This window comes from Mesorhizobium escarrei (genome assembly GCF_935825525.1).
Lineage (GTDB): Bacteria > Pseudomonadota > Alphaproteobacteria > Rhizobiales > Rhizobiaceae > Mesorhizobium > Mesorhizobium escarrei.
In genome coordinates this window covers 180924-221842 of the sequence record NZ_CAKXZT010000152.1, presented here as the reverse complement: position 1 = coordinate 221842, position 40919 = coordinate 180924, and the positions used below count along the sequence as shown (strand labels likewise).

At 61.4% G+C, this 40919-nt stretch carries 40 protein-coding genes, 1 tRNA gene and 3 pseudogenes (1 of these 44 only partly in view); 19 read left to right on the top strand and 25 right to left on the bottom strand.

From position 1 onward, the window contains the following. The 5 genes from NMG80_RS28290 to NMG80_RS28270 all read left to right on the top strand — a co-directional run. Positions 1–219, top strand: a 219-nt coding sequence (locus NMG80_RS28290) for a hypothetical protein (protein ID WP_254021145.1), incomplete at its 5' end; no start/stop codon positions are given. Between the two features lie 278 nt (positions 220–497). Next, a complete protein-coding gene (locus NMG80_RS28285) occupies positions 498–1076 on the top strand; it encodes a hypothetical protein (RefSeq protein WP_254021144.1) in 579 nt (192 codons plus the stop codon). 99 nt (positions 1077–1175) lie between these two features. Beyond that, a complete protein-coding gene (locus NMG80_RS37105; protein ID WP_301943396.1) occupies positions 1176–1706 on the top strand; it encodes a helix-turn-helix transcriptional regulator in 531 nt (176 codons plus the stop codon). 1279 nt (positions 1707–2985) lie between these two features. Then, positions 2986–3333 carry a DUF2958 domain-containing protein gene (locus NMG80_RS28275; protein ID WP_254021142.1) on the top strand — a complete coding sequence of 116 codons (348 nt, stop codon included), beginning with the start codon at positions 2986–2988 and terminating at the stop codon, positions 3331–3333. Positions 3334–3565: 232 nt separating this feature from the next. Next, positions 3566–6607 carry a patatin-like phospholipase family protein gene (locus NMG80_RS28270; RefSeq protein ID WP_254021141.1) on the top strand — a complete coding sequence of 1014 codons (3042 nt, stop codon included), beginning with the start codon at positions 3566–3568 and terminating at the stop codon, positions 6605–6607. Positions 6608–6914: 307 nt separating this feature from the next. Here the strand turns inward: NMG80_RS28270 and NMG80_RS28265 are convergent, their stop codons facing one another. Then, complete coding sequence (locus NMG80_RS28265; protein WP_436798700.1) at positions 6915–7613, bottom strand: site-specific integrase; 699 nt, start codon at positions 7611–7613, stop codon at positions 6915–6917. A 478-nt stretch (positions 7614–8091) separates the two neighbouring features. Between NMG80_RS28265 and dusA the strand changes: the two genes are divergently transcribed. Further along, on the top strand, positions 8092–9090 hold the full coding sequence (gene dusA, locus NMG80_RS28260) for a tRNA dihydrouridine(20/20a) synthase DusA (protein ID WP_254021139.1): 999 nt from the start codon (positions 8092–8094) through the stop codon (positions 9088–9090). Between the two features lie 98 nt (positions 9091–9188). Here dusA and NMG80_RS28255 read toward each other — a convergent pair whose 3' ends face one another. Further along, complete coding sequence (locus NMG80_RS28255; protein ID WP_254021138.1) at positions 9189–10124, bottom strand: AraC family transcriptional regulator; 936 nt, start codon at positions 10122–10124, stop codon at positions 9189–9191. 248 nt (positions 10125–10372) lie between these two features. On the opposite strand from NMG80_RS28255, the gene NMG80_RS28250 reads away from it, so the two are divergent. Next, entirely contained in the window at positions 10373–10570 is a 198-nt protein-coding gene (locus NMG80_RS28250; protein ID WP_254021137.1) for an SDR family oxidoreductase, read from the top strand. 32 nt (positions 10571–10602) lie between these two features. After that, the gene (locus NMG80_RS28245) at positions 10603–11346 is read left to right on the top strand and encodes an SDR family oxidoreductase (RefSeq protein ID WP_254021136.1); all 744 of its coding nucleotides are present in this window, start codon (positions 10603–10605) and stop codon (positions 11344–11346) included. Positions 11347–11370: 24 nt separating this feature from the next. Here NMG80_RS28245 and NMG80_RS28240 read toward each other — a convergent pair whose 3' ends face one another. Next, positions 11371–12075 (bottom strand): TIGR02281 family clan AA aspartic protease, encoded by a 705-nt coding sequence (locus tag NMG80_RS28240; RefSeq protein WP_254021135.1) that lies wholly within the window; start codon positions 12073–12075, stop codon positions 11371–11373. 7 nt (positions 12076–12082) lie between these two features. Further along, positions 12083–12316, bottom strand: coding sequence for a DUF1289 domain-containing protein (locus NMG80_RS28235; protein WP_095492971.1), 234 nt, complete (start codon positions 12314–12316; stop codon positions 12083–12085). Positions 12317–12498: 182 nt separating this feature from the next. On the opposite strand from NMG80_RS28235, the gene NMG80_RS28230 reads away from it, so the two are divergent. Further along, a complete protein-coding gene (locus NMG80_RS28230) occupies positions 12499–13500 on the top strand; it encodes a nicotinate-nucleotide--dimethylbenzimidazole phosphoribosyltransferase (protein WP_254021134.1) in 1002 nt (333 codons plus the stop codon). A gap of 52 nt (positions 13501–13552) precedes the next feature. Here the strand turns inward: NMG80_RS28230 and NMG80_RS28225 are convergent, their stop codons facing one another. After that, complete coding sequence (locus NMG80_RS28225) at positions 13553–15358, bottom strand: FAD-dependent oxidoreductase (protein WP_254021133.1); 1806 nt, start codon at positions 15356–15358, stop codon at positions 13553–13555. A gap of 131 nt (positions 15359–15489) precedes the next feature. Continuing rightward, entirely contained in the window at positions 15490–17010 is a 1521-nt protein-coding gene (locus NMG80_RS28220; RefSeq protein ID WP_254021132.1) for a sensor histidine kinase, read from the bottom strand. A 75-nt stretch (positions 17011–17085) separates the two neighbouring features. Between NMG80_RS28220 and NMG80_RS28215 the strand changes: the two genes are divergently transcribed. The 4 genes and pseudogenes from NMG80_RS28215 (at position 17086) to NMG80_RS28200 (ending at position 19708) form a co-directional block, all read left to right on the top strand. After that, positions 17086–17709: a thermonuclease family protein gene (locus NMG80_RS28215; RefSeq protein WP_254021131.1), complete on the top strand. Its 624-nt coding sequence runs from the start codon at positions 17086–17088 to the stop codon at positions 17707–17709. A gap of 142 nt (positions 17710–17851) precedes the next feature. Next, positions 17852–18463, top strand: a complete 612-nt coding sequence (locus tag NMG80_RS28210; RefSeq protein ID WP_254021130.1) for a glutathione S-transferase — start codon at positions 17852–17854, stop codon at positions 18461–18463. A 15-nt stretch (positions 18464–18478) separates the two neighbouring features. Then, positions 18479–19096: pseudogene (locus NMG80_RS28205) on the top strand (uracil-DNA glycosylase family protein); the annotation flags it as partial. 120 nt (positions 19097–19216) lie between these two features. Beyond that, positions 19217–19708 carry an Lrp/AsnC family transcriptional regulator gene (locus tag NMG80_RS28200; protein ID WP_006333679.1) on the top strand — a complete coding sequence of 164 codons (492 nt, stop codon included), beginning with the start codon at positions 19217–19219 and terminating at the stop codon, positions 19706–19708. Between the two features lie 12 nt (positions 19709–19720). On the opposite strand, the gene NMG80_RS28195 is transcribed toward NMG80_RS28200, so the two are convergent. The 10 genes and pseudogenes from NMG80_RS28195 to moaA form a co-directional block, all read right to left on the bottom strand. Then, positions 19721–20290: a DUF3299 domain-containing protein gene (locus NMG80_RS28195; RefSeq protein ID WP_254021129.1), complete on the bottom strand. Its 570-nt coding sequence runs from the start codon at positions 20288–20290 to the stop codon at positions 19721–19723. Between the two features lie 47 nt (positions 20291–20337). Continuing rightward, positions 20338–20781, bottom strand: coding sequence for a GNAT family N-acetyltransferase (locus tag NMG80_RS28190; RefSeq protein ID WP_301943397.1), 444 nt, complete (start codon positions 20779–20781; stop codon positions 20338–20340). 97 nt (positions 20782–20878) lie between these two features. Continuing rightward, positions 20879–21580 (bottom strand): DNA alkylation repair protein, encoded by a 702-nt coding sequence (locus tag NMG80_RS28185; protein ID WP_254021127.1) that lies wholly within the window; start codon positions 21578–21580, stop codon positions 20879–20881. Between the two features lie 8 nt (positions 21581–21588). Continuing rightward, positions 21589–22464, bottom strand: a pseudogene (locus NMG80_RS28180) (NAD(P)-dependent oxidoreductase); the annotation flags it as partial. Between the two features lie 58 nt (positions 22465–22522). Further along, positions 22523–23356, bottom strand: a complete 834-nt coding sequence (locus NMG80_RS28175) for an ABC transporter permease (RefSeq protein ID WP_254021125.1) — start codon at positions 23354–23356, stop codon at positions 22523–22525. Beyond that, positions 23353–24066, bottom strand: a complete 714-nt coding sequence (locus tag NMG80_RS28170; RefSeq protein ID WP_254021124.1) for an ABC transporter permease — start codon at positions 24064–24066, stop codon at positions 23353–23355. The genes NMG80_RS28175 and NMG80_RS28170 overlap by 4 nt, the downstream gene beginning before the upstream one ends. A 113-nt stretch (positions 24067–24179) precedes the next feature. Further along, a complete protein-coding gene (locus NMG80_RS28165; RefSeq protein WP_254021123.1) occupies positions 24180–24962 on the bottom strand; it encodes an ABC transporter substrate-binding protein in 783 nt (260 codons plus the stop codon). A gap of 213 nt (positions 24963–25175) precedes the next feature. After that, positions 25176–25685, bottom strand: coding sequence for a molybdopterin-guanine dinucleotide biosynthesis protein B (gene mobB / locus NMG80_RS28160; RefSeq protein ID WP_254021122.1), 510 nt, complete (start codon positions 25683–25685; stop codon positions 25176–25178). 104 nt (positions 25686–25789) lie between these two features. After that, entirely contained in the window at positions 25790–26710 is a 921-nt protein-coding gene (locus NMG80_RS28155; protein WP_254021121.1) for a DMT family transporter, read from the bottom strand. A gap of 149 nt (positions 26711–26859) precedes the next feature. After that, the gene (gene moaA, locus NMG80_RS28150) at positions 26860–27855 is read right to left on the bottom strand and encodes a GTP 3',8-cyclase MoaA (RefSeq protein ID WP_254021120.1); all 996 of its coding nucleotides are present in this window, start codon (positions 27853–27855) and stop codon (positions 26860–26862) included. A 199-nt stretch (positions 27856–28054) separates the two neighbouring features. Between moaA and NMG80_RS28145 the strand changes: the two genes are divergently transcribed. Both NMG80_RS28145 and NMG80_RS28140 read left to right on the top strand, forming a co-directional pair. After that, positions 28055–28408, top strand: coding sequence for a gamma-butyrobetaine hydroxylase family protein (locus NMG80_RS28145; protein WP_436798699.1), 354 nt, complete (start codon positions 28055–28057; stop codon positions 28406–28408). Positions 28409–28478: 70 nt separating this feature from the next. Then, positions 28479–29090, top strand: a complete 612-nt coding sequence (locus NMG80_RS28140; protein ID WP_091591738.1) for a pyridoxamine 5'-phosphate oxidase family protein — start codon at positions 28479–28481, stop codon at positions 29088–29090. A gap of 114 nt (positions 29091–29204) precedes the next feature. On the opposite strand, the gene NMG80_RS28135 is transcribed toward NMG80_RS28140, so the two are convergent. After that, positions 29205–29657, bottom strand: a complete 453-nt coding sequence (locus NMG80_RS28135) for a MarR family winged helix-turn-helix transcriptional regulator (protein WP_254021119.1) — start codon at positions 29655–29657, stop codon at positions 29205–29207. A 47-nt stretch (positions 29658–29704) separates the two neighbouring features. Between NMG80_RS28135 and NMG80_RS28130 the strand changes: the two genes are divergently transcribed. Then, positions 29705–30616, top strand: a complete 912-nt coding sequence (locus NMG80_RS28130; RefSeq protein WP_254021118.1) for an alpha/beta hydrolase — start codon at positions 29705–29707, stop codon at positions 30614–30616. 23 nt (positions 30617–30639) lie between these two features. Here the strand turns inward: NMG80_RS28130 and NMG80_RS28125 are convergent. Further along, positions 30640–30720 (bottom strand): annotated as a pseudogene (locus NMG80_RS28125) (TetR/AcrR family transcriptional regulator); the annotation flags it as partial. A 231-nt stretch (positions 30721–30951) separates the two neighbouring features. On the opposite strand from NMG80_RS28125, the gene NMG80_RS28120 reads away from it, so the two are divergent. Then, on the top strand, positions 30952–32844 hold the full coding sequence (locus NMG80_RS28120; protein ID WP_254021117.1) for a L,D-transpeptidase family protein: 1893 nt from the start codon (positions 30952–30954) through the stop codon (positions 32842–32844). A gap of 90 nt (positions 32845–32934) precedes the next feature. Here NMG80_RS28120 and NMG80_RS28115 read toward each other — a convergent pair whose 3' ends face one another. The 5 genes from NMG80_RS28115 to NMG80_RS28095 form a co-directional block, all read right to left on the bottom strand. Beyond that, entirely contained in the window at positions 32935–33192 is a 258-nt protein-coding gene (locus tag NMG80_RS28115) for a PepSY domain-containing protein (protein WP_254021116.1), read from the bottom strand. 113 nt (positions 33193–33305) lie between these two features. Next, the gene (locus NMG80_RS28110; RefSeq protein ID WP_254021115.1) at positions 33306–34385 is read right to left on the bottom strand and encodes an ABC transporter ATP-binding protein; all 1080 of its coding nucleotides are present in this window, start codon (positions 34383–34385) and stop codon (positions 33306–33308) included. A gap of 148 nt (positions 34386–34533) precedes the next feature. Continuing rightward, entirely contained in the window at positions 34534–35409 is an 876-nt protein-coding gene (locus tag NMG80_RS28105) for a carbohydrate ABC transporter permease (protein ID WP_254021114.1), read from the bottom strand. Position 35410: 1 nt separating this feature from the next. Next, entirely contained in the window at positions 35411–36478 is a 1068-nt protein-coding gene (locus NMG80_RS28100) for a carbohydrate ABC transporter permease (protein WP_254021113.1), read from the bottom strand. Between the two features lie 66 nt (positions 36479–36544). Next, entirely contained in the window at positions 36545–37807 is a 1263-nt protein-coding gene (locus tag NMG80_RS28095) for an ABC transporter substrate-binding protein (protein WP_254021112.1), read from the bottom strand. A gap of 510 nt (positions 37808–38317) precedes the next feature. Here NMG80_RS28095 and NMG80_RS28090 point away from each other — a divergent pair. Next, a complete protein-coding gene (locus NMG80_RS28090; RefSeq protein WP_254021111.1) occupies positions 38318–38674 on the top strand; it encodes a hypothetical protein in 357 nt (118 codons plus the stop codon). Positions 38675–39761: 1087 nt separating this feature from the next. On the opposite strand, the gene NMG80_RS28085 is transcribed toward NMG80_RS28090, so the two are convergent. Together NMG80_RS28085 and NMG80_RS28080 are read right to left on the bottom strand one after the other, a co-directional pair. After that, positions 39762–39836, bottom strand: a tRNA-Val gene (locus tag NMG80_RS28085). A gap of 128 nt (positions 39837–39964) precedes the next feature. Next, the gene (locus tag NMG80_RS28080; protein ID WP_254021110.1) at positions 39965–40648 is read right to left on the bottom strand and encodes a phosphoglycolate phosphatase; all 684 of its coding nucleotides are present in this window, start codon (positions 40646–40648) and stop codon (positions 39965–39967) included. Between the two features lie 160 nt (positions 40649–40808). Here NMG80_RS28080 and rpiA point away from each other — a divergent pair, with 160 nt between their 5' ends. Beyond that, positions 40809–40919 carry the beginning of a ribose-5-phosphate isomerase RpiA gene (gene rpiA, locus NMG80_RS28075; protein ID WP_254021109.1) on the top strand. 618 nt of this gene lie beyond the right edge of the window, so only the first 111 of its 729 coding nucleotides appear in the window; its start codon is at positions 40809–40811; its stop codon lies off the right edge, out of view.

The following is a 40919-nucleotide window of genomic DNA, read 5'->3' as shown; positions in this document are numbered from 1 at the left end:
CCACCGGTTTTGCCCCGGTTACATGTTGTGTGCAAAAATCGCACACGAAAGTTCTGCTTCTCTTCTTTTTTCGTTCCCACGACGGAGCCGCCGACAGCCCTCTTCGGACGCTCTTCTGCCGACGATATTGACCGCTCCATTGCGGATGTTCGCCGGGATATCCGTGAACCTCATTTTGTCCGCCGCGGCGTCCAGTTTGCTGAGCCGTCAGTTACTTAGAGGCTAGACCAGCCTCCACCAGTCGGCGGAACGCCTCCGATCTAGTGGGAAGATCGGGCTGATTGCGGCGCCATTCGTCAACGCGAGCAAGCAAGTCACTCGAGAGCCGGAGTTCGAAGCGCTCAGTTTTGTTATCAACAGGATCGGGCGTGTTTGACAATGGCTATGTCCGTAATGTACGGTATGTACGTAATTTGTGGTTCGCGCTTGCAGCCGACCGACGTGCTCGAACACGTCGCTCGGCCTGACCACAACCCAAGCTGTTTGGAGCTCGGATCATGGCTGATTCCGACAATAGCACGACTTTGCCTTCCGTCATCCGCAGGGGACTATTTCGCGCAACAACCGACGCTGCCGTTGAAATTTGGCGCGAATGGCAAGCTGCTCATGAAGAGACCGATCGGTTGAGCCGCGAGCAGCAGCGTCTGGAGCGGAAGCTCGTAGACGAAGTCGGCTTTCCCACAGTGTTGCCCCGATTGTCAGTTGATGGGACCGCTACGCCGCCTTCACATGAGGCATTTCGCGATGTGCTCTGCGTCGGTTCTGTCGACCCGGCGGTCAGCGCAAAGGCCGAGGTCGATTTGACGGCCCATCAGGCGCGCTGGGATGTCTGCGACCGGGCGATCGGGTATTCCGCCACGTTGCGCGCTGAAAGTGAGGCAGCCGATCGGGCAGAGGCGTTGCTTGAAGAATTGTCGAAAACGCCAGCTATCTCCCTTGTCGGTGTGGCAGCGAAGCTTGATGCCATACTCAGGGAAGGACAGCCGTCGAAAGGCGATGCCGAGTTTCCCTGGCCACAAATCCGTTCTGTTCTGGAAGATATTGGTCGGATCAGCGGGCAGCCAGGGCCGAGCTGACCGCACGAGGCCGTTTCAAGCACTCGGCAGCTGCCTGTCATTCGGATCTTTGGAGGTTGTCGCGAGGAGAGCCTACCGCGACCAATTCTCTATGAGGTGATGCAATTGCGAAAGGCATTGGTGGAATCAACGCGCCCCCGCGTCACCCAGGCGTGGCCAAAGCCTGAAACCGAGCATAGCCCGCATCCCGCAGATCGGCACGTCGGCAACCAGATCGCGATCGTTCGCGTCCAGTCGGACGTATCGCAAGCTCAGCTTGCACGATCCATAGGCATAAGCTTCCAGCAGCTTCAGAAATACGAGAATGCAAGGAACAGGGTGAGCGCATCCATGCTCTACGAGATCGGTAGGTCGCTGAGCGTTCCCGTCAGTCGCTTTTTCGAAGGCCTGCCCGGAAATGACGAGACCAGCCGTAACGCTTCGCCCCTGCCAGTCGATGAGCGCATCGACTTTATTGCCAGCGCGGAGGGCCGGCGCCTGATCGAGGGGCTGATGCAGCTTCCTCCACGCGTCCGCAATCGCGTGGCAGCCGTAATCGCTGCAATGGGGGAGGAATTGGTCGGGCTCGATGCGGATAGGGACACCATGGCGATCTACGATCCCATGCCTGACGACCGCAAGACCGGTTGATAGACACTTGCGGCGGCCTCGTAGCAACCCGCGAGTTCGTCAGTAGGTTTTTAAGCCGTAGCGGTTCCCATGCCCCAGCTTCGCACCGGCCATCTGCCATCTGCCTCCTTTGCCTCTACCAAAAAGTGAAAATCCCTGAATCGTTTCGCTTCAAAGCGTGGCAGTATGTCGGAAAATTGCGCCCTGGTGACTTCAAGGGAGAGGCTCAGCGACGCTAGCTGATCGGCTTCAAAAAGAGCGCCCGCGTCGGGATGATCTGTCTTCATGGGAGTTGGAGCCATGATCATAACGACGCCAGGCCATCTAGTTCGGCATCATCAGCGAGGCAGCAAGTATGACATAGCTGAACTCGACTGATTGGCGTGGTGGTCCGGGCTGCACGGACTGGCCAAAATTGATGTTGGCTGAGCCAACGATCTCACAACGCCATTCGCCAGCAACAAGCGGCGGCAGATGAAGACGGTTAGCCTTTTTTCGGACTGTCATTTTCTAGGTTTTGCGTCAGGAAGCCGGCAACATCAACACCATTCCGGTTCGCGCGAATCTGATCGTGTTATATGTTGACCAAGAGGAAAACGGGCGGGCCACCATTCGCCAAGGTACGATATGGTTCGAAGGAATGTCCGTTCTTCCAAAACCGGCTGAAAAACCGGCTGAATTCTGGAATTCAAGCAGGTGGGGTCGCACCGCCTAAGTCTAAAAGGCGAGCAATTTCAATAAGATGGAATGGAGCGCCCGAAGAGATTCGAACTCCTGACCCCCAGATTCGTAGTTTGGACCCTTCCCAGAAACGGAATCCCTTTACCCGTTAGCCAGCCAGTGAAGGCCGCAGGAATTACTTCCAAGCTTCTGATGTCTGCAGATGCCCTGGCTTTCCCGTCAATGGTCTGGCCGGAGCTAGTGACTGTTCTCTTCTAGCCGGCGCGGCGGTCTTGCCCCGTTCCTGCCCGCTCCTTCGCTGCGCTCCCGTGCGGGGACAAGCCAGCCCTGCACGCCGTCTCCCTTTGGAACCGTCCTCCGGGACAGAAACCAATCAACCAAAGGAAAAGACCATGACCAACAAACGCAACACCGAAACGAAGTCCGAGCCCAAGATGCCAATCTACCACGCCTACACCGTGGGGGACGGCAAAGGAAGGCCAGAAGGGTTTCTGGACCCGCATCGGCTCGTTCTTCGCCCACGACCACGGCTAAGGGCGGAACGCTCCTCCTCGACGCCCTGCCGCTCGACGGACGCATCGTCCTTCGCGCACCGAAGGCCGACGAGTAGGAGGCCGACATGCGGATCTTGACCCACGACCTGCGGGAGAAGCTGCTGGCGAATGGTCGCCAGCAGCAACCCCTTCGCGGCACCGACGGCGAAATCGACTTCGTTCCCGTCGTCAAACTGTTCGCGCCGGATGCCGCCGCGACTTGGCTCCTCACGGGGATCGACCCGGATGACCCGGATATCAACTTTGGTCTTTGCGACCTTGGGCTCAGTTGTCCGGAAATCGGCAATGTCAGCTTCTCGGAGCTTGCTGCCGTTCGCGGCCCGCTGGGCTTTTTCGCTTTTGGGCGAGGTTCCCGGACCCCACCCTCGCGCCCCCCCCCCGTCCTGGTCTCATATCCCAGCGATAGCGGCTGACACGTTGGGCACCTCCAACCTGAACCGACAACTTTGGCACCTTCCCAAAGAACACCGGGCATATCAATCGTGGATAGCAGGGCCAAGATAAACGCTTGGCGGACCTCACAAGCAGGCTCTTTCCACCCTTGAGATTACTGACAATCGACATTCCGATGATTATCTCCCCTCAACGAGACTTGATCGCGCCAACTGTTGATTTAGGATTGTGTCGGGTGTCGCGGGGGGAGCAATGACCGTATCGCTCTTTTCCGATGTCTTTAGACTGGTCCGCCGAACGCGAATAATCGTCGCTGTTCTGCTGATACTGGCCGTCCTGCTTTTCGACCTTGCAATCGAGGGGACTACGCACGAAACCGTCTTAGCGATGCTGATGGACAGGCCGTTCCAACTCGTATGCACGTTTGTCTCGGTGACCGCTGCATCCTTCGTCATTAGGACGATTGCCGAGCAGTCCGTGGCGCTTAGCGGGGCCGCGTTCAACGATCGGCGTCATCTCCTGGGGACGAAATGGTACACCAGGCTTTGCGGCTTCGCCCCAGGGGCTCTGGCGGGGGTTGCTGTCGGGTTCGTCACGCTGACCACCAAGTCCTCCTTGTCCGGGTCGGAATTAGCGATGGGTCTTGGTACCAGCCTTCTGCTCGTCGGAAGCTCCGCCGCTATCGCAATCTCGTCTGCAGGATTTTCGGGGCAAGCTTCTGGACCACCGCTCTCCACTCTCCTGTTCTGCATTTCGGCGGCTCCGCTGGCCGCGGGGCTGTCGACTCTGGCCGGCTATCTGTTTCTCGAGATCGCCGGATATCAGTCGTTCTACGCTATCCCGTTCTGGCTCACGGATTTCAGTCTTTCAGGTGGATACTCGCGATCGGCAATATTGCTGCACGGCTGCTTAGGTGGGCTCCTTCTGCTTCTCCTGACCATCTGCTTGGGCTTCTATCTGCGCTTTGCCTCGATGGCGATATTGGTGTCTGGCGCTCTGAGACAGAGATTTGCGTCGGCACGCTCCCGTTACGCGGTCTTTGCCCTCGGCTTGGCGGCGATAGGGTCCGTTACGTTCCTGCCGCTCCTCATGTTCATGGTGGTTCCGCTGTTCGGCGAGCTGCCGAATCCCTATCAGGAGCGCAACGATGTCCTTTTTGCTCCAATAACTTTGGATGCTGCCGACTACATCTACGTCGGTGCTACGTTCCTCGCCATGCTTGCAGCCGCCGTGGCAAGTTGCCTTTGGGTGGCCAAGTCGCACAGCCTAGGCCTGCGGACCGGCCGCGCCTGCCACCTGGCTCGCAGGTGGCGCCGTCTCGCCAAAGCCGTTGGGAAGCTGCCGCGCTCGCAGCAGAGGCTCGACCTGCTTTTCCTTTTGCTGCTCCTGGCCCTCTTGGTGGTGTTCAGCAGCGATCTCAGTATCGGGGTGGCGCAGCTCGTCGGTTCTATGAGCGTCGTGTTCTTGTGGGCGACAGCAGCGGTCGTGATGTTTTCACCGTTAGCCGTGGCCTCCTATTACATGCGGGTTCCATTGTTGTTGGTGATCTTTTGCCTTTCCGTCGGTTTTTCATTTTTGAGTATGAACGACAATCACCAGGTCCGGCGAGAGGTGCTATCGACGCCGCTCCCGGAACCTTGGTACTTTAAACGGACCATTTCGTTCGCCGATTGGCTTGCAGCTCGACGCGATCTCGGCCGCTACGAACGTTATCCCGTGTTCGCCATCGGCACGGAGGGCGGGGGTTTGCGAGCGGCGTATTTCACGGCGATGACGCTCGCTACGCTGCAGGATCTGTGCCCCATGTTCGCCGAACACACCGTCGCCGTCAGCGGCGTCTCGGGAGGGAGCATCGGGACCGCCGTCTTCGCGGGTTTGCTGGCAAGCGTGGATGCGCCCAAGAAGGTGGACGCGCCATGTGCCGAGTCATTGGACCAGGCGCCCCGCATATATCGTGATGCCACCCGCAGGGTCTTTTCCCAAGATTTCCTGTCACCGCTCTTGGCGGCCCTGATGTTTCCGGACGCGTTGCAGCGCATGTTGCCCTATGCGGTCGACCCATTCGACCGGGCCCGCTTCATCGAAGGTGCATTCGACGTAGCGCTGGACCAAGGCGCTTGCGCCCACGGTTGCGTACGCAAGCCAGGCGGTATGCTTTTCGGGGAACTCTACTCTTCCAACCGGCCTTTAAAGCCATCAGACCAACAGATTCCGTGGCTCTTTCTGAACGCGACTGATGTTTCCAACGGCGTGGTGAGGGCCATCTCTCCCGGTGTGATGAGGCTCCGTCAATTTAAGGCCGAGCCGTTGCACGGGGAGGGGTTCGAACTCGAAGCCAGGAGCATCCACTTCGATTCGACCTTTTGGCCGCTGCAGTTTGTTCGACGTCTCTATGACCCGGCCGATCTGCCGCTCTCGACGGCGGCATTCCTGAGCGCACGTTTTCCACTGCTTATGCCGGCCGGGGTCGTGCGTGGGAATAGCGATTTCAACAGCATCGGGGGCCATGGACAGGCAAAGCGTTTCGTCGATGGGGGCTATTTCGAGAACTCGGGCGCATATACGCTTGGGTTGGTTCTGGGAAGCATCCTGACCGAGCGTTTCTATGCTGCGTCAAGTCCGGGCAGCACCCCGTCGGTTTACACCTCCTCCGATGCGTCCACCTCGGAAATGGAGGCCGATCCGCCGAGAGCCGTGCTGGACCGGATGGCGGCGACTGAACTCATCGCCCTCCTGATCCAGTCGACTCCCTGCCGTAACATTGCCTTTGGGACAGTGGTCCATGAGGAGGAGGGGACTTTCGAGGACATTCCGTTCTGCGCCGATGGCTCCCCGGAATCCCGCGACGAAGAGGGTGTGGGCCTCGGCGAAGTCCTCAGCCCGATCCGTACGCTCCTCCAGGTTGGCAACACGCAGGCCCTCAGATCGATCTCGCAACTGGCTGACGACACCATCGAACAGCGAAAATCCTACCTGAAGCTTTGCGGCCTCCGTCTGCTCGACAGAGACCCGTTTTGCAGCACGGGCGCAGCGGACGCAGGGCGCTACCGTGACTTCTATCCCTTCTCAACGATAGGTCTGTCCTTTTTCAACTCCTCGGAGTTCGACATTCCCTTGACGTGGCAGCTTTCGTCGCGCTCGTTGAATGCCTACGATGAGGCGTTTTCAAACGCGCTCGACACGGTATTTGGCAAGAAGGTTTCGGCCTCCAGCAGTTTTCATGTTGCTGGCGACCTGAAGCGGGCCTACTGCGCCCTGGCGCGGCTGCAGGCACCCCCCTGTATGCAGAAATAGGGGCTGCTCCGGAGAGCGAGAACTAGCTGAGGATCTGGCGGCCAAGGCAGCTGGATGAGAAAGTGAAGGTTTTCGGGCGCGACCCGTGTCCTGGGACGCCTCGGCTACCTCCAACTAAGGCACCCCCCACAGACCGTATCCATGTCGCGCTGCTTTCTGACAAGCTCTTGATCGCCGCTGAAGGCAGATTCTCGATTGTGATTGCTGCAATCATTGTCATATCGATCGCTTGGCTTTGGTTTGGATGAGGCAGGTTGTTTTATTGATTGAGGCCATCGAGGCTTTACGACCAAGTCACTTGCGCCGATTATGCGGCCCTCGCAACTCGGATCGTGTGAAGCATCTCCGGTTTGAGATGCGTATATCGCCGTAACATCTTCCAATCCTTGTGACCCGTAACCAGCGCTACTTGCTCAATTGTGAATCCAGCTTCGAAAAGGCGACTCGTTCCTTCGTGACGCAAGTCATGAAAATGAAGGTCGTGGATGCCCAGGTCAGCGCATCCTCGACGGAAGGCGGTGCCGACTGACCTATGATTGAACGGGAATATTCGATCATCGTCATTGCTGCGCCTTGCCCGCTGCTCCTCAACAATGGCCCATGCGTCGTATCCAGTTGCCGCGAATAGGGGTATGCGCTGATTGTTCCCGTTTTTGTTTCGCGGGTCTTTCCGGTCACGGATGAGAAGCATCCGCGTGCGAGATTCCAAGTCGGACCAACGCACCTTGCAGATCTCCTCCTGGCGCATCGCGGTTGCGACTGCGAAACGTATGATCTGGCTAACCGGTGCAATTTGACGAGGGTTTGCATCGAAGTGACCGATGAGCCTGTCGAGTTCATCCTGCGTCGGCCGCCGGTCGCGCTGATGGCCTTTCCCAACGAGGCCAAGCCTCTTCAGCGCGATACGCGCCAGATCAACCGGCTCGACCTTGACAGGTAGACCGTGAACGGCCGCAGCATCGGACAGGATAAGTTTTACAAAGCCGATGTCGATGCCGAGAGTCATCGGTCCGTCACCTTGGGCGGCCCGGTCGCGGCCAAAACGAATGAGCCGTTCGCGATCGAGAGCCGCGATGTTGCACTTTCCCAGATGTCTTTGAAGCTTATCGAGGGCTGCGGCCTTGGAGCGGCGAGGGGACTTGCCTACATCGCACATGTCGTCGATATGAAGGTCAATGAGTTCGCCGAAGGTTTTCAGGCGCGCTATACGGGACTTAGTCGGCGTCTCACCGCGATCGACTTGGCGCTCGGTCTCGGTCGCCCAGTGCCGTGCGTCGTCTCGGCGCAGGAATGTCTCGCTGACATAGCGACCTTTGCGACGGACTTAGACGCGCCAGGAACCGGACGAGAGCTTTGTGTAGGTGGCCATTTTTTCGTGTGCGCTCCGTGTGCACTGAGAGATCGAAACGTGGCGAAAAGGGTCGTATTCTGGCGTAAATTCGTGTGCACTCGGCAGGTTCTAACGATTTGATGTTAAAGAAAAAATGCTGAAAAATCAACATCATAGAGTGGCCGTGGCGCCCATGATGGACTGGACGGACCGGCATTGCCGGTTCCTCCATCGCCAGTTGACGCGCCGGGCGTTGCTCTACACCGAGATGGTCGTGGCCGACGCGGTCATCCACGGCGAGCGCGAGCGCTTGCTCGGCTTCGATGGTACCGAACATCCGGTCGCGTTGCAGCTCGGCGGCTCCGACCCGCAGAAGCTTGCCGAGGCGGCCCGCATCGGCGAGGCCTTCGGCTATGATGAGATCAACCTCAATGTCGGCTGCCCGTCCGACCGCGTCCAGTCGGGTACGTTCGGTGCCTGCCTGATGAAAGCACCAGTTCTGGTCGCCGATTGCGTCGCGGCGATGAAGGCCTCTGTCAGCATTCCCGTCACCGTCAAGTGCCGCATCGGCGTCGACGAGCAGGATCCTGAGCCGGCGCTCGATGCGCTGGCGGACCGGGTTTTCGCAGCCGGCGCCGACGTGCTGTGGGTGCATGCCCGCAAGGCGTGGCTCGAAGGGCTTAGCCCGAAGGAAAACCGCGACATCCCGCCGCTCGACTATGGCCGCGTCTATCGGCTGAAGGCCAAAAATCAAGACAAATTCATTGGCATCAACGGCGGCATTCAATCCCTTGAAGAGGCGCTTGACCACATTGATCATGTCGACGGCGCCATGCTCGGCCGCGCCGCCTATCACACGCCGGGCATTCTCGCAGGCGTCGACGCGGCGTTTTACGGCGACAATCCCCAAACGTTCGATTTCGCCGCGCTGATCGATGCCATGGCGGATTATGCGGCACGCCATATCGAGCGGGGCGGGCGGCTTGGCCATGTCACCCGTCACATGGTCGGCCTGTTCCACGGCCTGCCCGGTGCGCGCCGTTACCGGCAGATCCTTTCGACCGATGCGACAAGGCCCGGCGCCGGACCGGATGTGCTGATGGCGGCCTTTGCTGCAGTCGATTTTAGCGGGACGGACGCCGAAGCAGCCTGAATGTCCAATCGCGCAAGATCATGCGGTCGCTGGCGTGTCTTCCGCGGTCTGTTCAGCAAATCGGAGGACCGTCGATAGCTCGGGCAAACCTAGTCAAGCTAAGCAGCGCTCGCCCGCTCGGCGTCCTGCATTTCTTCTTTGATCGCGTGCGCTATGGATCGAGTGCGCAGTGCATCGCGCTTCGGCGGCGCCTGGAAGGTGCGGCGATATTCGTGGGTGAATTGCGAGATGCTCTCGTAGCCCACCTCGAACCCAGCGCTGGTTGCCGAAAAGCCTTCATCGAGCATGAGGCGGCGTGCTTCGATTAGGCGAAGCCGCTTCTGGTATTGTCCCGGCGTCAGCGATGTCATGTGCTTGAAGTGCTTGTGGAAGGCCGTGAGGCTCATCGCCGCTGCCGCCGCCAAGCGCTCGACGGGAATACGCGACCGATACTCGGTTCTAAGAATCGCGATGGCCGCCGCGAGACGGGTCGCGTGACTGTCTGGATCGGCAAGCGACCGCAGGGCCGCGCCATGCTGACCGGAGAGGAGCCAATAATGCAGCTCTTGCATAATTCCGGGGCGCAGGAGCGAGGTAGCATCCGGTCGGTCCAGCAAGCGCATCAGCCGCACTGCGCAATCCAGAATTGCGGCATTGGTGTCCTCACCGAACAAGGTGCGTGTCTCTGACGGGCGCTGCGCACGCACGCTGCCCAACTGCGCCGCGACCTCGCGCAGGAGCGTCATCTCGAGTTCGACCGCGACGGCCAGATAGGGCTCGCGCTGGCTTGCCTGAACAATCCGTCCGACGACCGGCATGTCCGCGCTCACGATCACGGATTGCCCGGCGGTGAAGACTTGCTGCTCCCTGCCAACAGTCATCAGCTTGGCACCCTGCAGGACCAGACAAACCAGCGGCCGATAGACCGAATGCAGGTCGCCATGCGGTGACTCGACGCACATCATCCGCAGGCCTGGCACTGGCGTCAGCGCCAAGCCATCCCGGTTTGCATGGCGGGCGGCATAGGTGTGAACGGCATGTTTGAGGACGTCCATCAATGTCTCCTGCAGCGGCGCGATCCTGGTGATCCTAGCATGTGGGCGGGCAAACATCACGTGGGCTGCAGGATCGAGCAAGTTTTGCGCATGCGTTGGCAAGCTGTCCACCGCATCGCTCGGTATGAAATGTCGCGACCGAACAAGCCCGCTCGATAAGGAAAGGTATCTATGTCTGGACAGAACGTGTCACCGAAACGAGCCGTGCCGGCGAATGTCGCCAGGGCTCTTCGCGGGGCATGATCTCCGTGACCGCCGCAGCTCCCGGCGTCACCCTGTTCACTGACGGGAAGTCGCCGGAGCAGATCGCCGGCTTCGCCGCGCGCACGCCACATCAGCGCATCGGCGAGCCTTCCGACATCGCCGGCCCAATCGCGGCGCTCTGCAGCGGGGACGGTGCTTGCATCAATGGACAGACGGTACTCGCAAACGGCGGGATCGTTTGACCAAACTGGCTGGAATAATGGAGCACAGAACGATGAAAATGACGGGTAACACGATCCTCATCACCGGCGGCGGTTCCGGGATCGGGCGGGAACTGGCGCGGCACTTCCATGCGCTCGGAAACACTGTCATCGTCGCGGGACGGCGCAAGGAGGCGCTCCAGCAGACGATCGCCGGGCGTGAAGGCATGTACGCGATGGTCGGCGATGTCGAAGATCCAGAAGCAATTGTGGCATTTGCCAAGCGCGTAGTCGCCGAGCACCCGGCGCTCAACGTGCTCATCAACAATGCCGGCATCATGCGCCGCGAGGATCTGACCAGAACCCGCGATCTGCGCGACGCGGAGGAAACGATCGTCACCAACCTGTTCGGGCCGATCCGCCTCACCAACGCGCTGATCGACCATCTGGCGGCGCGGCAAAATGCCGTGATCGTCAATGTCTCGTCAGGCCTGGCCTTCGTGCCGCTGAGTGGCACGCCGACCTACAATGCCACCAAGGCGGCGATCCATTCCTATACGGTGTCATTGCGCGAGCAACTCAGGGGCAAGGTCGAAGTGATCGAGCTTGCGCCGCCGGCGGTTCGCACTGAACTCACGCCCGGCCAGTCGAGACGCGACGAGTATATGCCGCTTAATGCGTTCATCGACGAGGCGATGGCGCTGTTCAGCCGGGAGCCGACGCCCAAGGAGATACTGGTGGAGCGCGTGGGCTTCCTGCGCTGGGCGGAGCGGGACGGCCGGTTTGATCAAGCGGTCGAGATGCTCAGGGCTCACTGAGCAGCGCCGAAGTGGCCTTACTGTTCAATCGCGCAAGATCATGCGGTCGCCGCGCACGTCGAAACCGGATAGTGAGCCGATGAAATTCATGCCGAGCAGGCTCTGGCCGAGCATGCCGGGCGCGGCGATCATGACCGGCATGTCCTTGCGGACGATGCCGCCGATCGTCAATTCGTCGGTTCTGACGGCGGCGGCGCGCGCCATGCCGTTGGCCGTGGAGACCGGTATGGTGAAATTGAGAGCGGCTGGATTGAATCCGGCCGCTTGCGCGTCCTGCGCGGTCAGCACGGTGCTGGTGGCGCCGGTATCGACCACGGCCCGGATCGGCGTGCCGTTGACCATGATGCGCGCTTCGAAATGGCCATTGCCGGCCTTGTCCAGGGTCACCGTGGCGTGGCCGTCTTCCAGGCCCAATGCCAGCGGACTGCCGGGTACAAGGCCAGCCGTTACCCGGCTGGCGACATCCTGCAATTCATAGCGGTACTGATAGCCGGCAATCAGTGCGAGTACGATGACGGCCCAGGTGCCGAGGTTGCGGGCCATCGTGCCCAAGGGTCTGCCTGATCTGAGCAGGCCGGCGCCGATGAGTGCGACCAATGCGCCGAGCCAGATCAGCCGGCTGAAATCGTAATTCTCGACGCCGAATGTGCTGCCGGCGGAATCGTTGAGCATGAGCAGGACGACGCCTGCCCCGATCACGACCATCAAAACCCAGAAAAATCGGTTCATAAATGGCTCACGAGAGGGCGTCGCGTTCACGCGCAAGGCGGGTGCGGCGCGTTTCCCGGCGCGGTCTGCGTTCAACCGTTTCCAGCCGGGCCGGCAACTCGGCCATGACGCTGCGGCGGATTTCAGGGGTCATCTCGATCCAGGCGCCGATTTCCTCCCGCGTGCGGCCGCAACCGAAGCAGAAGCCGGTTTTCATATCGATCGAACAGACCAGGATGCATGGGGATTCGATGGCCGTCATAATGTTCTCTCAGGGCTCCGTCAGGAATCCCTTGTCTCGCCTCCACATGGTGTAACGGTAAGGCCAATGCAAGCCCTTCGGAATGCGCCGCCGGCAACCGCTTTCGCGTCAATGCGGGCAGTTGTGCCGGCCGAGCAAGGCGGCTATGCCGCTCACCAACTCTGGGAACGATCATCAACGACATGACCAGCGCGCTGCCCTTCGACGATTTTCGCAATCTTCTGGCGACCCTGCCGCGGGCCGACACGGCAGCCGAAGCCCGCGTCCGTGCACTGTTTGCCAAGGCCGACAAACCTAAAGGCTCGCTCGGCCGCATCGAGGACATCGCGGCTTGGCTGGCCGCCTGGAGCGGCCGTGCGCCGCCGGCAGTGAACCGGCCTCTGGTGGCGATCTTCGCCGGCAATCACGGCGTCGCTCGCCACGGCATTTCGCCACGGCCTGTCGCTGCCACGGCGAACGCCGTCGAGCTTTGCGCGGCCGGGGGTGCGGCGATCAACCAGATCTGCATCGCCAATAATCTCGGGCTGAAAGTGTTCGATCTTGCGCTGCACATTCCGACCGCCGACATCACCGAGGATGCAGCACTTGACGAGCGCGGCTGTGCCGCCACCATGGCCTTCGGCATGGAGGCGATCGCCGGCGGCGCCGATCTGCTTTGCCTTGGCGACCTCGGCGTCGGCAATTCCACCGTTGCCGCGGCCTTGTTTGCCGCACTGTTCGGCGGCAGTGGCGCAGATTGGGTCGGATCTGGATCGGGCGCCGATGCATCGATGCGGGTGCGCAAGGCGGAAATGGTCGATGCCGCGCTAGCCTTCCACGGCACAAGTCTCAGGGACCCGCTGGAAGCGTTGCGCCGGATTGGCGGGCGTGAGTTCGCAGCGATTGCCGGCGCCATCCTCGCCGCCCGGACGCAGAAGATTCCCGTCCTGCTCGATGGGCTAGTTGCGACTGCCGCCGCCGCGACGCTGCATGCTACCAACCCCGCCGCGCTCGACCATTGCCTGCTTGCCAGCCTGTCGCGAGATCCTGCGCATGCTCGGGCGGCCGAGCGGCTCGGCTTGCGGCCGCTGCTTGATCTCGGCGTCAGCCACGGCGAGGGGGCAGGGGCGGCACTTGCCGCCGGCCTGGTCAAAGCCGCGGCTCTTACCAGTTCGGGCATGGCGGAGGCGGTTCGTTACCAGTGATGAGAGCCTAATTTATGGGCTGGCACCGCGCCGCAAGCAGCTACAGGTTTTGTCATATCAATCTCGTGAAGCCATCATCGCTCCAGCGCTCACTGCCTACTCCGTGGTGCACGAAGAAGAGGCCGTCCGGATCGTATCGGTCCTTCACCGCGAGAAGCTTGATGTAGTTCGAACCCCAAAAGGCGTCTCGCCACCTCTCGTCGAAGAAATCGCTTTCCGCCACATATGAGCCGACGGCAGGTATCAGTTTGCGTATTTCGTTCATGGCCTTGTCGATTGCATTCGCATCTCGACGGGCAGCCGCCAGGTCGGGTTCGCGATCGGCAATGCCGGGGTATGCCGGCGGTCCCTCGGCGCCGCTGATGGCCAGCGCGAAAGCATCCAGCACCACCGGATTGGTCGCCGTCTGGCGGGCGGCGTCAATCACCTCGGCAGGAGCGCCCGCAAGACCCTTGTTGACATGCAGGGAGACAGTCCAGTGGCGGGTAGCTGCGAATAGGGCGTCGGCAAGGTTCTGCTGCCGGTCCGCCTGGAGAAGGGATGACGGAATCCATGCAGACTGGTAGCCATGCAGAACCTGTCCCGTCTCCTCCAGATTGCTTGCCCAGAACACGTTGGCCTTGCCGGCATCGGGGCGGTTGTCGGCGAGCACCAGTCCGGGTATTTTCTTGAGAAATTCGGGATCCCATAAATTTCGAGCCGGGACGGCGATGATCACCGGCTCCGCTTCGAGGCTGAAATCCTGCGGCGAACCGGCCACCCAGTCGAAGAACGGCCGCCAGATCGTCTCGGCCTGCTGTTGGTCCAGACCTTGGAATACCATCGAAATCGCGAGAACATTGCCCGGCCGGAAGGCAATCTGCTCGCCCCAGTGCGGATTGAACAGAGCCTTGCTGTAGAATTCCACGATCTTTACGATCAGTCGGTGGAAGGCGGCGTCGGACGTCGCATCGATCGTGGCGAACACCGCGCCGAAGAATTCCGGCAACTCATGCGTTCGCAGCGTGAGCCGGGTCACGACCCCGAGACTGCCGCCACCGCCACCCTTGATCCCCCAGAACAGGTCCTGATTTGTGCAGGCGTTGGCAATTGCAACGGCGCCATCGGCAGTGACGATCTCCGCTTCCAGCAGGCTCGCCGCCGCCATTCCATAAGCCTTCGAGAAACTTCCGAAGCCGCCACTTTGGATCAGGCCCGCGACGCCGACGGTCAGGCAGCCGCCGCCCTGGACATAGCGCCCCGCTTTCGTGGTGACGGCGTCATAGGCCTGCCCCCAGATTGCGCCCGCTTCGATCGTAACCGCCGGCTGCGGCGGTTGTCGTCCGGCGCAGCCAACACCGACGAACGCGTCGTGCACGGTGACGGCGTTCATCTTCCGGGTCCAGATCAACAAGGAATCCGCGGCATTGGATGTGCCTTGGTAGCTGTGGCCGCCGCCCTTCACCACGAGCCGCAGATTGTTGTCACGGGCGAAATTGACTGCCGCCACGACGTCATCGTTCGTTCGGGCAACGACTGCATATTTGCTGGGCTGCGATGTCCAGCCGTCGACCCAGCCTAGCGTCTGTGTCAACCCGACCTCGTCGCCGAGGTAATAGGGGTTCTTCAGTTCCTTGAAGACATCCGTACAGCGGGGGCCTGACGGGGCCTTTATGCATGCGGCGAGCGGCGGCTGAACCTTTACGAGTTGCCCCTCGACTTGCCGGCCAAGCCGGTCCCAACTTCCTTCTGCTGGCCATTCCGGGTCGGATGGACGGATGCGCGAGGTCGGACGGGCCGCGGCCTGTGCCGGCACGAGCATCCACGGCCGCAAGAACGGGATCGCTGCTGCCGTGTGCAATAGACGTCTTCTGTTCATTTGATTGCCTTGGCCCCTGATTGCCTTGGCTCGGAAGACACGTTGGATGGCCTGCCTGGGCAAGGCTATTGCCAAATCGCCCTATCCGCAACGATTCTGGCATCCGGTGCCGGATTTTCGTGAGCCAGTGCTCAGCGCCGGCGCGCAGCAACGGCCCTGGTCGGCAGCGCCGGCAATTCCTCCATCACCCGGCTCAACGGGAAGATGGCGATCGCCTCAGTGCCTTCGCGCAGTTTGGAATGGAGTTCGAACTCGCCGCCATGCATGGCGAGCAGGCTTTGGACGATCGGCAGGCCAAGCCCGGTGCCTTGTTCGGCGCTCTTGATGGCGATCGAGCCCTGGCCGAAGGCGGACAGCACGACCGGAATCTCGTCTTCCGGAATGCCGGGCCCATTGTCTTTGACGGAGAGGTATTGGCCGCCGCCCGCCGTCCAGCCGACGCGCACGCGGATCTCGCCGCCAGATCCGGTGAACTTAATGGCGTTCGACAAAAGATTAAGCGCGATCTGTCGCACCGCGCGTTCGTCGGCGAACAGGCGCGGCAAGGCGCTTTCGAAATCCTGGACGATACGGATGTCCTTGTTGCGCGCCTTCAGCTCCATCATGTGACAGCAATCCTCGACCACCGAAAGCAGCATCATCGGCTCTTCGTTGAGCTGGTAGCGCCCCGCTTCGATGCGCGACAGGTCGAGGATTTCGTTGATCAGGTCGAGTAGATGCTGGCCAGACTCGTGGACGTCGCGAGCATAGTCGCGATAGGTTGGATTGCTCATCGGTCCGAGAACCTCGTTCGCCATCACCTCGGAGAAACCGAGAATGGCGTTGAGCGGCGTCCGCAACTCATGGCTCATCGAGGCCAAAAACCGCGATTTTGCCAGGTTGGCGTCCTCCGCGCGTCGGCGCGCTTCGTCCGACATCGATTTCGCCGTGTCCAATTCGGCAATCAGCGCGTCCTTTTCGGAGCGGAACGAGAGCAGCATCAGGGACGAGCGATTGAGGCGGCGCGCCACATAGGCGAAGAAGGGGAGCGAGACAATCAGCAACCCGGCCATGATCAACTCGACCGGCATCCACTGCCTGGCGGCGGCATAGGCATAGGCGGCCACCGGTACGGCGAAAGTCGCCAGCAACGCACCGCGCAACGATGACGCTGTGATCGCGGTCGCTGCCATGGCAAGCAGCAGCACCACCGCCTTGGTCAACTGGAACTGGTCGACCTGGCAAGCATCGCAACCGAGCCAGGCGAACCAGGCCCAGCCCAGGCCGCAAAGGAAATGGCCTATCAGGAAATCACGGTGCGTTTGCAGCGGGTTGAGTTCGGCAGCTTCCGTTCGGTCGACGCGCCTCGCCATGAACACGACGATGGCGTAGCAGATGAGTATAAAAAGCGCCCAGATGCCAATTGCCTTACCGACGCCAGCGAACAGACCGGTCGCGGCGGTCGCCAGGACGAGAAGCGGAACTATGATCGCGCCGCCTAGCATCGCACGGGCGTGGAGTTTCAAAAGCTCGCGGTCGAAATCAGGATTTCCGACCTGCTGCGAAAGACGGTCGCGCGTCTTGCGCACCGCGCGGGCCACATCGCTGTTGCGATGGGGTTTCCGGCGGTCCACAATAAACTTGTCCGCTGTGGTCGAGCGTTGCGAGGGCATGGAGACTTCAATTTATGCGGGCAGCGGTTTCAAATCGTTAAGCTACGTTCGAATGATTAACCAACGGTTTGCCATATGAGCCGTTCGTGGTCGCGGCGGCCGGGACAGCGATACGTCCCGCCGCGGCCGCGAAGCCTTTGGCGCCGGCTGGTGGACTACGCACTGGCGATGCTTGTCCTCGGTCTGCTGATCCTTCTGGCGGCGCGGCTTGATCGGATCGAGACGCGCAAGACTGAGGGCGCCGCCGTCGTCAATGACGGCGATACGATCACGCTCGGTAGCGAGCGCATCCGCATGCGCGGCATTGATGCGCCCGAATATTCGCAAATCTGCCGCAAGGACCGCGCCGATTATCCCTGCGGCAAGCTGGCGCGGCAGTCGCTGGTACGTCTGATATCAGGCAAACCCGTCTCCTGCACCGGCTGGCAGCGCGACCGATACCGCCGGCTGCTCGGCGATTGCAACGCCGGCGGCAAGGATCTCAACCGCGCCCAGGTCGAGGCCGGCTGGGCAGTTGCCTATGGCGATTTCGAAACCGAGGAGGCCGCTGCCCGATCAGGCAAGGCCGGCATCTGGGCCGGCACTTTCGACGAGCCGCACGATTGGCGCGAGAGCCGCGATCACGAAGTGGTCGAAAGAAAGCACGGTCGTCTGGCTTCGATCGGCGATGGCTTGCGAGAAATTTTTCGCTTCTGGTAATGGTCAACACTATAGTTGTTGCAACAGACCTGATCAGAGCGATGCGTCCATTCGGAAGCATGCGCTGAGATCTTTTAAATCTTCGCATCGTGCTTTCCGGAAATCGATTCCGGTTGTCGGGCCGATGCGAAAGGAGGATGGGATGAAACTCTTCGACGGCGGCCGGGCGCCCAATCCACGGCGGGTTCGCGTCTTCCTCGCCGAAAAGGGGCTTGAGGTTCCGCTGGTGCCCGTCGACATGAGCGCGCTGGAGCACAGAGAACAGCCGGTCAGTTCGCGCAACCCGCTGCAGCGTCTGCCGGTGCTCGAACTCGACGACGGCACCGTCATCACCGAATCTGTCGCCATCTGCCGCTATTTTGAGGAACTGCATCCGGAACCGGCTTTGTTCGGCCGCGGCGCGCTCGCCAAAGCGCTGGTCGAGATGTGGCAAAGACGCATGGAGCTCAACTTGCTCAGTTGCGTCAGTGCCGCGTTTCGGCACATCCATCCGGCGATGAAGGATTGGGAGATTCCACAAATCCCCGAATGGGGCGAGGCCAACAAGCCGAAAGCCGTTGGATTCCTGAGACTCCTCGACGACGAGTTGGCGAACCGGGAATTCGTCGCCGGCGACGCCTATTCGATCGCCGACATCACCGGGCTGATTGCCATCGACTTCATGAAGCCGGCGCGCATCAAGGTGCCGGAGGACTGTGCCAACGTGCTGCGCTGGCATCAGGCGATCTCCAGCCGGCCGAGCGCCGCCGCCTGAGAATGAGCCCCAGGCATGAGCGAAGAGCTGGAAAATTTCGCGGCGAGGGTACGCGCCTGCCGTATCTGCGTCGAAAGCCCGATCGGCCGGCCGCTGCCGCATGAGCCGCGCCCGGTGCTCCGGCCGTCATCGAGCGCCCGTATCCTGATTGCCAGCCAGGCACCGGGCACCAAGGTGCATATGTCAGGCATGCCGTTCACCGACGCCTCCGGCGATCGTTTGCGGAACTGGCTGGGCGTCAGCAGCGAAGAATTCTACGACACGACAAAATTCGCCATCGTGCCGATGGGCTTTTGCTTTCCCGGCCAGGATGCCAAGGGCGGCGACCTGCCGCCGCGCCGCGAATGTGCAGCGGCCTGGCGTGCGCCGCTGATGGCGCTGATGCCGCATATCGACCTGGTGCTGACGATCGGCCTCTATGCGCAATCCTGGCACATGGGCGCCGCGCGCCGGCCCTCCCTGACGGAGACGGTGATGGATTGGCGCACCATCTGGGATGCGCCCAGCAACCCGAAAGTGCTGCCGCTACCGCATCCGTCGTGGCGCAACACCGGCTGGCTGAAACGCAATTCGTGGTTTGAAATGGATTTGCTGCCGTTTCTGAGATCGGAAATCCGCTATCGCCTCGGCTGACGCGTAAGCAAGAAATCACTCGCTTTTGCACCATTTGGCAGAATTTCTTTCTTGTGAATGGCCAAAATAAGAAGGACTATAGCCAATCTATTCCTGAACTATCCCTGTGGGAGCACCCAAATGGACCGCCTTGACAGAAAAATCCTCCGCCTCTTGCAGGAGGACGCGACGCTCGCGGTCGCCGATGTCGCCAAGAAAGTCGGACTGTCGACCACGCCCTGCTGGCGGCGCATTCAGAAGCTCGAGGAGGAAGGCGTCATCAAGCGGCGCGTCGCCATCCTCGATCATGAAAAGGTGAATGTGCGCGTCACCGTGTTCGTGTCGATCCGCACCAATTCGCACAGCCATGAGTGGCTGCGCCGCTTTTCGGAGGTCATTCAGGAATTTCCGGAAGTGGTCGAGTTCTACCGGATGAGCGGCGACGTCGACTATCTCTTGCGCGTGGTGGTGCCCGACATCGCTGCTTACGACGCCTTCTACAAGCGGCTAATCGCCAAGATCGAGATCCGCGACGTCTCGTCGTCGTTTGCCATGGAACAGATCAAATACACGACCGAAATGCCGCTCGACTACATGGTTCTGGACAAGGAATCGGGCGCCAACGCGGCCTGAGGAGTTTTTTGCTTAGTTCTTCTTTTTATTGAGGAAAGTCCATGGCGAGTTTGCCGGTAGCGTGATCGTGTCTGGCACGAGATCGACATCCGCCACCTCCGCCTTGCGCACGGTGTAACCCGACTGGATCACGCTGACACCGTCGAGGATGAAGAGCTGACTTTTCTCCATGCCAGGCTCCAGGGCGCCGGTCACGGAAACCGGCTGATAGGCTTGCGACATCCTGTAGGGGCGGGCGGGCGTGACGAGGACGATCTGATTGGGCGGCGGCGTCGGCATGTGGCTGCACGCACCTGTCCACGGCACCAGCAGGAACTGATAGACGAGATCGCCGTCCCGATCGAGCGGCAGCGCGTACCCCGCCAGTTGGACGGCCTTGTCTCGCAAATTGAGAGACAGCGTCTCGCCACGGTCAGGCATTTTTGCCGCGACCATCGGCAATCCGAAACTTTCGGCAGCGGGTTGGGTCGCCGGGCGCAGGTCCTTCCAGAATATGCGCGCGGTTTCGGCGGAAGCGGTGCCCGCCACTATGGAAATCAGCACGGCCGCCAGCGCCGCTGTCGATTTGAGACAATTGCTCATCGTGTGCTCTCCATTTGACCGGAGTAAAGCTGCCGTCGTCGACAGCGTCAACGTTCGAGACGCATCACATGCCGGCGCGAGCCGGCCATGCCGATCTCGTGGAATCCGCGGGCCACGAACATCTCTCGAAAGCCCATGAAACGGTAACTCGGCGACGCCTGGTCGACCGGATAGGCCTCGATGGTCCTGGCGCCTTTGGCGAAGGCGTGATCGATGGCCGCGTCGAGCAGGGCGCTTGCCAGTCCCCGGCCGCGCGACGCCCTCGACACATAGAAGCAGACGATCGACCATACGCCCGCCTCGCTGTCGTCCTGCCCCTGCGACAGCTTGCGATAAGTCTCGCGTGGCGCCACGGAGCACCAACCGGCGGTCTTGCCTTCGGCATGGGCGACGATACCGACCGGCGTGCCGGCTTCGATGAGCGCCATCATGGCCCGTCTCCTCTCATCGTTTGACGCGTGTTCGCGGTTTTCGAGCTGGCGCCAGGCCATGCACCAGCAGTATTTTGGTGCGCCAGGCTGTTCGAACAGGTTCTCGAACTCGGCGCGCGTGGATCGCGTCACCTCAGTAATCCGGATCTGGCTCCGGTCAGCCTTTCCTGGCGAGCCGCTCGAGCGTTTTGGCATCGGAAAGCTCCCTTGCAGCGTCCTTGCCGATCCAGCGCGCCGTCTTGTCCGTCGAACCGGCCAACTTCTGTGCCAGGGCAAGGGCAGCGCCGTGCAAATACATCGATCGCTTGCCGATAGAGCGAAGCGCCCAGTTCACCGCCTTCTTCACAAAATTACGGCCGTCGGTGGCGTGCGCTTCGATAATCGACAGGAAGTCGAGGAAGGTCGCCTCTGGCTCCTTCTTCCGGTGGACGACCGACCAGGCCATCATGGCAAAAGCCGTGCGTCGAACGAACTCCCGTTCGTCGGCCGCGAACTCTTCTATCAGTTCCTTCCAGCAATCCGTATCGACAAAGAGATCGGAGACGCCGTCGACGATATCCCACGAGTCGAAAGTCGCCGCCCATCGTCTTGCATCCGCAGCAGAAAACCGCTTCGGATCGGCTGTGACGGAAGCGATGAACTGCGCTTCCATGATGCCGGACTCCCACAGCTCGAAGGCACGCTCATGGTTGCGTTTTGTTTGCCTGGCAATCTGCCGCTGCACGCCATGCGAGATACCGAGCGCACGTTCGATCTTGATGCCGTAACGCAGCATGCCAAGGCGGTTCTCCTGCGAGCCGATCAAGCGCAGATGGGCGACAATCTCCTCGGCGCTGGATTGAGGCGAAAGCTCGGCCACGACAAAACCTACTTTTCCAATCGCGCCAGCAGCGAAGACGTGTCCCAGCGTTTGCCGCCCATCCCCTGCACATCTTTGTAGAATTGGTCGACAAGTGCCGTCACCGGCAGCTTGGCGCCGTTGCGGTCGGCCTCCGCCAGGCAGATGCCGAGATCCTTGCGCATCCAGTCGACAGCGAAGCCGAAATCATATTTGCCGGCATTCATCGTCTTGTGGCGGTTCTCCATCTGCCACGAGCCGGCCGCGCCCTTGGAGATGACCTCGATGACTTTTTCGATGTCGAGCCCGGCCTTCTTGCCGAAATGGATGCCTTCGGCCAGCCCTTGGACAAGACCGGCGATGCAGATCTGGTTGATCATCTTGGTGAGTTGGCCCGAGCCGGCCGGGCCCATCAGCCCGACCATGCGGGCAAAGGCGTCGATGACAGGCCTCGCCTGTTCGAAGGCTTTCTGTTCGCCGCCGACCATGACAGTCAGGACGCCGTTTTCGGCGCCGGCCTGACCGCCGGAGACCGGTGCGTCGAGGAACGAAAAACCGCCCGATTGCGCCTTGTCAGCCAGTTCGCGCGCGACTTCAGCCGAGGCTGTAGTGTTGTCGATGAAGATGGCACCCGTTTTCATCGACTGGAATGCACCCTCGGCTCCAATCGTCACCGCGCGCAAATCGTCGTCATTGCCAACGCAGGAAAAGACAAAGTCCTTGCCGTCGGCCGCCTCAGTCGGCGTGTTGGCAACACTGCCGCCATGCTGGGCAACCCATTGCTCGGCCTTTGCCCTGGTGCGGTTGTAGACGGTAACGTCGTGTCCGCCCTTGTTCCTGAGATGTCCGGCCATTGGATAGCCCATGACGCCAAGACCGAGAAATGCCACCGATGCCATGTTTTCGAATCCCTTAGAAGCCTGTTTTCCGGCCTTCTTAGCGGATCAGGCAAAGCGATGGGAGTCAGCGTTGCAGATGGATGGTAATGCGCCGTTCGATCCATTCGACTGCGTGGCGCAGCGTTTCGACAATGATCAGATAGATGATCGCCGCCCAGACATAAGACTGGAAGTCGAACGTCCGCGAATAGGTGAGCTTCGTGATGCCCATCAGATCATAGACAGTAATGATGGCTACGATCGCCGAGCCCTTGATCATCAGGATGATCTCGTTGCCGTAGGGACGCAGTGCCACAATCAGTGCCTGCGGCAGGATGATCTTCCACATCGTCTGCAATTTGTGCAGGCCGAGCGAGGCGGCGCCCTCCCACTGGCCCCTGGGCACGCTCTCGATCGCGCCGCGCAGGATTTCAGCCTGATAAGCGGCAGTATTGAGCGAGAAGGCGAAGATTGCGCAGTTGAATGCCTCGCGGAAAAAGCCCCAGAGGCCAATCATATCGAGCTGCGGCCGGAAGGAGCCTACCCCGTAATAAACAAGGAAGGTCTGGGCCAGCAGCGGCGTGCCGCGGAAGAAATAGACATAGGCATAGGCAAGACCCGAAAGAAACCGGTTCCTTGACATGCGGGCATAGGCGATCGGCACCGAAAGGATCGCGCCAAGCACGATCGAGATGGCGACCAGCAAAAGCGTCACACCCAGGCCTGTCACATAGGACGGCGCATATTTCGCGAAAAGCTCGCCGTTCCAGGCGACAACGAGGTACGCAGCAATCCCGGCGAGAAAAGCTATCCACACACAGACCAGAGCGTAGCCGAGAATACGTTGGCGCGGCCAGCCGTGCGGGATTGCTGGCGGTTTTTCGACCTTCGTCGCCACGTCGGCTGCTGCCGCACTCATCGTTGCACCTGCTGGCGGCCGACCGCACGTTCGATCGCATTGATGCCGAAGGACGATATGATGGCGAGGAGCAGATAGATAAGGGCGGCAACACCGAAAAACAGGAAGGCGTGCTTGGTGACGCGGGCGGCGACGCCCGCTTGCCGCAATATGTCGGTAAGACCGATAGCGGAAACCAGGGCGGTATCCTTGAGCAGGATGAGCCACAGATTGGCAAGACCCGGCAGCGCGATACGGACAAGCTGCGGCAGCACCACAAGGCGCATCGTCTGCCAGCCAGACAGGCCGACCGAATAGCCACCCTCATACTGTCCCTTCGGGATGGCGCGGAATGCCGAGAGGAAGACCTCGCTGGCGTAGGACGAGAAGACGACGCCGAGCGCGATCATGCCGGAAACAAAAGCATTCACTTCGACCGCGGCGGTCGGGTCATACAGGCGCATCAGTTGCTGGATGCCGATTTGCGCGCCGTAAAAGATCATGAACAGGGTCAGCAGCTCAGGCAGCCCACGAAAGATCGTGGTGTAGATATTGCCGGCCAGCCGCAGCGACGGCTCGTTGGATTGCTTGGCCAGCGCAACCAGAAAGCCGATCACCAGACCGAGAGGCAGGGTCGCGGCTGCAAGCGAAACGGTGATGAAAACACCATAGGCGATGTCGTCGAGCCAGCCTTCGGGTCCCCAACTGAGCAGCGTCCAAACGCTTTGCATCCGCCTGCCTGTTCTCCTCTATGGCATTTTTTTGAGAGCGCGGCGTCAGCTCTCGCGCCGCTCCTTGCGCAAACGGCGGGGATGTCCCGCCGTTCGCTGTCAACCCGGAAGGATCAGGACTCGCCGCCGTAGACGTCGTACTTGAAGTATTTGTCGTTGATTTCCTTGTACTTTCCGTTGGCACGGATGGCGTCGATCGCCTTGTTGAACTGATTGACCAACTCGGTATCGCCCTTGCGTACCGCGATGCCGGCGCCCGGACCATGGATCTCGATGTCGGGCGTGATCGCACCGATCAGCTTGCAGCAGGCGCCGTCCGGCGTGGCAAGCCAGCCTTCGAGAACGGTGATGTCGTCGTTGACCGCATCAACGCGTCCATTGGCGAGATCGAGCTGGTATTCCTGCGCGGTCGGGTACGGCTTGATCGTACTGTCGGTATAAGCCTTGGTTGAATAATTGAAGTGGGTGGTGGACGCCTGCACGCCGATCGTCTTGCCGGCCAGGTCCTCCTGGGTCACGCCTTTGATATCGCTGTCCTTGGGCGCGGCGATGGCCGGCGGCGTGTTGTAGTATTTGTTGGTGAAGTCGACCTTCTCGGCACGCTCCGGGGTGATCGACATCGAGGCGACGATGGCGTCGAACTTGCCGGCCTGAAGCGCCGGGATGATGCCGTCCCAATCCTGCGCGACGAAAGTGCACTTCACCTTCATCTCGTCGCAAAGCGCCTTGGCGATATCGATGTCGAAGCCCACGAGCTGGCCATCAGCGGTCAGGTTGTTGAACGGCGGATAGGCTCCCTCCGTGCCGATCCTCAAGGTTTTCTCCTGAGCCTGGGCAACGCCCAATGTCAGCAGCGCGGCCGATGCGGCGAGCGCCATACGCAGTGCAGTACGCATGATAGTCCTCTCTGTATGTTCCCGGCCGTCGTTCCAAACGGCTCTATGGGCGGTTCTGTTGACCGCCGCTGGCGCGATACTCCCATTCTTTCCCAAGAAAAAGCAACTGTAAAACCGTTGCTTGCGGGTTTCGCATTCCCGGACAATGCTGACGTTGCGGCAGGCATACCAACGGGGAAATAGGGGGCGGCCGATGCTCCTTCGGCAGTACCCTCAGCGCGTCAAACCTGTCGCGCGCTCGATGAAGTCGGCTATCGATTTGGTGTCGTCGAGATCGAAGACAGGCAGGTTTTTGTCGGCTATGGCGAAGTCGGCGGCGATGGCAACGATATGCGGATCATTTGCCGAAAGCGGTGCCCGGTCCTTAGCTTCCAGCCGCCGCGTCTCGATCTTGCTGTGCGCCTCGCGCTTGTAGCCTTCGACCAGCACGACGTCGGAGGTGCCGAGCCGCGACAGGATCGCATTCAGCGTCGGTTCGTCCTCGCCGCGCAATTCGTGCATCAGCGCCCAGCGCCTGTCCGACACGATGGCGACTTCAGTCGCCCCGGCCTGCCTATGGCGAAAACTGTCCGCCCCCGGTTTGTCGATGTCGAAGTCATGATGGGCGTGTTTTACCGTCGAGACTTTCCAGCCACGCCGGACGAGCTCGGCGACCAGCTTTTCGGTCAGTGTCGTCTTGCCGGAATTCTTCCAGCCGGTGATACCGAAGACGCGTCTCATCATGGCTTCATGCTCTGCAACAGACCCTCGGCCCGGGCAAGGTCGTGCCGGCAATCTCTTTAGTCATCGTCTATCGTCCATGCTGTCACTCGTCGCGAACGGCAGGCCTATATGCCGTCCGGCGCCATATCAGGTCCAGCGCTTTCGGCGGCTGTCTTTCGCCGGCCGACGATCCGTTCGCGGTACAGTGCGTAGAGGCCGGAGCCGACGATGACGCTGGCGCCGAGGATCATCGGCAGGTCGGGAACGTCGCCGAAGATGAACAGGCCAAGCAGGATCGACCAGAGCAGGGCCGTGTAGCGGTACGGCGCGATGAACGAGATGTCGCCCACCCGCATCGCCATGATGATGAACTGGTAACCGATGACCACGAGCACTGCCGCCAATGCCAGGAACGCCGTGCTTTCACCCGTCATCGGTGTCCACCCGCCCATCGGCAAAAGCAGCGCCGCGCCGAGCATGGTCATGGCGAGTGCCGTGGTGGTCGACACCAGCAATGTCGGAATGGCTTGCGGTATCCGCTTGGTGGCGAGGTCACGCACGGCACAACAGGCGACACAGGCCAGCGCCAGCAACGAATAGATGCTGAACCCCTCGAAGCCGGGCCGCACGATGATCAACACGCCGGCAAAGCCGATGGCGATGGCCAGCCAGCGCCGCCAGCCGACGCCTTCGTTGAACACAAGTGCTGCGCCCATCGTCACCGCCAGCGGCAGCGCCTGCAGCACGGCCGAGACATTGGCAATCGGCAGATGGGCAAGGGCGATGAGAAACGACGCGGTAGCGCCGGCTTCGCCGATCACGCGTATCGCCACCATCGGCTGCAGCATCGAGCCGGGCAGGGCAAGCGCACCGCGTTGCCAGGCAAGCAGGCCGACGAAAAGCGAAGCGAAGGCGCCGCGGATCAGCATGACCTGCGCCATGTTCATGGATTCCGACGCGACTTTGGTGATCGCGTCGTTGAGGGTGAAACCACTCATGGCCACCACCATGAACAGCGCGCCGCGAAGATTTGGGGAAAGAAGCAAGGGCGTTACCACTGTGGTTCTGCATCAAGCCTCTACCAGCCGGCGGCAAGACAGCAACGTCAAAGGGCTGGTCCACGGCCTTCGGCGGCTCGTTTACAACCTCCTCGAAAGGGCGGCAGGATTTACTTCGGCGGCGGCGACCAGGAAGATCAGCCGCCGGTGACGCTCATGTGCCGCGATACCGATGGACGGTTGGTGCGGCGGTCGATGATGAAATCATGGCCCTTGGGCTTGCGGCCAATGGCTTCGTCGATGGCGTCAGCGACCAGTTCGTTGCCTTCGGATGCACGCAACGGTGCGCGCAGGTCGGCGGCATCTTCCTGGCCGAGGCACATATAGAGCGTGCCGGTGCAGGTCAGCCGGACGCGGTTGCAGCTTTCGCAGAAATTATGCGTCATCGGCGTGATGAAGCCGAGCCTGCCACCGGTCTCGGCGACGTGGACGTAGCGGGCCGGACCACCGGTCTTGTAGGGGATGTCGGTCAGCGTGAACTGCCGCTCAAGTGCTGCGCGCAGCAGCGACAGCGGCAGATACTGGTCGGTGCGGTCGGCGTCGATCTCGCCCATCGGCATGGTTTCGATGACCGTCAACTCCATGCCACCGCCGTGCGCCCAGCGCAGCATCTCGGGCAGCTCGGCGTCGTTGAAATCCTTCAGCGCCACCGCATTGAGCTTTACCTTCAGCCCCGCTGCCTGCGCGGCGTCGATGCCATCCATGACCTTGTCGAGATTGCCCCAGCGGGTAATCTGGCGGAATCTTTCCGGATCCAGCGTGTCCAGCGAGACGTTGATGCGCTTGACCCCGCAATCGGCGAGTTCAGCGGCAAAGCGCGAAAGCTGCGAGCCGTTGGTGGTCAGTGTCAGTTCTTCCAGAGCGCCGCTTTCGAGATGACGCGAAATCTGGCGCACCAGATGCATGATGTTCTTGCGCACCAGCGGCTCGCCGCCGGTAAGACGCAGTTTCCTGACGCCCTTTTCGATGAAAACCGTGCATAGCCGGTCGAGCTCTTCCAGCGACAGCAAATCCTTCTTGGGAAGGAACGCCATGTCTTCGGCCATGCAATAGGTGCAGCGGAAGTCGCAGCGGTCGGTGACCGACACGCGCAGATAACTGATCGTGCGACCAAAAGGATCGATCATGTCCATGCTGGTGCGTTTCCCGTGGCTGCGAACGGCATCGTTATATATGGCTATGTGATACGATCCAACCTGTCATTCAAGATAAGAGGTTCCGATCCCTGGCGACATCGTGCCGCCGACAGTTTGTGTCGGAAGTTTTCGAAGCAGCCTTTTCCCGCTGCGCGAAGCGGCGTAGGGAAGGACAGACGATGCGGAACTTATCACCATGACGGCGCCGAAGGAACTCAGGGTCTCGAAGGACCGCAGGCTGCTTACCGTGACATTCCCGGACCATCAGCCGTTCGAACTGCCGGCGGAGCTGCTGCGCGTTGCCTCGCCGTCGGCCGAAGTGCAGGGCCATTCGCCTGAACAGCGCGTGACCGTTCCCGGCAAGCGCAACGTTGCGATCCTGAAGATCGAACCGGTCGGCAACTATGCCGTCCGCATCACCTTCGACGACTTTCACGATACCGGCATCTTCACCTGGAACTATTTGCATACGCTGGGTCATGAGAAGGACGCACGCTGGGACGCCTATCTCGCCGAGCTGGAAGAGAAGGGACTAAGCCGCGATCGGTAGCTCTGGCCCTGGCCGGTCGTCAAAACGTCACGGAATTGGAGTAGCGCCGGCAAAGGTTCGGAGACGAAACATGTCCGTCATCACCACGGTCGAGCAGCTCGAAGCGCTCTATGGCCTGCCCGGCGAGACCTCGCTGGTCAAGGAACTCGACCATGTGATCCCCGAATACGCCGCCTTCATCGAGGCCTCGCCTTTTGCCGCGCTCGCGACCAGCGGGCCGGAAGGGCTGGATTGCTCGCCGCGCGGCGATCTTGCCGGCTTCGTCCGCATCCATGATCCAAAAACCCTGATGATGCCGGACCGGCGCGGCAACAACCGTGCCGATTCGCTAAAAAACATCATTCGCGATCCGCGCGTCGGCCTGTTGTTCCTGGTCCCAGGCTGCGGCACGACGCTGCGCGTCAACGGCCGCGCCCACATCACCACGGATGCCGCGCTGTGTGCCTCGTTCAGTGTCGACGGCCGACCGGCGCGTTCGGTCACGGTCATCGATGTCGATTCGGTCTATTTCCAGTGCGCTCGCGCCGTCCATCGGTCGGAACTGTGGAACCCGGCGAGGCATGTCGACCCGAAGTCGCTGCCGACACCCGGAAAAATCCTGGAAATCACCAGCCGGAAAGGCATCGACGGCGAGGCCTACGACAGGGAATGGCCGGAGCGCGCGAAGAAGTCGATGTGGTGAGCGGGTCGCTCCGCGAGCACCATCCTTTGTTTTGTTTGAGCATCGGATTTTCCCAAAACCGATTGCCACCCCCGGGTCGGGCCCGAGGGCGGGCTTTTGGGTCCGATGCCCCGGTCACGCTTCCCTAAGCACGTCGGCAATCTTGCGCATCTGCTCGCCGATCATGTCGCATTGCTCCGGCGTCGACTGGCTCATCGCTTTCTCGATCAGCGCCATGTGGACCTTCAGCGCTTGCATCAGCAGTTCCGTGCCGGCTTCGGTCAGGGTCAGGCGCAGCACGCGCTTGTCCTTCTGATCGCCTTCGCGGCGAAGCAGGCCGCGTGCCTCGAGTTGCGGCAGCAGCATGGTGATGTTGGAGCGGCCGACCAGCAGCCGGCGGGCGAGATCGTGCTGCGACATGCCGGGATGGCGGTAAAGGTTCATCAGCACGTCGAGCTGCGCCGGCTTCAGGTCCAACGGCGCGAGCTTCACTGCCAGCGTCCGCTCCAGGACATGGCAGGCGCGCGCCACCGCGACCCAGTTGCGAAAACGCGGGTTGTCCCAGGGCAGCTCTTGTTTAATGTTCATGTTTGAACTATTATGTTCATGCTTGAACGAATGGATGGATCGCCACTATGGCATCATTTGGATTGAAGGTCATCCGGGGCGTGTTTGCCGCCGCCGAACACCTGGCTCCCCGCCTGACCGGGCGCGCGGCATTCGAACTGTTCTGCCGCACGCCGAACGCCAAAATACTCAGCGACGGCGAGCGACGCGCCGTCGACCGCGCCGCCGGCTTCATGGCCGAGGCGCGCCATCATCGGCTGAAGACCAAAAACGGCTGCGTCATGGTGCATGAATTCAGGCCAGAGCCGGGCAGGCGGGCCGCCGGCACGGTGCTCGTCATCCATGGCTGGCGTTCGCGCACCGAATACATGCGCACGCTGATCGAAGCCTATCGTGACGCCGGTTACAAGGTTGTCTCGCTCGACCTGCCGGGCCACGGCCAATCGCAGGGCCGCCGGCTCACATTGGTCAGCGCTGTAGAAGCCGCACGGCTCACCGGCGAATGGTTCGGCCCGTTCGTGGCGGTCGTCGGCCATTCCTTCGGCGGTGCCGTCGCCGCCAATGCCGTCGTCGGTTCGGTCAAGGACATTCCGCCGCTGGCGGCCGAGCGGCTGGTGCTGATCGCGGCACCGAGTTCGCTGCCGGCGATCTTCAACGATTTCAGCCGCATGCTCAGTGTCGGCCCACGCTCGCAAGCCGCCATGGCCGACCGGGTCGAACGCATCGCCGGCCGGCCGCTGCACGAATTCACCGGCGATCGCCAGCTTGCCAGCACGCCGGTGCCAACGCTGGTCATCCATGCTCCGGATGACCGCGAAGTGTCCGCCGACCATGCCAGGCTCTATGCCGGCGCCGGCGACCATGTGCGGCTGTACTGGGCCGACGGGCTCGGCCACCGCCGCATCCTCGCCGACAAGGGCGTGGTCGCGCGTGCGGTCGGCTTCGTTGCCGAACACCGGGAGACGGTATCGCTGCATTAAACAGCGGCGGCTTCGACCGGCGTGTAGAGATCGACCGCTTCGAGGAAGAGCGCTTCCTTGCAGCCAAATGCGGCGTAGAGGCTGGTCGAGTTGATTCCCATCGCCGGCGGCGCCAACGCCCGACCCGTGCACCATTTCCCGGAACCGGAGCGGGCCCAATTCGCTTTAGTTGTCACGGCGTTGTGAAACTGTTCTGCAACAGACCTTCTGAAATTTATGAAAGCTTAACGAAATCAGTATGAATCGGTGTAGTCGCGCCCTACATCCATGATGCGGTGGCGAGACCGTCAAGCGATGCGGAACGGGAGCCGGTTGCAACCGGAGCGGGTGATTCGATGAAATTCCTCGGAAACAAAGCAACCGTGATGCCGCTTGCGGCGGTCGCGGCAATGCTCGCCTTCGGCGTGCCGCAGGCAGACGCGCAAGGGTTCTTCGAGAGGCTCTTCGGCGGTGGTGTCAGGCATGCGCCGCGAGGCGATTTTCTCCTGCCCCCCTCAAGGCAGAGGCCGAAATACAAGCCAAATACAACGGCGCCAGCTGCCTCTCGTATCCGCAGCCCGTCCTATTACACCTACAAGAGCGATCCGCTCGTGCGCGTCGACTTCTCGACGCTGACGGCAGCGCGCGAGCCGGCAATGCCGCAGGACGCCGCTTTCCAACCGTCGTCCGCCACCGGCGCTGCCTTCCGCGAAGCCATTGCCGGACTCGACGACTACGAACTCTACGCCGAGAAGGACGTCGCCAAGGCGCTCGTCGCCTATTACGCGGCCAATCCGGATTTCATCTGGGTAACGGGAGCCAGTGCCAACAGCCGCGCGCAAGATGCGGTGCGGGTGCTTGGCGAGGCGACGAGCTATGGCCTCACGCCGGCCGACTATACGGTTGAAGTGCCTGCCGCCGGCGCATCGACCGGCAGCGCCGATGCGCGGCTGCAGGAACTCGTCCGCTTCGAGATGGCGTTGTCGGCGCGCGTCTTGCGCTATGTCCACGACGCGCAAAGCGGCCGCGTCGATCCCAATCGCATCACCGGCTACTATGATTTTCCTGTCAAGCCGCTCGACATGGAAGGCGTGCTGAAAACACTGACACGCACCCAGCAAGTGCGCACCTATCTCGAATCGCGGCATCCGCAGAACGCCGAATATCAGGCGCTGCGTGTCGAACTGGAATCACTTCAGGCCAGCGCCGACGACGAGATCGTCGTCGATCCCAAGCTGTTGCTGAAGCCGGGGGAGAGCAGCCCCGAACTGCCGAAGCTTCTGACGAAGATAGCCCGCAATCTCGACGACGAGATGGGCGGCGCCTATGGCGAGATATTGGCCAGGCTCGCCACCAGCGAGGTCTATGCCCCGGAACTGGCGCCGGTCATCAAGGCGGTTCAGAAAAAGGCTGGCATGAAGGGCGACGGCGTCATCGGTCCGCGCACCGTCGCGGCGCTGGTCGGGACGTCCAAGGCCGACAAGATTCAAAAGGTGCAGGTCGCGCTGGAAGAGTTGCGCTGGCTACCATCCGATCTCGGCAGCCCGCGCGTCTTCATCAACCAGCCGGCCTTTACCGCGAGCTATATCGAAAATGGCGAGGAGAAGCTGAAGACCCGCGTCGTCATCGGCAAGACCACCAACCAGACTTCCTTCTTCTACGATCAGCTCGAGCAGGTCGACTTCCATCCCTATTGGGGCGTGCCGCAGTCGATCCTCGTCAACGAGATGCTGCCCCGGCTGCGCAGGGATCCCGGCTATCTCGACCGCGCCGGCTACGAAGTGGTCAACGCGCGCGGCAAACGCATTCCCTCCTCCTCGGTGAATTGGGGCGCCTATGGCGCGAAGCTACCTTATGGCGTGCGCCAGCTGCCGAGCGAGGCCAATGCGCTGGGAGAACTGAAGATCCTGTTCCCCAACAAGCACGCAATCTACATGCACGACACACCGCAAAAGTCGTTTTTCCAGCGTGATATGCGCGCGCTCAGCCATGGCTGCGTTCGCCTGCAGGATCCGCGCGGCATGGCGGCCGCCGTGCTCGGCACCTCGGTCGACTACATCGCGGAGAAGCTCAAGCGCGGACATTCGACCGAAAAGGTAGCGCGCACGATCCCGGTCTATGTCGCCTACTTCACCGCCTGGCCTGATATGTCCGGCAAAGTCGAATATTTCAGCGACGTCTACGACCGCGACACGCGGCTGCAGCAGGCACTCGACAGCACGGAAGCAGTGCGCTCGCCGGCGAGCTGAGGACGCTAGCGCAGGGAGAGCGGGCGCCGGAACCCGGCCGCGCCGCCATGAGCGAGCTGGGCACCTGTTGCCTGGAGGGGATGCGGCGATCTATTTGGGCTCGGCTGTCACCGGATCGTAGGTGATTTCGACCTTCGCCTTGTCGGTCGTGTAATAAGTAACGGTGTAGGCGCCGCTGTCCCAGGCGACCTCGTCGACATAGCGAAAGTCGTCGCGCTGTTCGACCTTGGCGATTATTTCCGACAGTTTCCTGGCATTCTGCGGCGGCAACGGACTTCCGTCTGCGGCAAGGCCCGGCTCACCGAAAAAGAGAATTACGACGCCTGTCGCCAAAACAAGTCTGAACATGGCTTTCCCTCACTTCTCGCGAAAGTAGAAACTCGCGGCCATGCAGGTTTGTTCCGGGTTCCGGAATGGACACAAGCGAATCGCGCCGACGCATCTTGTTGTCGTTGCTCATGCTAATGCGTCTGCAACTCGTCGGGGAACAGGTGGGCCAAGGCGGTGTCGAACGTGAGCTCCAGAGCGTCACCCGGTTCAAAGACCTTGTCTTCATTGAAGGCCGCAATGAGCTCGCGATCGTCGCGAAGCGTCAGGTCCACGACCGTCTCGCTGCCCAATCGCTCGGCATGTGCCACGACGCCATGCAACAAGCCTTGTCCAGATTGCACCGCCCGGAGGTGCTGCGGACGGATACCGAGGATAGCCTTGCCGTCTTTCCGGAAGGCGCGCCTTCTGGTCGCTACCCTGATCGGCTCCAGGGATTGGTTGCCGATCATTGCCGCTTCGCCATCGAGGTCGAGGACGTCGACGTTCAGGAAATTCATCGACGGGGCTCCTAGAAAGCCGGCCACGAACCTGTTGGCCGGCTCGTGATAGAGTTCCATCGGCGCTCCGATCTGCATGACTTGACCGTCCTTGAGGACGACGATCCTGTCAGCCAGCGTCATCGCCTCGACCTGGTCATGGGTCACATAGATCATCGTTGTGCCCAGTTGCCTGCGCAGCCGGCCGATTTCCATACGCATGTCCATGCGCAGTGCGGCGTCGAGGTTGGAGAGCGGCTCGTCAAACAGGAATACAGCCGGTTTCCGCGTGATTGCGCGCCCGATAGCGACTCGCTGGCGCTGGCCGCCCGAAAGCTGACTTGGGCGGCGGTCGAGCAAGTGTTCCATTTGCAGGATGCGTGCGGCCTCCGCGACCTTCTGCTGCTTTTCCTGCCTGGAAGCACCCGCGATCGTAAGGCCGAACGCGATATTCTCGCGCACGGTCATGTGCGGAAAGATGGCATAGTTCTGGAACACCATCGCAACACCGCGTTGCTTAGGCTGGAGCTGGTTGACCACCCGGCCTCCGATCTCGAGGGTGCCTTCGGTTATGTCCTCGAGTCCGGCGATCATGCGCAGCAAGGTGGACTTCCCGCAGCCCGACGGTCCGACAAAGACGACGAACTCGCCGTCGTTGATGTGGATATCGACGCCTTTGATGATTTCGACGCGACCGAAGGATTTCTTGACGCCCTTCAGCGAGACCTCAGCCATGAGCGATGGCTCCCGTTTCCTGATTCATGTGCGGCAATTCGGGTCACCGATCGGTCTCTCGGCCTTCTGGAATAGCCGTGCCAGCGCTTGCCGTAATGGGCAGACCGGCCGTCCCAGATCCACGGGTGTTCGAGCGCGAAACATGTATTCAGCCCTTCACGCCGGTCGAGGCGATCGACGCAATGAAGGCGCGCTGCAGCAACAGGTAGAAGATCAGCACCGGGACGGTGATAAGGGTGAGATAAGCCATGACTTCGCCCCAGGCGACGTTGAGTTGAAAGAAGTAGCCGAGGCCGACCATGACCGGGCGATAGCTTTCCTGCTGCACCACGATGAGCGGCCAGAGATATTGGTTGTACATGACGAGGAATTTCAGGATGGCGGCAGTCGCCAGGACCGGCCCTGAAAGCGGCATGACGACGCGATAGTAGACCTGCCACCAATTGGCGCCCTCCACCCGGCTTGCCTCGATCAGCTCGCCCGGCAGCCCTTTGAAATACTGCACGAACAGGAAGATCGTCAGCCCGTCGGCGACCCAGGGGATGATCTGCACCCGGTAGGTATTGAGCCAGCCCCAATGTAGCCCATCAAGCCCGATCCAGGGCAGTTTCGAGACCAGGAGCAGGAGCGGGATAGCGATGGTCTCGAAAGGGATGATCAGCGTCGCGATGACGATCGAGAGCAGGACATCGCGCCCCTTCCACCGCAGGAAAGCAAAGGAGAATGCGGCCAGCGAACAGATCAGTAACGAGAGAAGGACGGTCGCCCCGGTGACTAGAACCGAGTTCAGGACGAACAGGCCGACCGGCGCCCGCCGGAACGCTCCGAAATAGTTGTTGAGGCTGATGTCCCCGACGGGCAGGAAGGCGCGAAGGCTGGAAGTGTCCGCGAGAAGCTGACTGTCCGGCTTGAAGCTCGAGTTGATCATGAACACGAGCGGAAAGATGAAGATCAGCGCGATCAGGCACAGCACCAGATAGCGGACGAACAGCCTCAGGCCGTGATTGTCGGGATTGAAGGCCATCTTAACGCTCCCGTGTCAGCCAGCGCTGGATGAGTGAGATCGCTAGCACGATCGCGAACAGGATGACCGAGATCGTCGAGCCGCCGGAGATGTCCTGCTTGCCGTAGCCGCGCTCGACCGCCTGGAAGACGAGGGTCTGGGTGCTGTCGAGCGGACCGCCATTGGTCATCACGTCGATCTGGGCGAAAAGTGCGAAGCCCTGCATGGTGATCACGACAAGGACAAGCACGGCGGTGTTGCGCAGGCCCGGCCAGGTGACATAGCGGAAGGTCTGCCATCTCGAAGCCCCCTCGACGGCGGCGGCCTCGTAGAGCGTCGGGCTGATCGTCTGCAACCCCGCCAGCCAGATGACCATATGGAAGCCGACGGCCTGCCAGATCGACATCGCCATGACTGCGGGCAGCGCCGTCGAGGGATTGCCGAGCCAGTCGACGGGCTGGAAAAGGCCGAAGGTGAGGGCCTGGAGGATGCTGTTCAACAGCCCGTTCTGGCCGTCATAGATGAACCGCCAGAGGAGCGAGACCACGACGATGGAGACCACCACCGGCATGAAGTAGATGGTCCGGAACAGGTTGATGCCCCTGAGCTTGTGGTTGATCAGCAAAGCAAGCATCAGCGCGAGGCTGCCCTGTACCGGCGCCACGACCAGGACGAACAGGAAGGTGTTTACCAGCGCCTTCATGAACACGACGTCGCTGGCGATGACGACCATGACGTTCTCGCCCGACTGCCAGCGAAACCACTCGCGCATGCCGCGAAACTGAGGATAGGCCTCACTACGGGTGATCTCACGCAGGCGGGGATACTGGATTTCGCCAGCCTCGTTTCGGATTATTTCGCCAGCATCGTTGCGCTCCGGCTTGAGGGTCACCACCGCAAGGCCCAGGAGCTGACGATAGTTTTCCAACCCGACGAACTGGGTGGGGTTCGGTGACAGCAGCCGCTGATTTGTCAATGACAGACCGATCGCGAAGAAAAACGGCAGGACGATGAATGTGACGATGAGTGCGAAGCCCGGCAGGACGAACGTCCAGCCCGTCCGGTTCGACAGGGTTAGTTTCGACGCCATTTGCGGTATCCGCCCAGCAAGCCAGAGAGGGAGTCCGCGGCTGGCGAGGACCCCGGCGCGACAGAACTAGCGGTGACTGTAGCCACCATTGCTTTCGATGTCGGCGTCGATCTCGTCGACCGCCGCATCAAGCGTGTCGGCCACGTCGGCGCCATTGGCGATATCGGCCAATGCCTTGGTGAAGACCTTGGCCTGGACCACGTAGCCCGGGGTGACCGGGCGCACCAGAGCTTGTGCTTTCGAGAGCGCGAAGAACACCGCAAGCGGGCCGCCATCCTTGTAGTTCTTCGTCATCTGCGCCGCCGAGGGCGTCGGCGGGATCAGGCCGATGCCGTCGGAGAAGGCGGCCAGGTATTTGTCCTGCGCGGCGAATTTGATGAACTCGGCAGCGCCTTCCGGATGCTTGGACTTGGCCGAGACGCCGAATTGCCAGGATCCCGCGCCGATCTTGTTGCCGGCGCCGAAATCGGGGGCTGGAAGGAAGACAACGTCATCCACGGCTTCCATCGTCGCCACAGCGCGCCAGTTGCCGTTCCACTGGAAGGCGAACTTGCCGCGGATGAACCCGGTCTGCTGATCGGCCGGGTCCTCACTGGTGCCAGGCGCATAGCCTCCGCTGAACAATGATTGCCACCACTTGCCGAATGCCTGCGCAGCCTCGCCGTTCAGCGCGCCTTCCGCGGTCTTGTAGGTCGAACGGTCGACAATGTCCCCACCGAAGCTCTGCAGGAACGGCGAGAAGGCGTAGGAGTACCACTCGGCTTGGTCGTTCATGCCGAGATCGAGGGCGAATTCATACTTGCCGGAGGCCTTGGCGGCTTCGAGCGCGGCCATGAATTCCTCGCGCGACCAGGGCTTGTCGAGGGTCGGGGTGCGCAAGCCCAATTCATCCAGCGTCGATTGGCGTGCAAAAAGCGCCACCGCCGCCTCCCACAGACCGACCGAATAGAGCTTGCCGTCCCACACGCCTTTGGTGCCGGGCAGGAAGTCGGCGAACTCGCTCTCGTCGATCGGCAGCGGCTGCAGATAGCCGGCCCAGGCCCAATTGGGCATGACGGGCCCGTCCACATCCAGGATATCGGGCAGGTTGCCCGCCAGGGCCGCCGCCGCGACGGAATCGTTATAGCTCTTCTCGGGGAAGCTCTCGATGGTCACCGTCCAGTCGGACTGGCTGGTGTTGAAGTCGGAGATGATCTGGTTGATGATTCGCGACTCCACCTCATTGCCGGCGCCGTGATACCACATGGTCAACCTGGTCTGCGCCAGCGCGGGCGCACACAGACAGGTCGACGCGATCACCACACCGGCGAGGTGTTTTGTCAGTTTCATCGGTTATTCCTCCGTTTCGACTTAAGGACACTGGCTGGATCCATGGTCATCCCCGAGGCCGCCAGGACAGCGGGCCGGGAAGCCGGCGCCCTTGTTTCGGGTCGGCCGCTACGGGCCCTTGATGGGGTCCAGCAATGTTCGCGGAAGCCGGACGCATTTGCAATTGCGCAGTTTCACCTGGTCGGAGCAGGGGTCGACGGCGATTTCCCCTCGTCAGTTCGCGGGCCACTGAGATAGCAGCTCACCTAGGACGATTTTATCGCCCGTCAACTTTCTCCCGGCCGCGTTCAGGGGAGCGGAGTTAAATCGTTGCGGCAAATCGCGGCGGCACTCAATCGCCGTGGCATGCCAGCACGCGGGACGGGACATGGACAGCGGTTCAAGTGACGCCGCTGCGGGAGCGGATACTTTTTGTCAGCAGACAATGTGGTCGCGTCCCAGAGCACCTCTCCGAACCGCTGCGCCAGTGCTATGGTGTGCGGGCATGATCAGACAGCAGGGATATGAGGCATGCCCGAAATCACCCGCCGTACACTTCTTGCGTTCACCGCCGTCGCCTCGCTCGTTGAGCCAACGTTTGCTGAAGGGGAAGGTGCCTCACCCGAATTGCAGGCGCTGATTGGAGCCCATGAGGCCGCCTATGTCGCGCTCCACAGGGTTGTTCATCGAGCGGGCAGCAACAGTCACGACCGCAAGAGGGCAGACCGGATTGAAGAGGAAGGATTACTGGCCATCTGCTCTTATCCTGCGATCAGCCGCGGCGACCGCCGAGCCAAGGCCGAGTATCTGTTAGCCACTGAGGCACGGGGCGAACTCGATCTGGAAGTGCACATGCAGGCCATCCTGCACTCGATGATGCGGGGCTGACGCCGTGTACGTTGACTATGGCGGAAACCGGCGGCGCTCGGCGTGCGGCTCATTATGAGGCCGTGGGGTGTTCTAGGCGGTCGACGACCCTCGCGATGCGTTCCACGTGGTTGTGGATGCCGTCCCGGGGGCGGATTGCCGAAGGCGGGGGTGGGGTCGAATGTGGGGCCACCCGATATGCAGGCGGCTGGTTTCAGCGGCAGGCCCAGTCGACAGCTGGGGAGGTAATGATCACAAATACCCACCGCTCGCTTCCAACGGAAGAGCATGGTCTGCGGTCTCCCACTGCACTGATCGGCCCCGACGATGTAGTGTGCGATCTGACGTGGAGCCCGCTGGGGCCGGTTCGTGGGGTCCGCCGCCCAATTACGCAGCGCGTCGTTGACCGAGGTGGAAACCGGAACGAGCTCGGCGAGGCTCGACGGCGGTCACGATGCTGTGGTGGTGATCGCAGTAGACGCGGTCCGGCGAAGTTGGCCCAGCACAAAAACGGTAACCGCCGGGCACCGAAGGGTCTTCGCGAACCGGAAAGCGGCACTGATCGCGGCCCAGCCTAATGAGAGGGACGTCGCCCGCGGGAAGTCTGGAATTGTCAAGCATGATGGTCTTTCAAGTTCATAAGTGATGGACCATTGCCGTGGCGCACTGACTTCCATCTTTGAAGGGCAGCGCGACCGCCTCAGGGTGGGCGAGTTTCTCGCACACGGCTGGTCGTGAACCGCTATGTGGTGTCGGACGCAGCTTCAACAAAGCCCGCGGCTTTGCTTTCGGAAGCCAGTTGTTGCGACTTAAGGCCACACTCGTAACCGCCGCTGCCAGCGTCCGTCCCCTGCAGCCCCTTCTGGTTCATCGGCAGGCGGAGGCACAGCGAAGAAGCAGAAGCCGTGCTGTCTGGGCAAGGTGCGCTGAAGCGGGGCTAACTCGGTAGTTACTGGCCTATGGCCGCGTTCTGCCCCTGCGGTGGGCTGTCGCGAAATTGAAAGCCGCGCTCCTTGGCGGTGACGACCCGGTGACGACCCGTTCGGCAACCGGCACATTTGCGGCCCTATCAGATCGCCGGTAACTGCTTGATTTTCTTGATAGTTTATGGTGGGCGATGCAGGGATTGAACCTGCGACCCCACCCGTGTGAAGGGTGTGCTCTCCCGCTGAGCTAATCGCCCGCTCGTTGCCCGAAGGCCAAGCGCGCCGCGATATAAGGGAGGCCGACCGGGGAAGTCAAGGCGATGTGCTGGCGTTCCGCCGAAGTCGGAATGCAACCCGGCCGGCAACGGCCCGGTCGCCGTCGCGCTCAGTGCCCGGCAGCAGCAATCAGGCGTTCGGCCAGACCAAGCGTCAGCGCATCGAAATGCGAGATCACCGCCGACGGTTCGAATTCGCGCACATGGCGGTCGGTGTAGCCGAAATCCACCGCCACCACGGGAATGCCGGCCGCCTTCGCCGTATCGATGTCGGTCTGCGAATCACCGACCATCAGCGCGCGGTGCGGATCGCCGCCGGCCCGCACGATGGTTTCGGTCAGATGGCGCGGGTCGGGCTTGCGGAACGCAAACGTGTCCTGGCCGCAAATCGCCGCGAAATGCTTCGCCAGGCCGAGCGCCTCGATCAGCGCCACCGAGTTGGCTTCGTATTTGTTCGTACAGACGGCCAGGAGATAGCCGGCTGCCTCGAATCGCGCGATCGTCTCGACGACGCCGGGGTAGGGGCGCGATTTGCCCGGGATGTTGTCGGTGTAGTGATCGAGGAACAGCTTTAGCAATCGGTCGTGTTCCTCCACCACCAGCGATCTCTGCTGCGCGGCGTGCGCGCGCTCGATCATCACCCGCCCGCCATGGCCGACGAAGCGCTTGAAGCCGGCCTCATCGACGGCTGCGAGTTCGCTGGCGGCAAGGCTGTGGTTGAGGCTGTCGAGCAGGTCCGGCGCTGTGTCGATCAGCGTCCCGTCAAGGTCGAACACGATGATCGGTCGGGTCATGGCTTGTCCTGTGACGATTGCGTGCCGGCAGGCGATAGCCGCTGCAGCCCATCCAGGCAAGCCGTGCCAACTCCACAGGGCGTCAATCCACAGGGCAAAGTCTTTGACCGGACGGGCAAAGATGCTAGGAGCGCCGAAACAAGCGAAATTCGGGGCAAGCATGGATGCGAGGCAACTGAAGGTCGAGGCCGCGCGGGCGGCACTTGCCCATGTCAGCGATGGCATGCGGCTTGGCATCGGCACCGGCTCGACGGCCGACGAGTTCGTGCGG

Coding starts and splice junctions, on each gene's coding strand:
- NMG80_RS28115 (WP_254021116.1), bottom strand. CDS start 33,192: ATGTTCAGACTTGTTTTGGCGACAGGCGTCGTAATTCTCTTTTTCGGT.
- NMG80_RS28195 (WP_254021129.1), bottom strand. CDS start 20,290: ATGAGCAATTGTCTCAAATCGACAGCGGCGCTGGCGGCCGTGCTGATT.
- mobB (WP_254021122.1), bottom strand. CDS start 25,685: ATGATGAGACGCGTCTTCGGTATCACCGGCTGGAAGAATTCCGGCAAG.
- NMG80_RS28255 (WP_254021138.1), bottom strand. CDS start 10,124: ATGGACGTCCTCAAACATGCCGTTCACACCTATGCCGCCCGCCATGCA.
- NMG80_RS28135 (WP_254021119.1), bottom strand. CDS start 29,657: ATGAACATTAAACAAGAGCTGCCCTGGGACAACCCGCGTTTTCGCAAC.
- NMG80_RS28240 (WP_254021135.1), bottom strand. CDS start 12,075: ATGAACCGATTTTTCTGGGTTTTGATGGTCGTGATCGGGGCAGGCGTC.
- NMG80_RS28095 (WP_254021112.1), bottom strand. CDS start 37,807: ATGAAACTGACAAAACACCTCGCCGGTGTGGTGATCGCGTCGACCTGT.
- NMG80_RS28110 (WP_254021115.1), bottom strand. CDS start 34,385: ATGGCTGAGGTCTCGCTGAAGGGCGTCAAGAAATCCTTCGGTCGCGTC.
- NMG80_RS28210 (WP_254021130.1), top strand. CDS start 17,852: ATGAAACTCTTCGACGGCGGCCGGGCGCCCAATCCACGGCGGGTTCGC.
- NMG80_RS28080 (WP_254021110.1), bottom strand. CDS start 40,648: ATGACCCGACCGATCATCGTGTTCGACCTTGACGGGACGCTGATCGAC.
- NMG80_RS28270 (WP_254021141.1), top strand. CDS start 3,566: ATGACCGTATCGCTCTTTTCCGATGTCTTTAGACTGGTCCGCCGAACG.
- NMG80_RS28090 (WP_254021111.1), top strand. CDS start 38,318: ATGCCCGAAATCACCCGCCGTACACTTCTTGCGTTCACCGCCGTCGCC.
- NMG80_RS28225 (WP_254021133.1), bottom strand. CDS start 15,358: ATGAACAGAAGACGTCTATTGCACACGGCAGCAGCGATCCCGTTCTTG.
- NMG80_RS28130 (WP_254021118.1), top strand. CDS start 29,705: ATGGCATCATTTGGATTGAAGGTCATCCGGGGCGTGTTTGCCGCCGCC.
- NMG80_RS28145 (WP_436798699.1), top strand. CDS start 28,055: ATGACGGCGCCGAAGGAACTCAGGGTCTCGAAGGACCGCAGGCTGCTT.
- NMG80_RS28190 (WP_301943397.1), bottom strand. CDS start 20,781: ATGGCCTGGCGCCAGCTCGAAAACCGCGAACACGCGTCAAACGATGAG.
- moaA (WP_254021120.1), bottom strand. CDS start 27,855: ATGGACATGATCGATCCTTTTGGTCGCACGATCAGTTATCTGCGCGTG.
- NMG80_RS28175 (WP_254021125.1), bottom strand. CDS start 23,356: ATGAGTGCGGCAGCAGCCGACGTGGCGACGAAGGTCGAAAAACCGCCA.
- NMG80_RS28120 (WP_254021117.1), top strand. CDS start 30,952: ATGAAATTCCTCGGAAACAAAGCAACCGTGATGCCGCTTGCGGCGGTC.
- NMG80_RS28220 (WP_254021132.1), bottom strand. CDS start 17,010: ATGCCCTCGCAACGCTCGACCACAGCGGACAAGTTTATTGTGGACCGC.
- NMG80_RS28245 (WP_254021136.1), top strand. CDS start 10,603: ATGAAAATGACGGGTAACACGATCCTCATCACCGGCGGCGGTTCCGGG.
- NMG80_RS28140 (WP_091591738.1), top strand. CDS start 28,479: ATGTCCGTCATCACCACGGTCGAGCAGCTCGAAGCGCTCTATGGCCTG.
- NMG80_RS28235 (WP_095492971.1), bottom strand. CDS start 12,316: ATGACGGCCATCGAATCCCCATGCATCCTGGTCTGTTCGATCGATATG.
- dusA (WP_254021139.1), top strand. CDS start 8,092: ATGCTGAAAAATCAACATCATAGAGTGGCCGTGGCGCCCATGATGGAC.
- NMG80_RS28285 (WP_254021144.1), top strand. CDS start 498: ATGGCTGATTCCGACAATAGCACGACTTTGCCTTCCGTCATCCGCAGG.
- NMG80_RS28275 (WP_254021142.1), top strand. CDS start 2,986: ATGCGGATCTTGACCCACGACCTGCGGGAGAAGCTGCTGGCGAATGGT.
- NMG80_RS28265 (WP_436798700.1), bottom strand. CDS start 7,613: ATGACTCTCGGCATCGACATCGGCTTTGTAAAACTTATCCTGTCCGAT.
- NMG80_RS28165 (WP_254021123.1), bottom strand. CDS start 24,962: ATGCGTACTGCACTGCGTATGGCGCTCGCCGCATCGGCCGCGCTGCTG.
- NMG80_RS28215 (WP_254021131.1), top strand. CDS start 17,086: ATGAGCCGTTCGTGGTCGCGGCGGCCGGGACAGCGATACGTCCCGCCG.
- NMG80_RS28200 (WP_006333679.1), top strand. CDS start 19,217: ATGGACCGCCTTGACAGAAAAATCCTCCGCCTCTTGCAGGAGGACGCG.
- NMG80_RS28105 (WP_254021114.1), bottom strand. CDS start 35,409: ATGGCCTTCAATCCCGACAATCACGGCCTGAGGCTGTTCGTCCGCTAT.
- NMG80_RS28230 (WP_254021134.1), top strand. CDS start 12,499: ATGACCAGCGCGCTGCCCTTCGACGATTTTCGCAATCTTCTGGCGACC.
- NMG80_RS28100 (WP_254021113.1), bottom strand. CDS start 36,478: ATGGCGTCGAAACTAACCCTGTCGAACCGGACGGGCTGGACGTTCGTC.
- NMG80_RS37105 (WP_301943396.1), top strand. CDS start 1,176: ATGCAATTGCGAAAGGCATTGGTGGAATCAACGCGCCCCCGCGTCACC.
- NMG80_RS28170 (WP_254021124.1), bottom strand. CDS start 24,066: ATGCAAAGCGTTTGGACGCTGCTCAGTTGGGGACCCGAAGGCTGGCTC.